The following is a 57,671-nucleotide window of genomic DNA, read 5'->3' on the forward strand; positions in this document are numbered from 1 at the left end:
CAGCTGACGCTGTTGGCTTAGTAGAAAAACTGTCAACGTATTTTAGGACGAGACAATGAGTAAAGTTTGTTTGATGACTAAAGAAGAATAGGTTTACCCGTATTGCTCAATGAGTCCATTGGCGAGCACAAGGGCAATAGCGAACATCATGGTTGCTACCGCGATATCGATGCCTTTCTTAACTTTGGGTTTCGATAGCGTTGGGCCTAGCTTTGCAGCGCCTAATGACAAAGAGTAAAACCACACGAATGAAGCTAAGATAGTCCCCATAGCAAAAGCTATTCTATCGTTGCCTTCAAACTGCCCGCCTATGGATCCAAGAATCACTACAGTATCTAAATAAAGATGCGGGTTTAATACGGTTACTGCCAATGCACCTAAAACAACGGTGCGCTTGCCACGAGCCAATATCTCTCCCTTTGATTCGTCACTGGTGCCCGTTCTGAACGCACTGCGCAGTGACAATAAACCATAAACGGTTAGGAATGCGATACCACCCAATGTCACAGAGGTAAGCAGCAATTCATTTTTAGACAGAATTGCTCCGCCACCAAAAATACCCAATGAGATAAACAGGGTATCGAGCAGGCTACAAATCGTTGCAGTCGTTAAATGATGATTGCGTTTTATGCCTTGATTTAGGACGTACGCATTTTGTGCGCCTATCGGGATTATCATACTTGCCCCTAGACCAAAACCTTGTAATAAAACCCAAAAACTCATTTTAACCTCCACTTAATTAACGATATTTACGTGCTATGTGGCGAAGATACTCCGACCCTTTAAATAAGTATAATTAATGATTTTAATCTATTATTAGAGTTGCTAATGTGGTGTTGGGTTAGCTTAAAAAGGAAGCAAATTGATGCGTGGATTGGATTATAAATGGATTGAAGCACTGGATGCCGTTGTGAAACAACGTAGCTTTGAGAGAGCCGCTGAGCAGTTATACATCTCCCAATCAGCGGTGTCCCAACGTATCAAGCAGCTAGAAAAGTGGTTAGCCCAGCCTGCGCTGGTGAGAGAAAACCCACCAAGACCTACACCAGCAGGAAAAAAGCTGTTGGGTTTGTATCGTCGTGTTCGCTTGTTAGAGCACGAGCTTGTGCCTGAGTTAATGAATGAAGAGGGTACTCAACCACTATCGATATCCATAGCCACCAACGCTGATAGTTTGGCGACATGGTTGTTACCTGCACTGTCGGATGTGATGAAGTCTCGTCAAGTCGAGTTGAACCTCGCGATTCATGGTGAGTCTAGAACCATTGAAAAAATTAAAAGCGGTGAGGTTGCCGGTGCGATCAGTTTGGAACCTCAAGCGATTCCTGGGTGCAGTGCAGACTACCTCGGTAGGATGGATTATGTGTGTGTGGCGAGCCCTGATTTTCATCAGCGTTACTTTTCAGAGGGCGTAAACTACGCCACCTTAAGCAAAGCGCCTGCGGTTTCTTATGATCAATACGATGATCTGCATAAGAAGTTTCTGCATGACCATTTTAACGTACCGAGAGACAGTGTGATCAATCATACGGTCGGCAGTTCAGAAGCATTTGTGCGCTTGGCATTATCGGGTGTTGCCTATTGCTTGATTCCTCGATTGCAGATTATCGAGGAACTAGAGTCTGGTGCTCTGATTGATATTACCCCTGGCTTTCTGCTGTCTTATCGCATCTATTGGCACCATTGGCAGCTTGAGAGCGGGGTGCTAAAAGAGGTATCCCAAGCGATATTAAGTTTTGCTCACAATCATTTACCTCAGTAAGTTGTTGGTTTTTTCAGCGTCAAAGTTCTGTTAGATGTGCACAATCAGGATTGGCTAAACGATAAATTACTCTATGATGGAAGGACATTTGTTTAGCATAGGTCTACCTAATGAAGTTTGTACCAAAGATGTTAGCAACGTCTCTTACTCTTACTGCTGCGTTGAGTGCTGTGAGCTTTCCATCACTGGCTGACTCTCCATCCTTTCCGCATATTTCAACAACAGGTTATGGTGAAGTCATCGCGACACCAGATATGGCGACATTCTCAGTGAGAGTGGTAGAGTCAACGATGACGGCTGAACAGGCTAAAAGTACTGTTGATAAAGTGGTAACGGGCTTTCTAAATAAGCTGCACCAAGCCGGCGTAGATGAGGCGAGCGTACACAGCTCTAATCTGTACCTATCTCCTCAGTACCATTATCCAAAAGATGGCAAACCAGAATTGGTTGGCTACCGCGCTTCACGTAATGTGAGCGTTCAAGTGAATGAACTCGCTAATCTCAATGAGTACATGGATATTGCAATAGGACAGGGTATTAACCAGATCGATAACATCCAGCTGCAAGTTCGTGACCAAGCTAAGTATCAAGAGCAAGCACGCTTAGAAGCAATCAAAGATGCGACATCAAAAGCTAAATCATTAGCGAGTGGTTTTGAGCGTGAGCTAGGTGATGTTTGGCGTGTTGATTACAACGCACAATCTTCTCAGCCTGTGCTAATGCGTTCAATGGCGATGGATGCAAGAACAGAATCGAACTCTTATGAAGACTCAACGATCACCATTCGTGATCGTGTCAACGTGATCTACCAATTAGAAGAGTAGTGAACGCACCTTAAGAAGGTTTTGGATCATCATGATCTTTTTACCTACGATAGGCCAAATACTAGAAAGGCTCTCATGATGAGAGCCTTTTTTATGCATTTTTAGTGCGATGATTAGTGAAGAAGACGAGCACGGATTGTGCCTTCGATCTCTTTCAGTTTAAGCAGTGCTTCTTCAGAGCGATCGGCTTCTACATCGATAACAACATAACCCATATCCGCTGCAGTCTGTAGGTACTGACCCGCGATGTTGATCCCTTCTTCTGCGAAGATGGTGTTGATCTGAGTTAGGATACCTGGGCGGTTTTCGTGAATGTGTAGCAAGCGAGATGTGCCCGTATGCAATGGCAGTGATACCTCTGGGAAGTTAACACTTGATAGCGTAGAGCCGTTATCAGAGTATTTCGCTAGTTTTCCTGCCACTTCAACTCCGATGTTCTCTTGTGCTTCTTGAGTTGAACCACCCACGTGAGGCGTTAGAATCACGTTATCGAACTGCATTAATGGAGACTCAAACGGGTCTGCATTGGTTTTTGGTTCTGTTGGGAAAACATCAATAGCCGCACCAGAAAGGTGACCAGAATCCAGAGCGCCACACAGAGCAGGGATGTCAACTACCGTGCCACGAGCTGCATTGATAAAGATAGAGCCAGGCTTCATGCGCTCGAACTCTTCTTTACCCATCATGTCTTTAGTTTCATTGGTTTCAGGTACGTGTAAAGAGATCACGTCACACTTATTCAGCAACTCGGTCATAGTATGAACTTGAGTGGCATTACCTAGAGACAGCTTGTTTTCGATATCGTAAAAGTAAACACGCATACCAAGGTTTTCAGCAATAATACCCAGCTGAGTACCGATGTGACCGTAGCCAATAATACCTAAACGCTTACCACGAGCTTCGTAAGAGTTGTCTGCACTCTTTTTCCAGATACCACGGTGAGCAAGAGCATTCTTCTCTGGAATACCGCGAAGCAGTAATAGAACCTGACCTAGAACGAGTTCAGCAACACTTCGAGTGTTGGAGAACGGTGCATTGAAAACAGGGATACCGCGCTTTGCTGCTGCTTGAAGGTTGACTTGGTTAGTACCAATACAGAAACAACCGACTGCAACCAGCTTTTCAGCCGCATCAATAACTTCTTGGGAGATGTTGGTGCGAGAACGGATACCAATGAAGTGAGCATCTTTAACTGCTTCAAGAAGTTCATCTTCAGGTAGTGAGCCTTTGTGGTACTCAATGTTTGTGTAACCAGCGGCTTGCAGTACTTCTACAGAAGAAGGGTGAAGACCTTCTAGAAGTAGAATTTTTATTTTTTCTTTTTCCAGTGAAACTTTGGCCATTGTTCTCGTCCTTAAAATGGAAAGGTTGGGCAAATGCGGCGCACGTGCTACAAAATGGCTGAAAGGGGAACAAATTCACCACTTTGTTAGGAGACAAACGTTTTCCCTGTGCGTCTTCTGAACAATAAAGTAACAAAAAAAAAATGTTTTGGGTAAGAAAATTACGGAATAAGACATAATTTTACAGCAATAAAGCAAAAAAAACGGCGCCCTAGGGCACCGTCTGTAATGAAGTAACAGAAAAACTCAATCTTCTATTATTTATTCTTCGATTTTTGCGCCTTCAGGCGTGCCAGTGATAACTACATCAGCACCACGGTGAGCGAACAGACCAACCGTTACCACACCAGCGATACCATTGATGATATCTTCTAGCTGTTTTGGGTTTTCGATCGCCATGCCGTACACATCTAGGATCACGTTGCCGTTATCGGTTGTGCAGCCTTCGCGGTAAACTGGGTCACCACCAAGTTTTACTAATTCACGAGCAACGTATGAGCGTGCCATTGGGATAACTTCAACAGGCAGTGGGAATTTACCCAACACATCAACTGCTTTGGTACCATCAACGATACAAATAAACTTATCAGAGATAGCTGCTACGATTTTTTCACGAGTCAAAGCAGCGCCGCCGCCTTTGATCATATCGCGAGAACCGTTAATCTCGTCAGCGCCATCAACATAGATGTCTAGCTTGAATACGTCGTTGCATTCGAATACTTTGATTTCTAGCGCTTCTAGTTTTTCAGTAGAGGCTACAGAGCTTGAAACCGCACCCTTGATTTTGTCTTTCATTGTGCCAAGTGCGTCGATGAAGTGATTTACTGTTGAGCCAGTACCTACACCTACAATGCTGCCTTCTTCAACATATTGAAGTGCTGCCCAGCCCGCTGCTTTTTTCATTTCATCTTGAGTCATGCCATTCTCCTGAATAAGGTCTTGCGCTTTGAATTAATCGTTTGCGTAATGATGAAGTTAACGTTTAGATATTGGGGTAACTTTTGGATATCGAGGTTAACGTTTGCGGCGCGATTATAGCGCTTTAATGGTTGTTTTCCCATTGCCAAGTTTTACTCGGAGTCACGATTTTAGGTAACGGAATGTCCCATTCTTCAATTGGCAGTGTATCGACATGCTGGCAATCATGAGCCAAACCAATTGGCGTTGCGCCTTCACCCGTCTCGAACCATCGAGCCAAGGTGCGATCGTAATATCCGCCGCCCATGCCTAAGCGATGCCCTTGAGAGTCAAAGCCTACAAGGGGAGTCAGAATGAGATCGAGTTGCTGACAAGGTTTAACCAGCATTTGATTGAGCTGAGGTTCGACAATGCCGTACTTATTCAAAACAGTGGGTGTGGTTGGAGAGTAATGTAGAAACAGCAGATGTCCGGTAGAGAAGGGGTGTAATACTGGTAAATAAGTTTGCTTGCCTTGCGCCCATAACCATTCAATTAAAGGCTGGGTATCGAGTTCGCCATCAATCGAAATATAGAGGGCGATATGTTGAGCTGACTGAATCTCATCAAGCTGAGAGCACTGCTTAACTAAGTCTATACCGGATTGAGTTTGTTGGTCGCCAGATAAGGCATTGCGTTTGATACGGATCTGTTTGCGAAATTCGCTGCGTGTGAGCGTCTTCATAAGAAGGGATACCCCAAAGTGCCGTTGAGAATAGATGGCCCTTGAACCAGCGAGTTCAAGGCGGATCAGCAATGATTACCGTAGGCTTCTCGGCGGACCGAGCATGCTCAATAGCACTCAAGTACTAACCCTTAGGGATTGCTTATCGGCTCGGGGACGTGAATCCTCTGACAAACACTCCAGGGTAAATTTTGTGTACGCTATTGCTGTCCGTGCTTAACTTTACTGAGGACATCTGAAAGTGATGTCGTGAGCTGTTCCATTCGCTCGGTCAGTGCGTTTTGTTCATCATTTGCTTCAAACTTCTTGGTTTGTAATTCATAGCAAATGTTCAGAGCTGCGATCGTTAGCAGCTTCACTTCATTGGTTACCTTAGTACGTTCAGCCATCTCTTTCAATCGATTATCAAGATCGGCCGCCGCTGCAATCAATGACTCTTCTTGCCCTGGGGGACAATTCACTCGAGTCAGTTTTCCTAATATTTCAACGTCTACCGCTTGATTACTCATGATGGATGAACTCTTTAACGCACTATTTAAGGCTGTTGCTCTTTATCATTTTTTGAGAAAGAAAAAGTGCAAGTACCGATGAGGAAGCAATCTCCTCTGAGGGAGAAACTATAGGTAAACCGCTATTAAGATTCAAGCTTTTCAGAGTGACTGTTTGTAAATGAGAGCTTGAGCACACAGTAATTCAGCAAATTGAACAATTGGTAGTCAGTCATCCTTCAATTGCTCAGGATCGACGCTTACCAGAATTGGGGTGAAGTGGTACGATTATACTATCGATATAAAGAATAACTGAGCGAGCTATCTGATGAGCGAAACTACTTTACCTGACTACCTAACGGTTGCGACTGAACTTCAATCGGCAAGCCTAGCCGTAAATCCTGCTGAGATGCATGGTTTATTAACGGGTATGTTGAGCGGAGGCTTAAACCTAGCAGATAAAAGCTGGCAACCACTTATCTTTGATTACACCAATGAAGGAATGGGGTGGCCAGATCGCGCATTAACGTTAGCGGAAGCGACATTAAAGGTGACGACCAGCGAAATCACAGGTTCAGGCATGGAACTGTCTATGTTGCTGCCTGATGAAGACGCAAGCGCAAGCTTGTTTGATTTGGCTGATGGTGTGTCAGATTGGATTAACCACTTTATCTCTGGTTTAGGCTTGGTTGGCGCTCAATTGAATAAAGCGTCTGACGGTACCAAAGAAGCATTAGCTGATCTTGAAGAGATGGCAAAGCTAGGCATTGACGAAGACGATGATATGGAAGAGCAAGCGCAGCTTCTAGAGCACGTTATTGAACACGTAAAAGCGTGTGCACTAACGATTCATGCTGAATTCGGTGCTCGCCCATCTGAAGATGCAGCTCCAACCATTCATTAATCCGCTTGTCGGTTTGAGGTTATAATGGCTCAGTATGATGTTGTAATTGCTGGTGGCGCAATGGCGGGGGCGACCTTAGCCCTTGCTCTGAATCACCTTAGTCAAGGTTCTCTATCGATCGCGGTAGTAGAGCCTTATCAGGTTGATCATCAAGCTCACCCAGGCTTTGATTCTCGTTCGATTGCTTTGTCTTATGGCACGGTGCAGATCCTCGATTCTTTGCAGTTGTGGCAATCTATCGCTCCCGTAGCAACCCCGATCAAAGATATTCATGTATCAGATCGAGGTCATGCTGGGATGACAGACATCTACAGTGAAGATCTTGCTGTTGATGCGCTTGGCTATGTGGTGGAGTTGGCGGATGTGGGGCGAATCTATCAGCAGAAGCTTGAATCAGAAGCTGCAATTACGATGCTTTGCCCTGAGTCTGTTAGAACCGTTGAACGTAATGAATCGTTAACGACGATTGAGCTGACAAGTGGGCAGACAGTAAGCACTAAGTTATTGGTTGCAGCTGACGGTGCTATCTCAACCTGTTGTCAGCAACTGAATATCCCATTGAGCGAACATGACTTTGAACAAGTCGCTGTGATTGCCAATATTGTTGCTAGTGAGCCCCATCAAGGTCGAGCCTTTGAGCGTTTTACTCATCATGGGCCAGTTGCTCTGTTACCGATGAGCGACAACCGTTTATCGCTAGTTTGGTGTTTGTCACCGGAACAAGCACAAAAAGTGGTGGCCTTAAACGACAACGAATTTCTTGAGCAGTTACAGAATGACTTCGGTTGGCGACTTGGCCGACTAGAGAAAGTCGGTAAGCGTGCGAGCTACCCACTGATTCTTCGCCACCGACAGCAAAATATCTCTCATCGATTTGCCATTGTTGGCAATGCTGCTCAAACACTTCACCCTATTGCGGGGCAAGGTTTTAATCTTGGCATTCGTGATGTGGCTTCCTTGGCGGAAGAATTATGTACTCAATTGGATGATGTAGGTCGTTACACAGGTCTTGTTAACTTTAGAAAGCGCAGAGAACAAGACAGAGACACGACGATTACGTTGACTTCAAGCCTAGTTCATCTGTTCTCAAACGATTTTTTGACCGCTCGTATTGGGCGAAACCTTGGGTTAGCCGTAATTGATAACCTCCCACCACTTAAAGGTCCACTTTTGCGTCATACGCTTGGCCTAGTAGAAAGATAAGGTAATAAATAATGATGCAAAGTGTTGATATCGCGATTGTTGGCGGTGGCATGGTTGGCCTAGCGCTTGCGGCTGCACTGAAAGACAGCGATCTAAGAATTGCGGTCATTGAAGGCAGAGCGCCTAACGAAGGGCTTAGCGAATTGCCTGATGTGCGTGTGTCGGCATTGAGCCGCTCGAGTGAAGTGATTCTTCGCAATCTAGGCGCATGGCAAGGTATCGAACAAAGACGTGCTGCGCCCTACCAAGCGATGGAAGTGTGGGAACAAGACAGCTTTGCTCGCATTGAGTTTGACTCAACACGCTTAGCACAGCCTAACCTAGGCCATATTGTAGAAAACCGCGTAATCCAATTAGCGCTGCTTGATCAGGTTAAGAAGCAAGATAACGTCAGCCTATACATGCCTGCAACGTGTAAAACGATGGCGATTGGTGAGAGCGAAGCATGGCTAACGTTAGACAACGGCCAAGCGCTGACAGCAAAGTTAGTTGTTGGAGCTGACGGTGCAAACTCTTGGGTTCGCAAGCAACAAGATATCCCATTAACTCATTGGGATTACGGCCACAGTGCGATTGTCGCGAACATCAAAACCTCAGAGCAGCACCATAGCGTTGCTCGTCAAATATTTACACCGCAAGGGCCGTTGGCGTTCCTGCCAATGCAACCAACGAATATGAGCTCGATAGTTTGGTCTACGGAGCCTAATCGTGCCGAGAAGCTTGTATCAATGTCGGATGCTGATTTTAATAAGCAGCTAACGGCAGAGTTCGACTCAAAGCTTGGATTATGCGAAGTGGTTGGTGACCGTTTTGCCTTCCCACTGCGCATGCGTTATGCACGTGACTTTGCTGTAGAGCGTGTCGCTTTGGTGGGTGATGCTGCTCATACTATTCACCCATTAGCAGGGCAAGGTGTGAACCTTGGTCTATTAGACGCAGCAAGCTTAGCGCAAGAGCTGTTAACGCTATGGGCTTCTGGTGAGGATATTGGCACCAAGCGCAACCTTCGTGGCTATGAGCGCTGGAGAAAAGCTGAGGCGGCGAAAATGATTGCTTCAATGCAGGGCTTTAAAGATCTGTTTGAAGGCGATAATCCGGCTAAGAAGCTGATTCGTGGTATCGGTATGAAGCTTGCTGGTCAATTACCGGGTGCGAAAGATGAGATAATGAAGCGAGCGCTGGGGTTGTCGGGCAATCTTCCGGATTTAGCTAGGCGCCCCGTAGCACACCGGTAGTCGCGTGAGATGGATTGCTGTTGATGGTCAGTAGCTAAAGTTGATAGCAATTGACGACATCAAGAACACGAAAAAAGGGTTGGCATAATGCCAACCCTTTTTGTTTTTAATTCTTTAGACTATCAGATCATGCGTACGCGCAGCGCAGTTTCATGATTTCACTATTTATTTCTTTCACGGTTTGGAAGTGACGCTTCTCTGCTCGGTCTGGTAGTACGAGTTTACCGTTATCAAACTCAAATTTACCTACGCCGTAAATGTAGATTCGTCCTTTGAAAAGTCGACTTACATGTTTAGCAATCATACTCGGTGTATAGCGCTTAAACAGTCTCATTTTTAATTATCCTTATATTTACCTAGCCTGCATATTATAGAAAAACTCCGAGATAATTATTGTGATAAGCATGGAGTAATATGCAGTAGAGTTGACGTTAATTAGATATTTGTGCTGTTCTAAGCACTTTCTTCAGTAAATATCTATTTTTACGTGAGCTCCTCCCCAAAATAGTACTGAGTAGTGAACTGCTACGAACTTTCCTGTCCGGTATTAAGCAGTGCTAATGTTACAAGTATAAGAATAGGCGGGATTTTTTTGTTTGTGTAATCAAATTGTAAATTTTGAACAAAAAAAAGCCCGTCTAAAACGGGCGAATAGTCACAGATGCATTACACAAAAGTGGATACTGATGTTACTCAGTGGATTCACTTGTACTGATTTGCTTAAAGGCTAGTCAGTAAAATCACAATAACGCAAATTCAACCTTGTGACTACTTATGCTTTTATTTTGAGTAACTATTTAAGGTGAGTGTGTTTTTCTTATGACGAAGTTCACACTAAAAATGTACTCAATGAAATATTAAAATGAAGTTTGCGAAGCATGATCTGTTCGAAACGTTCATCGACTGATGTCAGCGACGATCGGTGCACATAGTGCTATGAGATCATTGGGATCCAACGCAACGCCAGCCATTCGATCACCCGAGCTAATGGTAACGGTCGAGTTGCTCTGAATGGAAGGATCAAAAATGATCGGCATGTATCTCTTTAGAGCAATAGGCCCAACACATCCAGCTTTAAAGCCGGTGATGGCTTCAACATCAGCGAGTGATACGCAGGTCATTCGACGGCAATTCAGTACCGAGCGTACTTTCTTTGGATCGATAGAGCGATCACCAGGAGTACAGGCCAACGCATACTGGTTTCCCATATCCTTAAGCAGGATGCACTTGACCATTTGAGAGGCATTAATACCTCGTTCTTGCGCTGTCTCTTCGATGCTGGTGGTTGGCTTGCTTTGCACCAACAGGCGATAGTCCACCTGCTGTTGATCTAACCATTGTGTAATCAGTGTTTCCACGTGGCTACTCTTCGTCAAGGCTGTAAGGCAGTGGCAGAATGTTCCATATTTGCTCAGGTTGCGCAGTCAATCGAAGCTGAACATCGTCATCAAGGTTGTTTGGCAACACCATCAAACCAATCGCCTGATTATCAGCAAATTGATAGACGTTTAATAGTCGGCCTGCACCGCGCCAGTTCTCACCTACGCTGCGCTCTAGTTCAATCGTATTCTCTAGAGACAATACATCTGAACTCGTTCCTGAAACAATGCGCATTTCACGCTTGTTCATGCCACGGTATTTAGCACGAGCAACTGTTTCTTGACCTGTGTAACAGCCTTTTGAAAAGCTGATACCGCCAATCGCTTGCAGGTTGAGTGCTTGAGGGATGTGTTCGTTTTGCTCTGCTTTCGATAGGTTCGGCTGAGCATCAAGAATTTCATGATACTGCCAAAGCGCTTCTGATACTTTTTCTGCAGTGCTGCTTGATACCAAGGCTTCTGCTGCTTCTTGCGTAACAAGTAGAGCCCAACGGTTGTCAGAGACTTGAACAGCGGTGCCACCAGAGATTACACGCACTTTACCTTGGCTTTCTGAAATTGAGTCAATGTATTGATCAGCTGACGCGCCCATCACACCGATAACAACGTCAGACGTTTGCTCGATATCAACCTTAGAGAATACGGCGTATTTCTTGATTTCAACTAATTCGATTTCAATCGCAGACTTAGGCTGCATAAGAGCGTAGCCACCATTGTGGTGGAACAAACGAAAGATACTCCAAACCTTTCCTTTCGCATCACAATGCGCGCCTAACGTGGATTCATCATTAGGAAGAGTGACGACATCGCACGTTACTTGACCTTGCAGGTACGACTTTTTGTCATCGCCTATCATGGTGATTGCACTCCAGTCTGACACGTGTGTCATCATCAGATCTGGAAGCGATTCATTTTGCGTATGAGCGAGCGGCTGAAATGTGTTTTTCCAATCCATTTTATCTTTCCTAAGAATTTTATTTGGCTCTATGTTAATCCGGTTCTGTTTCTTTGTCAGCTTAGGTTTTTTTGTGAGCTTAGATAGGGACTGTGACTCACATAGTAGTTGCAGAGCGTATGACTTGTTACACTCCGAGAAAGAAAAATTATAGGTGAGGATAGCCAATGTACACTGCAGAGCAGAAAGCACGAATTAAATGGGGTTGCCGTCGTGGCATGTTGGAACTTGACGTAGTTATCATGCCATTTTTCGAAGAGTGTTTTGATTCATTGCAAGAGCAGGAGCAGCGTGAGTTTGTTTCTCTATTAGAGTGTGATGACCCAGACCTGTTTACTTGGGTAATGGGACACGGACGCAGTGAAAACCTAGGCCATGCTTCAATGGTTGATAAAATTGTCGCGCATAACCTCAGCAAGGTTCGTTAAGCTTCAGCTTAACCCTTCGTATTCCGCATTATTTGCAAAAGGCACTGTTTTTGGGTGCCTTTTGTTTTTCATCGTTTTCTCTTCTATTCCACTCGCTGTTGCCCTCTATTGTTTAGCTTTAGTGTTCAGTTTGTTTAAAGCCAATCATGTAATCTTGAATACAGCACATGGGTGCTTTGACTATAAAGAAGATGGCGAGATCCGACTCAATGAGCAAGCCTACACACTTAAGTCCGTTGATAAGATCTGGGCGCAGTTCTTCGTTAAATTGCAGTTTGAGTGCGGATATTCAGTCTTGTTGTGGCGAGATAGTTGCAATGAACGTGAATATCGACACTTCTTGGCGCATTTACAACGAGTCCGTTTGATAAACGAAAGCATTGGATAAACAAGAACCAAAGATAAAAGAAAGGGAGCGCTAGGCTCCCTGTCGTCTTTTTCCATGACCAAAAATTAAGACTGGCTTTTCTCTGGTGTCAGAATGGTTGGGCCGCTGTCTTCTGCAAGTTCAGGGTAATCCAGCGTGTAGTGTAGGCCGCGGCTCTCTTTACGTTGCATTGCACAGCGAACCATCAACTCAGCCACTTGTAGTAAGTTACGCAGTTCTAATAGGTTATTTGAAACCTTAAAGTAGCTGTAGTACTCATGAGTTTCCTGCTGCAACATCTGAATGCGGCGCATTGCACGTTCAAGGCGTTTGTCCGTTCGAACAATACCCATGTAATCCCACATGAACAGTCTTAGCTCGTGCCAGTTGTGTTGAATGATCACTTCTTCATCACTGTTGGTGACTTGGCTTTCATCCCATGCCGGAAGTTCAGCGCACAGTTGAGATTGGTCGATGTTTTCAACGATATCTTTTGCGGCTGCCCACGCGTATACCACACACTCAAGCAGTGAATTTGAAGCCATACGGTTTGCACCGTGCAAGCCGGTATAACTCACTTCGCCAATCGCATATAGGTTAGTGAGGTCAGTTTGACCTTGCTTATTGACCATGACACCACCACAAGTGTAGTGAGCAGCCGGTACGATTGGAATCGGTTCTTTGGTCATATCAATCCCCAAATCCATCAAGCGAGTATGGATCATTGGGAAATGCGTCGTGATGAATTCTTCAGGTTTGTGGCTGATATCAACATACATGCAGTCAGCACCTAAGCGCTTCATTTCAAAGTCAATCGCACGAGCAACCACATCACGTGGAGCCAATTCACCGCGCTCATCGAAGTCCTTCATAAAGCGAGACCCATCTGGGCGACGTAAATAGGCACCTTCACCACGCAATGCTTCCGTTAGTAGGAAGTTACGCGCTTCTGGGTGGAATAAGCAAGTCGGGTGGAACTGGTTGAACTCAAGGTTTGCCACACGACAACCCGCACGCCAAGCGATAGCAATACCATCACCTGAAGAGACATCTGGGTTAGAGGTGTATTGGTAAACCTTTGAAGCGCCGCCTGTTGCTAATACAACAAATTTAGCGCGCACGGTTTCAACGTGTTCTTGGTTACGGTTCCAAATATAGGCACCGATAACCTTGTCTTTCGAACCACCTATCTTATCTTCGGTGATTAAATCCAGCGCATTATGACGCTCGAAGATCTCGATATTTGGGTGATTCTTGACGTTATCTTGCAGTGACGTTTGCATCGCCATACCAGTTGCATCGGCAGCGTGCAGAATTCTGCGGTGACTGTGGCCGCCCTCACGAGTGAGGTGATATTTTGGTTGGCCTTCTGTGCTGTTCTCATCTTTATCAAATGGAACACCACCATCAATCAGCCATTGCACACACTCTTTAGCATTTTCAGCAATGAATTGAACTGTATCTTCTTCGCATAACCCAGCCCCAGCAATTTGAGTATCTTCTACATGAGACTCAATACTGTCCGATTCATCGAACACCGCCGCAATACCACCTTGTGCGTAATACGTCGATCCTTCGCTGCGTGGTCCTTTGCTTAATACAATTACTTTTGCATGTTCTGCTACGCGTAAGGCTAATGACAAGCCTGCCGCACCACTTCCTACCACTAATACATCACACTGATGTTCACGGTTTGCGTTCATAAAACTTATTAAATCCCGGGCTATAGTCGAGTTGTCCATGCTCAATTGACTTCGTCTTGTTTTAGGAGTTTGGGTAAGACTGTTATAATCTTTCCCTAGTCATCCTAAAACACGACACAAAATCAATATATAGACAGCTATCTAGAAATATTTAATTGCTCAATACCATTGCTTTTGCTCAAGTTTCCCCAAATTGATAGGGATAACTATTTTTATTACATCACATTGTGAAACAATAATGGCAAATAATTTTAGGAAAGTTGGAACTTTCGGTATTTGGCTTAGTCACAATAGTGCTCTTGTAGACGGTGGTGTCAATACTACATTTCGCATAATTAGTACCCATATCTGTGAAGGTAAGGGTTATAACAATAGGAGTACCCGCTCGAATGAACGAGCAGCTAACCGATCAAGTGTTGATTGAGCGAGTTCAGAGTGGAGATAAGCAGGCATTTAACTTATTAGTGGTTAAGTATCAAAACAAAGTTTGTAATCTTATCTCTCGATACGTGAATAATTCCGGTGATGTACCTGATGTAGCACAAGAAGCTTTTATTAAAGCTTACCGCGCGATACCTAACTTTCGTGGTGAGAGTGCTTTCTATACATGGTTGTACCGAATTGCCGTGAACACCGCTAAAAATCATATTGTTGCCCAGAGCCGCAGGCCGCCAGCAACAGATGTAGATGCAGAAGATGCAGAATATTACGAAACAGGCAGCGCGTTAAAAGAAATATCGAACCCTGAGAACTTAACGCTGTCAAACGAATTGAAACAAGTTGTTTTTGGAGCGATTGAAGCGCTACCCGAAGACTTAAAAACTGCAATGACGTTGCGTGAGCTCGAAGGTTTGAGCTACGAAGAGATTGCAGAAGTAATGGATTGCCCTGTAGGAACCGTACGTTCGCGTATTTTCCGAGCTCGTGAAGCGGTAGAAAAGAAAATTAAACCTCTTTTACAACGCTAGAACTTGTAATAATTATGGTGAAAATAATGGCTGATAAAGAAAAGCTTTCGGCACTCATGGATGGTGAAACGATCGATAAAGCTCTCATAGTAGATCTCGAATCTGATCAAGAAAGCATGGATACCTGGCAGAGTTACCATTTAATTGGTGATGTTATGCGTGGGGATGCGCCAGAAACTCCAGAGTGGAACATTGCTAACAGTGTAGCGGCAGCGCTTGATGATGAGCCTGCACATGGTTCAATGTCGAACCTGCACCAAGTGAATGTTGAACCTATTGTTGCTCCGATAGAAGAGCAGCCTAAACCTCAGCAAGCGAAGCGTCAGCTTCCTGCGTGGTTACAACAGTTTGGACAAGTTGCTGTGGCAGCGTGTGTTTCATTAGCAGTTGTATTAGGTGTTCAGCAATACGGCGGCAGCGATCCCGCAGCTCCAGAGCAGTTGCCTGTACTCCAGACGATTCCATTTGCAGGTTCTGCGGAACCAGTAAGCTTAACGCGTGACTCTGTTGAGAGACCTGCATCTGAAGCTAACATGCAAGAGCAACGCAAACGCGTTCATGCATTGTTAGAAGATTATGAGCTACAACTAAGATTAAACAGTGATGCATCGCCAATGGAAGATGCACACCTAGAATCGGATATTGAATGAAGAAAATCCTGGTCAGTGCACTGACACTGTTCAGCTTGATGTCTCCAACAGCCTTTGCAGAGGAAACCACTGCAAGGGCCTTGTTACATCAAATGAACGAGGCCAGTCAGCATCTAAATTACGAACTCTCCTACATATTGATAAAGAAGAGCAGTATTGAACCTCTGCTTTATCGTCATGCAGTTAATGACGACCAACAACTTGCACACCTTGTTTATCTAAGCGGCCCTGTTCGTGAGGTTATTCGACGTGGTAATGAAGTTAGCTACATCGAACCGGGTACAGAGCCATTTACTATTCAGTCTGGCAGCATGGTTGCACCTGTCATTCCGATGATTAATCGAGATATCGATTCTCTCAACCAATACTACGATTTTGTAAAAGTTGGGCGTTCTCGTGAGGCGGGCAGTACCACGCAAGTATTACGCGTCGTGCCGAAAGACGGCCTTCGATACTCTTATGTGGTTTGGGTCGACGAGAAAACCAACCTTCCTTTGCGTGCCGATCTTTTGGATCGTGATGGCGAAGTGCTTGAGCAGTACCGCACTATCTCTTATGTCGTGAACGATAAAATTGCAGAAGCAATGGGCGGCTTGAATCAAGCTAAATTGCCGAAGGTTTTGTCATTGCCAGAAGGCTTGGTGAGTGAGACCGACTGGCAAGCCTCGTGGGTGCCAGAAGGATTTAAATCGAAAGAACTCAGCCGTTACCAAATGGCTGCGACCGAGAAAATGGTTGAAAGCCAGCTTTTCAGTGATGGATTATTTAGCTTTTCGGTTTATATCGCCGATAAAGACGAACATTCATTGAAAGGACAGCTGGTACGCCAAGGGCGAAGAACCTTGCACAGCTTAGTGATTGGCGACAAAGAAATATCTGTGGTTGGTGATATTCCGCCAGCAACGGCCAAGCGTATCGCTCAATCCGTCACGTTCAATAAACCGGCACCAGCGCAATGATGACTGCGTTGGCAACCGTTAGCTCAGTCGAACAAAAAGGTAAGCAATATTTTGTTCAACTGAGCTGCGAACAACAAACCAGTTGCAGTAGCTGCTCATCTCAAAAAAGCTGCGGAACGGGTATTGTGACCAAGGCTGTTGGCAATAAATCCTTGTTTTGGCAGCTTAAAACCCAAAGCTTAGTTAAAGCAGGCCAGATCGTAGAAATTGGCTTTCCAGAAAAAAGCCTACTTCAGTCTGCGGCTATTGTTTATCTTATCCCGCTTTTCATGTTGATGGTTGGTGCTGGTTTTGGACAACTCTTGTTACAACCCTTACTCCAAGGGGGCGAGGGCATTGTTATCTTAACTGCAGCGCTGTTTACTGCTGGTGGTATTGGTTTGGCGAAGCGCTTAGCTAAACCAATGGAAGACAAATCCAAGCAAGAAGTTGTCTTGATTAGAATCCTAGGCAAGTCTCTCATCTAATTTATGATGCTTATTGCCCTTAAATTGGGTAGAATCTGCCAACTTGATTGAAATGCCGCCACCAATGCTGACTGTAGATTGGACGCGTTGCGGCTTTCTTATTATCCCTATTCAAAGAGTTTAGTCACACCAAGCCTATGAAGCACATTCGTAATTTTTCGATTATCGCCCACATCGACCACGGTAAGTCGACCCTTTCTGACCGCTTAATCCAAGTTTGTGGAGGGTTAAGTGAACGTGAGATGGCAGCTCAAGTCCTCGATTCTATGGATATAGAACGCGAGCGTGGTATTACAATTAAAGCGCAGAGTGTGACTTTAGATTACAAAGCTAAAGATGGTGAAACTTACCAACTTAACTTTATCGATACCCCTGGACACGTAGACTTCTCTTATGAAGTATCTCGCTCTCTAGCCGCTTGTGAAGGCGCGCTTCTTGTAGTGGATGCCGGCCAAGGTGTTGAAGCTCAAACTCTAGCAAACTGTTACACCGCGATCGAAATGGAACTGGAAGTAGTGCCAATCTTGAACAAGATTGACTTACCTGCTGCTGAACCTGAACGAGTTGCTGAAGAAATCGAAGAGATCGTTGGTATCGATGCGATGGAAGCGACGCGTTGTTCTGCAAAAACCGGTATCGGTGTTGATGACGTTCTTGAAAACATCGTAACGGCTATCCCGCCACCGGAAGGTGATCCAGAAGCGCCACTACAAGCTCTGATCATTGACTCTTGGTTCGATAACTACTTAGGCGTTGTTTCTTTGGTTCGTATCAAGAACGGTAAGCTGAAGAAGAACGACAAGATTAAAGTAATGTCGACAGACCAAGTTTGGGGTGTTGACCGTCTAGGTATCTTCACACCTAAGCAAATCGACACAACTGAGCTAAATACTGGCGAAGTTGGCTGGGTTGTTTGTGGTATTAAAGACATCCTTGGCGCACCTGTTGGTGATACGTTGACGCTTGCAAAAGGCGGCAGCACAGAACGTCTACCTGGTTTCCAAAAAGTGAAGCCTCAGGTATACGCAGGTCTATTCCCAGTATCGTCTGATGACTACGAAAACTTCCGTGACGCACTAGGCAAACTAAGCCTGAACGATGCATCACTATTTTACGAACCAGAAAGTTCAGCAGCACTTGGCTTTGGTTTCCGTTGTGGCTTCTTAGGAATGCTTCACATGGAGATCATCCAAGAGCGTTTAGAGCGTGAATACGACCTAGACCTAATCACAACGGCACCAACCGTAGTGTACGAAGTTGTAAAAACGGATGGCACAATTCTCTATGTTGATAGCCCGGCTAAACTGCCTGCTATTAATGACTTAGAAGAAATTCGTGAACCGATTGCTCGCTGTAATATTCTGGTACCTTCGGATTACCTAGGCAACGTGATCACACTGTGTGTTGAGAAGCGTGGCGTGCAAGTCGACATGGTTTATCACGGTAACCAAGTTGCTGTGACGTACGATCTTCCAATGGCTGAGGTGGTTCTAGACTTCTTCGACCGTCTGAAGTCAACGTCTCGCGGGTACGCATCATTGGATTACAACTTCCAACGTTACGAAGCATCAAACATGGTACGTGTAGATGTATTGTTGAATGGTGAAACGGTTGATGCACTGGCGATCATTACACACAAAGATATTGCCCAGTCTCGTGGTCGTCTACTGGTTGAGAAGATGAAAGAATTCATCCCTCGCCAGATGTTTGATATCGCGATTCAAGCCGCGATTGGTAACCACATTATTGCTCGTTCTACAGTGAAACAACTGCGTAAGAACGTAATCGCAAAATGTTACGGTGGTGATATCAGTCGTAAGAAGAAACTTCTTAAGAAACAAAAAGAAGGTAAGAAGCGTATGAAGCAGATCGGTAACGTTGAACTGCCTCAAGAGGCATTCTTAGCAATCCTTCATGTTGGCAAAGACTAGGTATCAATCGCACTAACTATCTGCTGAACATTACTGGTTAAAATCGTTTATTTCTTTGTTGCAAAGATTGCAATTAGGCCCACTAGTCACTGCACTTTGCGCCTCGAACTAAACGATTTTTCCTGCTTAATCTCCCCAGCATTTAGTCAGCATGATTGATACGGATTAGAAATATTAAGCAGAGTGAAAGGGTTATACTCTTTCACTTTCGTTATTTTTAAAGAAATGAAATTTAAGGGATATCAATGGCTAATACATTTTCGCTTATCTTAGTGATCGTAACTCTAGTGACCGGCATTGTATGGGCGTTGGAAAAGTTTGTGTGGGCGAAGAAGCGCCAACAAAAACTGGCTGACGTTGAAGCACAGTCGAATGGCCTAGACGCTGCAACCAGCGCAAAAGTTACGGCTCAGCCTTGGTGGGTTGAGAACAGTGTGTCCATTTTCCCTGTAATTGCATTTGTTTTGGTTTTGCGTTCATTTATTTATGAACCGTTTCAAATTCCATCTGGCTCGATGATGCCAACACTATTGGTTGGTGATTTCATCTTGGTAGAAAAATACGCTTATGGTCTAAAAGATCCTGTATGGCGCACTCAATTGGTAGAAACAGGCAAACCAGAACGTGGTGATTCAATCGTATTCAAATACCCACCTCAGCCGAATATCGACTACATCAAGCGTGTTATTGGTATGCCGGGTGATACCATTCGCTACAGCAGCAATAAAGAAATCTGCATTCAAGCGAAGGGTGGCAGTAACTGTAAACCAGTGAAGTTGAGTAACGTTGAAGAAAGCCAATTTATTCAAGATGGTGTGCCTCTAATTCAGTTGAATGAACAACTGGGTGACGTGGAGCACCAAATCTTAGTTAACCCATTACGCCGTGATCGTGTGCAAGCATATCAACCTCGCAATGGTGTTAACGAGTGGATCGTTCCAGAAGGCCAATACTTTGTTATGGGTGATAACCGTGACAACAGTGCTGACAGCCGTTACTGGGGCTTTGTCCCTGAAGCAAACCTTGTTGGTAAGGCCGTTGCTATTTGGATCAGCTTCGAATTCGAACGTGGTTCAGACAGTGTACTTCCAACATGGATTCCTACTGATGTGCGTTTTAATCGCATCGGTGGGATTCACTAATCGATCACATAACACATCGAGAGAGCATGAATTCTCCAATTGATAAACTAGAGAGAAAGATTGGCTATCAGTTTAATGATGCCGATCTTATCCATTTGGCGCTGACTCACCGCAGTGCCGCAGGTAAACATAACGAACGTCTTGAGTTTCTGGGCGATTCAATTTTAAGTTTTGTTATCGCTGATGATCTTTACCACCGTTTCCCTAAGGTAAACGAAGGTGATATGAGCCGCATGCGCGCAACATTAGTACGTGGTCATACATTGGCAGAACTAGGTCGTGAATTCGAACTAGGAGATTACTTAAAATTAGGTCCAGGTGAGTTGAAGAGTGGCGGTTTCCGTCGTGATTCTATTCTAGCGGATGCGGTTGAAGCGATCATCGGCGCTGTCTATTTAGATAGTGATACCGAGGTTGTTCGCCGTATTATTTTAAGCTGGTACCAATCTCGCCTAGAGTCTATTCAGCCTGGTGTATCTCAAAAAGATCCAAAAACTCGCTTACAAGAGTTTTTACAAGGTCGAAGAAATCCCCTACCTGTCTACACAGTGACTAATATTAAAGGTGAAGCACACAACCAAGAGTTTACGGTTGAGTGTGAAGTGGCAGGTGTGGATAAACCTGTTATCGGTAAAGGCACTAGCCGCCGCAAGGCAGAACAAGCGGCTGCTGAAACAGCATTAGAGCAACTAAGCAATGTCTGATAACAATCAAGATTTCGATATCGATGCATTCTTTTCATCTGATAGCAAAAAAACGGGCCTACCGGAAAACCAACACTGTGGCTTCATCGCTATCGTGGGTCGACCAAACGTAGGTAAATCGACGCTTCTGAACCATATTTTGGGTCAGAAAATCTCGATCACATCACGTAAACCTCAGACGACACGCCACCGTATTATGGGCGTAGAAACTGAAGGCGATTACCAAGCGATCTACGTTGATACTCCTGGACTTCATATTGAAGAAAAGCGTGCAATTAACCGTTTGATGAACCGTGCGGCGAACAGCTCACTGAGCGATGTGAATCTAGTATTCTTCCTTGTTGACGGTACTCACTGGACTGACGACGATGAGATGGTACTGAATAAGCTGAGAAAAACAGATTTCCCAGTTGTCCTTTGTATTAACAAAGTAGATAACGTTCAAGACCGTACAGACGTGATGCAACATATGATGGAAGTGTCTAAGAAGATGGACTTCCTTGATGTTGTGCCAATCTCAGCGAAGCAAGGTAAGAATATCGATGTACTGCGTAAGCACGTTCGTAATTCTTTACCAAAAGCGACGCACCACTTCCCTGAAGAGTACGTAACGGATCGCTCACAGCGCTTTATGGCCTCTGAAATCATCCGTGAAAAACTGATGCGATTCACAGGCGAAGAGCTACCTTACTCAGTAACGGTTGAGATCGAGCGTTTTGATTACAACCCAGATAACGATGGTTTCCACATCAATGCTTTGATTCTTGTTGAACGTACTGGTCAGAAGAAGATGGTAATTGGTAAAGCGGGCGAGAAGATCAAAACGATTGGTCGTGAAGCTCGTATCGACATGGAAGAACTGTTCGGTCGTAAGGTTTACCTAGAGACTTGGGTTAAAGTTAAGTCTGGTTGGGCTGACGATGAGCGTGCACTTCGCTCGTTAGGCTACATCGACGATCTATAATATATTGAACGTCACTTTCTGATATTAAGAAAGTTGAATTGAATATAAATACAAGAGAGAGTGCGAACTCTCTCTTTTTGTATCTGTAAGAAGGGTAAGTGATTGAGCGAAGGGTTACAGCGATGCTTTGTGTTGCACCGTCGACCATACAGTGAGTCGAGCCTGATTCTGGACGTCTTCAGCGAAGAGTACGGTCGGGTGACGTTGATGTCTAAAGGTGCGCGGAGTAAGCGTTCTAATTTGAAAGGTGCATTGCAACCTTTTACGCCGCTACTGCTTAAGTGGTCTGGCAATGGTTCAATGAAAACGTTGCGCCAAGCTGAACCGATCAGCTTGGGGCTTCCTCTTGCTGGCATTAATCTGTATTCAGCAATGTACGTTAATGAATTAGTTGGGCGAGTGTTGATGGCCGAAGTGGCCATGCCCGCATTTTTTCATGACTATCTTCATGCCTTAACAGAACTCGCTCATAATGAGAACCCTGAGCCAGCGCTACGTCGTTTTGAATTGGCTCTACTCTCCGCTATGGGGTATGGCGTCGACTTTTTACACTGCGCGGGCACTGGCGAAGCGATTGATCCGAGCATGACTTATCGCTATCGAGAGCAGAAAGGCTTCATCGCTTCGGTGCGTCGAGATAACCTGACTTTTATGGGCGATGAACTTATCGCAATCAGTGAGCGTAGGTTTATCACTAAAGAGCAGTTAAAAGCGGCAAAACGCTTTACACGCATAGCCTTAAAGCCGTATCTTGGCGGCAAACCATTAAAAAGTAGAGAGCTATTTATGCCAACAATAGCCCTCTCTAGAGCACGGAGTATTGGAAAATGAGCTCAATCCTTTTAGGCGTTAATATCGACCATATTGCAACTCTACGTAATGCACGTGGTACTAAATATCCAGACCCAGTACACGCAGCTGAAATTGCTGAACGTGCGGGTGCTGACGGCATTACGATTCACTTGCGTGAAGATCGCCGTCATATTGTTGATCGCGATGTACGTATTCTTGCTGAGACAATCCAGACTCGCATGAACTTAGAGATGGCCGTAACGGACGAGATGGTTCAAATTGCACTCGATACTAATCCTGAGTTCGTTTGCCTGGTTCCAGAAAAGCGTGAAGAGCTGACGACGGAAGGCGGCTTGGACGTGGTTGGTCAACTTGAAAAAATCAAAGCGGCGACCGAAAAATTGTCGGCTGCTGGTATCAAAGTATCTCTGTTTATCGATGCCGATCGTGAGCAAATCGATGCTGCGAAAGCGTGTGGCGCACCGTTCATTGAACTACACACTGGCCACTATGCTGATGCTAAAACTGAAGAAGACCAACAAGACGAGCTTAAAAAGATTGCTGCAGGCGCAAGCTACGCAGACGACCTTGGTATTACAGTGAATGCGGGTCACGGTCTGACTTACCATAACGTAGCGCCGATTGCGGCACTTCCTGAGATTTACGAGTTGAACATCGGTCACTCGATCATGGGCCGCGCAGTCTTTGATGGTTTGAATAAAGCCGTTGCAGACATGAAAGCCGTGATGGAAACAGCGCGCAACAACGCTTAGTTCTTTAACTCGGCATTCGTTTAGTTGTAAGCGTTAAGCGGTTAATCAGTAGAATCGAAAAGTTAATAGATAGAAGTTGGTAGTAGGGTAAACATGGCTGTTGTTGGATTAGGTACAGATATCGCAGAAATTGAACGTGTTGAAAAGGCATTATCACGAAGTGGTGAGGCTTTCGCTCAGCGTATTCTGACCGATTCTGAATTTGAAGTATTCCAGCAACTTAAGCAAAAAGGGCGTTACCTTGCAAAGCGTTTTGCTGCAAAAGAGGCGGCGTCTAAGGCATTAGGCACAGGCATCGCTCTTGGTGTGACCTTCCACGACTTCGAGATTTCAAACGATGAGCATGGCAAGCCAGTTCTAAGCCTGCATAAAAAAGCGCGTGAAATCGCAGAAGCGAGTGGTACAAAGTCGATTCACCTGACTATCTCTGATGAGCGCCATTATGCGGTGGCGACGGTACTACTCGAGTCGTAAATAGATTACCGCTACTTTATATCTAGCACCCTAGGTTCTAGACAGAAAAAAGCAGAGCTCATGAGCTCTGCTTTTTTATTGGCTGCTAAACCGTTTAATGAATATTTGTGAGTAAGAAATATTCGCTAGGTCTTGGCTGGTTTCAAATAATGAATCGCGGTTGCTTGAACCTTATCTAATTCATCCTGAAGTTCAAAAAGCTCCGGTTCAATGTCTTCAACAGAAGTGCCTGAACGAAGTTCTTTCTCTATCGTTGCACATACCGACTTAAGCCTTGGCACCCCACTGTATGAGCTGCTGCCATGCATCTTGTGGATGATGTGTGTCAGCGCTTCAACGGGGTAGTCACTGTCTTCGATCGCTTCTTCCGCGGCTTCATAAACTTCAGGAATAAAATCTACGAGCATTTGCAGCATATCGCGTGCGAGGTCTTCTTTATTGGCGGCTTGTTTCAAAGCAGCTTGCCAATCAATGATGATGTTCTTGTGCTCGCTGGCTTCAACTTCTGAAACAGAGCTGTGGTCGATTTCAGCAGAGACCGCCGGGTGATCTGGGTCTATTTTATCAATGTGCTCAATCTCAGAGGTAGGGCTCCAATGAATAAGAACCTGTTGTAACACATGCTCTTCGATAGGCTTGGTTAGGTAGTCATCCATACCTGCTTCAAGTAGTCGGTCACGCTCTCCCATCATTGCATGCGCAGTAACAGCAATCACAGGCGTGTTTGCATTGTTCGCCAACGCCTTAATTTTTTGGCAAGCGGTCACACCGTCCATCTGCGGCATTTGAATATCCATGAAAATGACATCAAATGGAGTCTCTGTCGCTTTGTCGAGAGCTTTCTGACCACTAGTACAACTGATGACTGTCTCTACACGCTCTTTTAGCAGCGCAGTAATCAGTTTAAGGTTGGCAGGGTTGTCGTCGACCGCCAATACCGTAAGCGGTAGTTTCTCTTCTGAATGTGTTTCAATAGCGGGTGCAATCAAGGTTGGTGCTTGATTAGAGATCAGAGTTTGTAGAAGTTTCTTACGAGAGAGAGGCTTGGTGATGCATTGGACATCAACCTCTTTCATCAATTGTTCACCCAGAGCTAGCTCAGTACTCGGCGTACCAATAATTACGTTCTGAGCGATTTTCTTCGCACCAATCGCCCAACCACTCACGGTATCAAATTGATACTCTTGGTTGGCGGCTAGGTTGAGTAGAACGTAGTCATACGAGGTAGATTCGTCAGGCATAACCGAACGGTACGTTACCACCAAGCCTTCTTGGGTTAGGATCTGCTGAGTAATTGATGCCGCTTGCATGTTTGGCTCGATAAGCAGCAGTTGCTTGTCTTGCAGGCACTGAGTCTCAATTAATTCTGTCATCGGCATATCGGTAGTCGATAGTCTCAGGGTGAACCAGAAGGTGGAGCCTTGGTGAAGACGACTGGTTAGGCTGATCTCTCCACCCATTTGGCTGACCAGTTTTTGGGTGATTACCAGACCTAAGCCTGTACCACCATAACGACGAGAGATACTCGCATCGGCTTGGCTGAAGGCTTGGAAAAGTTGTGCTTGTTGGCGCTCTGAGATACCAATGCCCGTATCTCGAACCATAAACTGCAGCTCAATGTTGTCTTCGCTTTGTGAACGAAGTTCAACGCTGATGTCAATGTTGCCACGCTCGGTAAACTTGATCGAGTTACCCACAAGGTTAGTCAGGATCTGTTGGATACGCAGTGGATCACCAACAACGCCTGGTGGTACTTTCGGGTCGATCTTAAGCGTAAGCTCAAGACCTTTTTCATGAGCATTAGTGGCTTGAAGGTTAACCACCTCTTCTAGGCTCGCTTGGAACTCAAATGGAATGTTTTCTAGAGCGAGTTTGCCGGCTTCAAGTTTCGAGAAGTCCAAGATATCGTTGATGATGCTGAGTAGGTTGTTGGCCGAACGCTCAATGGTCTGCAGGTAATCGGTTTGGCTGTTCGATAGGTGTGTCTTGAGCATCTGACGAGTAAAGCCAATCACACCATTGAGTGGTGTTCTAAGCTCATGAGACATATTCGCCAAGAACTCGGATTTAACACGAGCGGCTTCTTGAGCTCGTTTTTTCGCAATGTCTAACTCAACGTTTTGAATCTCTAATTGCTCTAGGGTTTCACGCAGATCAGATGTTGCTTGGTCGATGCTGTGCTGCATCTCGACGTGATATTCTGATAGCGAGACCGCCATCGCGTTGATACCGTTTTTCAGTGAATCAAGCTCACCATGCATTTTGCCTTCGATACGCACATCGAGGTGACCACGACGAATTCGGTCGACCATGTTTTTCATGTGTGTGATCGGTTGGGTTACATCGTGCATCAAGCGGAAGGCAAATACCCCAGAAAGTCCAAGACCGAGGATCAGCACCAAGAAGGCAGAGAACACTTCTTGATATTGCTGCAATCGAAGTGACGACAAGTCTAACTCTATCGCAATATAACCGATCGCTTGGTTCGCTTGAGACTGGCCATTAGCTGAGTTGATGTATTGTCCCTCAGCGATGATGGGTGTCCTAAGAATCAGCGTGTTATCGAGCAGGTTCGATGAGCTTAAATGCGGAATCGGTTTATCTTTCGGATAGGTCAGGCTTTCAAAATCAGGATGGAAGTTTGACGTTACAAACAACTCATGACGTTCATCAAACACCGCAATACTGCGCACTAACTTAGAATTTTTTCGATGTGCATAGCTAATCAGCTGACGAACAGACTCTCGACTTTCGAGCTTCATGCCAGACTCACTCGCAATCGCTAGTGGTTCAATGATGCTAGTACCAGTGTTAACCACTTGACCCTCAAGGTCTTGATAGCGGTTAAATGAGAAAAATGCACTCAATAGCAGCCCAATAATTAGGGTTGGAGCTAGAGTTAAGGTAATTACACGGGCTCTTAAGCCATATCTGGTCATGTTCTTTAATTACATCGAGGTCTGGATATGGGAAAATAACGCACACAATGGCGGTTAAGTGAACGGTAAGCTTAATCAAAGCCGTGACGTTCGACAATGATTCCAAGACAGAATAGTGAGTCCTGGATACCAATTACTTATTAAAAGATACATTAGGCACAAGCAATGGCACGTTTTTTCCAACCAAAAAAGAAAACTCAACTCGAGACCAAGCATCAATCGGTTTTGGTTGAACGAATGGATCACAATGGCGCTGGCATCGCTTATCAGAAGAACAAACCCGTTTTCATTGATGGCGCATTGCCCGGTGAGAAGGTGGTTATTCAACTTACTGAGAGCAAAAGTAAGTTTTCGCGAGCAAAACTCATCAAATTACTTCAACCGAGTGAGCTGCGTTTAAAGCCATTCTGTAAGCACTTTAATCAGTGTGGTGGCTGTCATCTTCAACATCTCGGTTACTCATCTCAGGTTGAGCATAAATCACAATCTTTGACGCACCTGATGAGCAAATACCAAACGGCTAACACTGAAGTCACCCAGCCGATTGTCGGTGATGAAACCGGTTATCGTCGTCGCGCGCGTATCAGTCTATTTGTTGATAAGAAGACACAGCAGCTTCAGTTTGGTTTCCGTAAGAAACAAAGTAAACAGATTGAAAACATCACCGACTGCGCGGTGCTTGACCCTCGCCTTAATGTATTGCTGCCAAAACTGAAAAGTTTACTGAACACTTTCAGTAGCCTTACGTCTTTAGGACATGTTGAATTGGTGTTGGGTGATACTGGCCCTGTTATGGTGCTGCGTCACCTTAAACCTTTGGTTGAAAAAGATGAGCAAGCGTTGATGACGCTCGCGAAAGAAGAAGGTGCAACGCTGTACTCAATGCCAGAAACCGATAAGTTGGTTCGTTTGGTGGGTGATACGCCAAGCTATAGTGAAACCGGTGTAACCTTACCTTTTGAGCCAAACCACTTTATACAAGTTAACCAGAAAGTGAACCAACAGATGGTTGCTCAAGCGATTGAGTGGTTAGAGCCTCAAGCGGATGAGCGTGTGCTTGATCTGTTTTGTGGTTTAGGCAACTTTAGTCTGCCTATCGCACAACAATCGGCGTTTGTCGTTGGTGTGGAAGGCGTTGATGAAATGGTTCAACAGGCAACGGCTAATGCGGCGTTAAACCAGTTAAGCAATACGGAGTTTTATCAAGCGAACCTCGAAGAAGATTTATCTTCACAGCTTTGGGCAAAAGAGAAATTCGATAAAGTATTACTTGACCCTGCACGTGCTGGAGCGAGTGGGATCGTTGATCAAATTTCAGCGTTAGGAGCGAAGCGTGTGGTTTATGTTTCGTGTAATCCTGCTACTCTAGCGAGAGATTCTGAGAGTTTAGAAAAACAAGGCTATCAATTAGCCAAACTTGGTATGTTGGATATGTTTCCCCATACCAGTCATTTAGAATCGATGGCTCTCTTTATCAAGGCTTAGAAGCCCTTAATAAGGCTTAAAAATGAATCACAAAGGCGCAGGGAAGCCTGCGCTGATATCAATATGAGTCGAACTAACTTGGAATCAGTTAGTCATATTGAATTGGGTATAAAACATAATAACTAGGAAGGCATGATGGTTGCGGTACGAAGCGCACATTTAAACCCAAGCGAACAGTTTGAGCTAGAAAGTTGGATTGCGTCACTGAATCAAGACGTAAAAACCTCGAATAAACTGACCAAAGTTTATCGTCACTGTGAAGAGCTATTAAAAGATCACGAGCAAGCGTCGCTCCTGCTTTGGCGTGGACGTGAGATGATCGAAATCTTGGTTACGTTGTCGATGGACCGTGCCACTTTAATTGCAGCGCAACTTTTCCCCGTTGTTTCAAGCGGCGTTTTTGGACGTGAAGCGTTTGAAGAAAGCTACGGTAAAGAAACCGTAAAGTTAATTGATGGCGTTGAAGAAATGGCAGCTTTGGGCCAGCTCAACGTTACCCTTGAAGGCAGTGCTGCCTCGGGACAAGTAGATAACGTTCGTCGAATGTTACTGGCCATGGTCGATGATTTCCGCTGCGTCGTCATCAAGCTAGCAGAACGAATTTGCAACCTCATCGAGGTAAAAAAGGCCCCTGATGCTGTTCGCCGTGCGGCAGCAAAAGAGTGTGCTAACATCTATGCGCCTCTTGCAAACCGTTTGGGCATTGGTCAGCTAAAGTGGGAAATTGAAGATTACGCTTTCCGCTATCAACAACCAGATACCTACAAGCAGATTGCCAAACAGCTGTCAGAGCGTCGTATCGTGCGCGAACAATACATCACTGACTTTGTTGATGACCTAACATCAGAAATGAACCGTTCAAGCATCAATGCTGAAGTCAGCGGTCGTCCTAAACACATCTACAGCATCTGGCGTAAAATGCAGAAAAAGGGCTTAGAGTTTGATGAGCTTTTTGACGTGCGTGCGGTACGTATTATTGCCGACCAACTGCAAGACTGTTATGCCGGTCTAGGTGTGGTTCACACCAAATATAAACATCTTCCAAGTGAATTTGATGACTATGTGGCGAATCCTAAGCCCAATGGTTACCAATCAATTCATACCGTAGTTCTTGGCCCTGAAGGCAAGACCATCGAAATTCAGATCCGTACCAAGCAAATGCACGAAGACTCTGAGTTAGGTGTGGCTGCGCACTGGAAGTATAAAGAAGGTGCTTCTAGCGGTGTACGCAGTGGCTACGATGAGAAAATCACGTGGTTGCGTAAGCTTATCGACTGGCAAGAAGAGATGTCGGATTCTGGCGAAATGCTGGATGAAGTACGTAGCCAAGTCTTTGATGACCGAGTCTATGCCTTTACACCACGCGGTGATGTGGTCGATTTACCAATGGGTGCAACGCCGTTGGATTTTGCTTACCACATTCACTCAATGGTTGGACACCGTTGTATCGGTGCCAAAGTCGCAGGTCGAATCGTTCCGTTTACTCATAAGTTGGCGATGGGCGATCAAGTTGAGATCATTACTCAAAAAGAACCGAATCCATCACGTGATTGGTTAAATCCGACCACAGGTTTTGTTCATTCAAGTCGAGCTCGAGCAAAAATTAACGCTTGGTTCCGCGCTCAGAGTCGTGAGAAAAACCTCGAAGCTGGACGAGACATCCTAGAAGTCGAGCTAGGCAGAGTCGGCGCAACACTGAAAGATGCTGAGCAATATGCGCTGAAACGATTCAACGTCAATACACCTGATGAATTGTATGCAGGTATTGGTAGCGGCGATTTGCGTATTAACCAAGTGGTTAATCACATCAATGCTCTGGTCAATAAGCCGACGGCTGAAGAAGAAGATAAGAAAGCACTCGAGAAGTTGCTTGAGTCTGACAATAAGCCAGCGCATCAGAGCCGTCCGAAAAAGGATGCTGTCGTTGTTGAAGGTGTTGATAACCTAATGACCCACTTGGCTCGTTGTTGTCAGCCTATCCCGGGGGATGTGATCAAAGGTTACATTACTCAAGGGCGTGGTATCTCAGTACACCGCAGCGATTGTGAGCAGTTAAGTGAACTTAACCTACATGCCCCTGAACGTATCATCGATACGGTGTGGGGAGATGGTTTTGTAGGCTCGTATATCTTAACACTGCGTGTAGAGGCGCTAGAACGTACCGGCTTGTTGAAAGACATCACATCCCTGTTCTTGAACGAAAAAGTCAGTGTGACGACAATGAAGAGCCGTATTGACTATAAACGTCAGCTGTCGGTGATGGATTTCGATTTGGAAGTGACCAATATTGAAATTCTGAGTCGAGTGACAAGCCGAGTAGAACAGATCAAAGATGTTATGAGCGTAAAACGCCTAGGCTAGTTTTTACGTCGTACTTGGCCTTCTAACTGTGTTAACTGCACTATACTCGCTTCATCACATAGGCAAGCTATGCTCAGAAGTCTCGTAAGTTTGTTGCCTTGTTAGAAGAGCCAATTACTTAGTAAAACAAAGATAGTCGTCATTCCCTACAGTGAGGGACGAACGTGATAGGGAATCTCGCCAAGCGATTTGAGATCCCCAACTCGCTCATTCTTCGCTCTTGAGGATGACCGAAAAAATAGAAAGGTGAGTGGTTTTGGCTGCTCGCCTTTTTTAGTTTTAGAAGACGTTATAAATTTAAAAAATCAAAGACAGTGAATAGGAAGAAAACAATGAATCACCCGATTGAACAACTTGAACAGATCATGACTAAGCTGCGCGATCCTGAAGGTGGCTGTCCTTGGGGTTTGAAACAAAATTTTGAAACAATTGTCCCGCATACTATCGAAGAAACCTATGAAGTAGTGGACGCGATTCACAACAAAGATTGGCCGAACCTACAAGAAGAGCTGGGTGATTTGTTGTTTCAGGTGATTTTCTACAGCCAGCTCGCGAAAGAGCAGGGACTGTTTGAGTTCTCTGATGTGGTCGATGGCATCAATGAGAAGCTAACGCGCCGCCATCCGCATGTGTTTTCTGATACCGAGTTTGCCAGTGATGACGAAATTAATGCCAACTGGGAAGCTGAAAAAGCCAAAGAGAAAGCACAGGCAGGCAAAACTCAAGAAAGTATTCTAGACTCAATACCAAACTCTCTACCTGCTCTTTCGCGTGCTACAAAAATTCAAAAGCAAGTCGCGAAATTTGGCTTTGATTGGGACTCTATTGGTCCAGTCGCCGACAAGGTTTTAGAGGAAGTTGATGAGGTGCTAGAAGAAGCGCTTCAAGTAACGCCAAACGAAGATTTAGTTGAAGAAGAACTGGGTGATTTATTGTTTGCTACCGTCAATTTAGTGCGACATTTGGGTAAAAATCCAGAAACGGCTCTCAATAAAGCCAATCTGAAATTTTCACGCCGCTTTAAAGGTGTGGAACAAAAAGTTCGTCAGCAAGATAAAATTTTGACCGACTTTTCTCTACAACAGCTTGATTCCATATGGGATGAAGTCAAAGTGGCGGAGAAAAGATCATCAAAGCTTTTATCATGAATTGATTTGAAGCAAAAAATAAAAAATAGCAGTGTGATAGATTTCACGTTGTGGCGATAAGGGGCTTCTGGTATATTTTCATCCCGTCCAGAAGTAATCCATTTCCCTCATTCAACCAATTTCAGGTTAAACATGACGACAAATTACATTTTTGTTACTGGCGGGGTTGTATCCTCTCTAGGTAAAGGTATTGCAGCAGCATCTCTTGCGGCTATTTTAGAAGCTCGTGGTCTTAAAGTGACTATGATGAAGCTTGACCCTTACATCAACGTTGATCCAGGCACAATGAGCCCGACTCAACACGGTGAAGTGTTCGTTACGGAAGATGGCGCTGAAACTGACCTTGACCTTGGTCACTACGAGCGATTCATTCGCACCAAGATGACTAAGCGTAACAACTTCACTGCAGGTCGTGTTTACTCAGACGTACTCGCTAAAGAGCGTCGCGGTGATTACCTAGGTGCAACTATTCAGGTTATCCCGCACATCACTAACTCTATCAAAGAACGTGTAATTTCTGGCGCAGCTGGCCACGATATCGCGCTAGTTGAAGTTGGTGGTACGGTTGGTGATATCGAATCTCTACCATTCATGGAAGCGATTCGTCAGCTAGCAGTAGAGCTAGGCCGTGAACGCGCAATGTTCATGCACCTTACTCTAGTGCCATACCTAGCAGCTGCGGGCGAAGTGAAAACTAAGCCAACGCAACACTCTGTAAAAGAGCTGCTGTCTATTGGTATTCAGCCTGACATTCTAGTTTGTCGTTCAGACCGCAACATTCCTTCGAACGAGCGTAAGAAAATTGCTCTGTTCTGTAATGTGCAAGAAAATGCAGTTATTTCTATGCGCGATGTTGACTCTATCTACAAGATCCCTCAGCTTATTAAAGCTCAAGGCACTGATGAACTTGTATGTAAGCGTTTCGGCATCACAGCTCCAGAAGCAGACCTGTCTGAATGGGAACAAGTAATTTACGAAGAAGCTAACCCAACGGGTGAAGTGACGATTGGTATGGTTGGTAAGTACATTGAACTACCAGACGCATACAAATCAGTAAATGAAGCGCTAAAACACGCGGGCTTGAAAAATCGCCTAAGCGTTAATATTAAATACGTAGATTCACAAGACGTTGAGTCTCGTGGCGTAGAAGTTTTAGAAGGCCTAGATGCAATCCTAGTTCCTGGTGGCTTTGGTGATCGTGGTGTTGAAGGTAAGATTCTTGCTGCTCAATACGCTCGTGAAAACAAAGTACCTTACTTAGGTATCTGTCTAGGTATGCAAGTAGCACTTATCGAGTACGCTCGTAACGTTGCGAAAATGGAAGGGGCACACTCTTCTGAATTCTGTACTGAAACTAAGTACCCAGTTGTTGGTCTTATCACTGAGTGGACTGACGGCGAAGGTAAAGTTGAAGAGCGTACAGAAACATCTGACCTTGGCGGCACAATGCGTCTTGGTTCACAGCTTTGTCACCTAGCGAAAGGGACAAAAGCTTACGAATTATACGGTAGCGCGACGATCCATGAACGTCATCGTCACCGTTACGAAGTGAACAACAATCTTCGTCCACAAATTGAAAAAGCGGGCCTAAAAGTATCGGGTCTATCTGCGGACAAGAAACTGGTTGAAGTTATCGAGAATCCGAACCATCCATGGTTCGTTGCTGCTCAATTCCACCCAGAGTTCACTTCAACACCTCGCGATGGTCACCCATTGTTTGCAGGTTTCGTTAAAGCAGCTGGCGAGTTCCAGCGCGGCGAATTAGAGAAGTAAAAAGGAATACAGGTAGCTGCGTAAGTTGTGCTGCTACCTTTAAATTTGACATTTATATATTCAACGAGAAGGAAACATTCAATGTCTAAGATCGTTAAAGTTCTAGGTCGTGAAATCATCGATTCACGTGGTAACCCAACTGTAGAAGCTGAAGTACACCTAGAAGGCGGTTTCGTAGGTATGGCTGCTGCTCCATCTGGCGCATCTACTGGTTCACGCGAAGCTCTTGAGCTACGTGACGGCGACAAATCCCGTTTCCTAGGTAAAGGTGTTCTTAAAGCTATTGAAGCTGTAAACGGCCCAATCGCTGAAGCTCTAGTAGGTTCTGACGCTAAAGCACAAGCTGACGTTGACCAAATCATGCTTGACCTAGACGGTACTGAAAACAAGTCTAAGTTCGGTGCGAACGCTATCCTAGCTGTATCTCTAGCTAACGCAAAAGCTGCTGCTGCTGCGAAAGGCATGCCTCTTTACGAGCACATTGCTGAGCTAAACGGTACTGCTGGTCAATTCTCTATGCCTCTACCAATGATGAACATCATCAACGGTGGTGAGCACGCAGATAACAACGTTGACATCCAAGAGTTCATGATCCAACCAGTTGGCGCTAAGACTCTTAAAGAAGGTCTACGTATCGGCGCTGAAGTATTCCACAACCTAGCTAAAGTTCTTAAGTCTAAAGGCTACAGCACTGCAGTTGGTGATGAAGGTGGTTTCGCTCCTAACCTTAAGTCTAACGCTGAAGCTCTAGAAGTTATCGCAGAAGCTGTTGCAGCTGCTGGTTACGAACTAGGTAAAGACGTTACTCTTGCTATGGACTGTGCAGCATCTGAGTTCTTCGACAAAGAAGCTGGTATCTACAACATGAAGGGCGAAGGTAAAACTTTCACTTCTGTAGAGTTCAACCACTACCTAGCTGAGCTAGCGAACAACTTCCCAATCGTTTCTATCGAAGACGGTCTTGACGAGTCTGATTGGGATGGCTTCAAGCACCAAACAGAACTTCTAGGCGACAAGCTTCAAATCGTTGGTGACGATCTGTTCGTTACAAACACTAAGATTCTTGCTGAAGGTATCGAGAAAGGCGTAGCTAACTCTATCCTTATCAAGTTCAACCAAATCGGTTCTCTAACAGAGACTCTAGCTGCTATCAAGATGGCTAAAGACGCTGGCTACACTGCAGTAATCTCTCACCGTTCTGGCGAAACTGAAGATGCAACTATCGCTGATCTAGCGGTAGGTACAGCTGCTGGTCAAATCAAAACTGGTTCTATGAGCCGTTCTGACCGTGTTGCTAAGTACAACCAACTTATCCGTATCGAAGAAGCTCTAGGTTCTAAAGCTCCTTACAACGGTCTTAAAGAAGTTAAAGGTCAATAATTCCTAGCGAATTATTAATCTAAGCTTTTTAAATGCCTCGCTTATGCGGGGCATTTTTTTGTCTGTAGAAAATGACGGGAAGAAGCTCTAGGTTCTAAAACTCCTCCTTTTTACAACGAAAGCGGTCTTAAAGAAGTTAAAGGTCAGCACTTTCTTCAAGACTTAAAGCCTCGCGAATTTTTAGCTTAAAGCTTTTGAAAAATGCTCTACTTCGGTAGAGCATTTTTTTTGCCTCAAGTTCGTCATTCCTAGACTGACGAAGGAAGGCATAGGGAATCTCTGTTTACGTTCAGCGCGATAGATTCCCAATTCAGTCGTTCCACCTTCTTGAGGATGATGAGAGCATGTGTCGTGGGTAAGCTGCGCTGTCTTCTTTTGTCTGTGTTTTTATAGAATTGGTCATTCTTCAGACTGACAGAGGAGGGCGTCGGGAATCTCATCACAAGTTTCGAACAACAATAATTCTCCGACTTATTGATTCCCTAACACCACATATCTCGCACCAATAAGCTCATTATGGTATATATGTGCCTTATTCTAGTTCCTTCTTTTTCAACCGGCGAAAGGTGTTATGCGAATTTTTGCTTTAGTACTGCTCATAGTGTTTGGCTGGCTACAACACACACTGTGGCTCGGTAAAAATGGTATTTCTGATTACTACGGTGTGAACAACGAAATCCAAGTTCAACAGCAAGTAAACGAAAAGCTCCATCTTCGTAACGCAGAGATGTTTGCGGAAATCGATGATCTACGCCAAGGCTTAGACGCGATAGAAGAGCGCGCACGTCATGAACTTGGAATGGTCAAAGAAGGTGAAACGTTTTATCGCATCATTGGTGAGGAATCCCATTAATGTCGACTCAACTTCAAAGCGTGATTGCCGTTGTACCTGCGGCGGGCGTCGGTAGCCGAATGAAGGCAGACCGCCCTAAGCAATATCTCAAGATTCACGGCAAAACAATTTTAGAGCACACCATTGAGAAATTACTGTCTCACCCACAAGTCGCTCAAATTGTCGTTGCGATCAGCGATGATGACCCATACTACCCTGAGCTAGCACTTAACCAGAATCCACAAGTGATCCGAGTGTCAGGCGGAAGCGAGCGAGCAGACTCTGTACTCTCTGCGCTAAACTATATCGCTGAGCAGCAGCTTAGTGATTGGGTAATGGTTCACGATGCGGCAAGGCCTTGTGTTCAACTCAGTGATATCGACAAGCTAATTTCCGGCGCGATGAGCCATGATGTAGGGGCTATTTTAGCGGCGCCAGTTCGTGACACGATGAAGCGAGGTGCCCAAGGGCAGATCGAACATACCGTTGAGCGAGCCGATCTATGGCATGCACTTACGCCGCAAATGTTCAGAGCAAAGCCTCTGTGGAATGCATTAAGCGAGGCGTTGCAACAAGGCGTTTCGATTACCGATGAAGCCTCAGCCTTTGAATGGAAAGGTTTATCGCCCGCTTTAGTGGCAGGGCGCTCAGATAATTTTAAGATTACTCAGCCTGAAGATTTAGCACTTGCTGAGTTCTATTTAAGTCAGAATAAGGAATAATGATGATTCGTATTGGCCATGGCTTTGATGTACATAAGTTTGGTGGTGAAGGTCCGGTAATTATAGGTGGCGTTAGAGTCCCTTATGAGCAGGGTCTTATCGCACACTCCGATGGTGATGTTGCCCTTCATGCGTTGTGTGACGCTTTATTAGGTGCGATTGCTGCCGGTGATATTGGTCGTCATTTCCCCGATACTGATGATGAGTGGAAAGGCGCGGATAGCCGTGAACTGCTAAAAGATGTTTATCGTCGAGTAAAAGAACAAGGCTACGTGATTGGTAATGCCGATATTACTATCATGGCGCAAGCTCCAAAGATGGCGCCTCATATAGACTCTATGTGCCACGCTATCGCACAAGATTTAGAAACCAGCATTAGCAATGTGAATGTAAAAGCGACGACCACTGAGCGTTTAGGTTTTACAGGTCGCAAAGAGGGCATCGCATGTGAAGCGGTGGTCCTAATTACTAAAAGTGCGTAAGCACCAACACGAAAAGAACAGCATGTCAGATATTTTATCTTCATTGGCTTATCTAAACGGTAAACCAACTGCGAAAGCAAAACTAAAAGCAAAAGCCGAACACTTTGTCGTTAATGAAGACTTAGGTTTTGAGTTCACTGGTGAAGGCGAACACCTTATGGTGCGCATTCGTAAAACGGGTGAGAACACGAGCTTTGTAGCAAACGAGCTGGCTAAAGCGTGTGGTGTTAAGTCGAAAGACGTGAGTTGGGCTGGTTTGAAAGACCGTCATGCTGTGACAGAACAGTGGTTGAGCGTGCATCTACCAAAAGGTGAACCTGACTTTTCTGCTTTTCTTGCACAATACCCAAGTATTGAGATCTTGGCGACAGCACGCCACAACAAAAAGTTACGTCCAGGCGATTTAGTTGGCAACCAATTCGAGCTAACTTTGTCTGAAGTAACGGACTGCGATGATGTAGTCAAACGTTTGGAAAAAGTCGCTCAAGTGGGCGTGCCAAATTACTTTGGTGCTCAGAGGTTTGGCAATGAAGGTAACAACTTATCTGAAGCTCGTCGTTGGGGGCGTGAAAACGTTCGTACGCGTAATCAAAATAAGCGCAGCTTGTACCTCTCTGCAGCTCGTTCTTGGATCTACAATTTAATTCTTTCTGACCGTATTGAGGACGATGCGTTTGCTTCGGCATTGGTCGGCGATATTGTTGTTAAAAACGATGCTCAACTTGCTGTGACAGCCGCTAATATCGAAGCTGTAAACCAAGATATCGCCAATGGTTCTGCGTTTATTACCGTTGCTTTAGCTGGAGATAATGCGTTACCGACGACGGATGCGTCTCAAGCTCTAGAGCAGAAACACCTTGATGCTGAACCGGATCTAATGGCGCTTATTTGTGGCAACCGTATGCGCCATGATCGCCGTGAAGCGTCGTTGAAGCCGATGGGTTTAGTGTGGGAAGTAAACGAAGACAATATCACTCTTAAATTTTCTCTGGACGCAGGCTGCTTCGCAACCGCTATCGTTCGTGAGTTAGTTGAAGAAGTACACGTAGAAAGAACCTACGAGCAATAATGATTCTGCTTGGGTCTAAGTCACTTAATCTTGGAATTTAAGTGACTTGGCATTGGTACAAAAGAAAGGATACAAGATGAAGATTTTACTCAGCAACGATGATGGTGTACATGCTCAAGGTATTCATGAGCTGGCAAATGAATTACGTGATCTTGCTGAAGTTATCATTGTGGCACCTGACCGTAATCGCTCTGGTGCTTCAAATTCATTAACTTTGGAACAGCCTTTGCGTGTTCAAGATATTGCTAGAAATACCTATTCGGTACAAGGAACACCGACCGACTGTGTACATTTCGCATTGAACGAACTCCTAAAGAGTGACATGCCTGATCTGGTTTTAACGGGTATTAATCACGGAGCTAACCTTGGTGATGACGTGCTTTATTCAGGTACAGTCGCAGCAGCAATGGAAGGCCACTTTCTAGGTGTTCAATCGGTGGCATTTTCTCTGGTTGGAAAACAACATTTTAAGACAGCAGCAGCGGTTGCTCGCCGTATTGTCGAACAACATTTAGCAAACCCAATCCCGACCAATCGCCTGTTAAACGTGAACGTCCCTGATTTAGCATTAGATCAACTATCGGGTACTCAGGTGACACGTCTAGGTGCTCGTCACCATGCTGAAGATATGATTAAGCAGAAAGACCCACGTGGTCATGATATCTATTGGCTTGGCCCTCCTGGTAAGGAGCAAGATGCTGGTGAGGGTACCGATTTTTACGCTATTGAACATGGTTTTGTGTCGGTAACACCACTACAAGTTGATCTGACGGCACATGAGTCGTTGGGTGCGATGACTACATGGTTAGGGGATAAATAAGTGAGTAATCCACAAGCTGAGCGCTTAGTTACTTTTCTGATAGAAAATGGTATTCGGGATCAAAAGGTTCTTGATGCTATTTACTTACTACCGAGAGAGAGCTTTTTATCACAGGCTATGCATCACCAAGCCTATGATAATAATGCGCTGCCGATCGGACAGGGGCAGACAATTTCTCAGCCTTATATTGTTGCTAAAATGACCGAGTTACTTGAGTTACAACAAGACAGCCGCGTTTTGGAGATCGGAACGGGTTCTGGTTATCAAACGGCTGTTTTGGCTCAGTTGGTTGATCACGTGTATTCGGTTGAAAGAATAAAGTCGCTACAATGGGATGCTAAGCGTAGGTTGAAGCAACTCGATTTCTACAATATCTCAACCAAGCACGGTGATGGTTGGCAAGGTTGGTCTTCTAAGGCGCCTTTTGATGCGATTATTGTCACCGCTGCTGCAGAGTCGATCCCTCAAGCGCTTTTGCAGCAGTTGAAAGATGGAGGCCGCTTATTAATTCCGGTCGGGGATGACGAACAACAACTGTTGAAGATTGTTCGCCACGGTGATGAGTTTTTATCGAGTGTTATCGAGATGGTGCGATTTGTACCTCTTGTACCTGGTGAGTTAGCTTAATAAAATTATTGATGGTGTAGGTGGATAGAAAGTCGATGCGTTCGAAGGTTTTTAAAGGAAGTTCTCTACTGCTTAGCTGTGCACTTGTTGGGTGTGCGGCGAATTCGCCTGCGCCAGTTTCAAGCTTAAACAAGAATTACTCATCGATTGATCGTGGTAGTTATCGTGGTAGTTACTATGAAGTGAAAAAAGGCGATACCCTTTATTTTATTGCTTACGTAACAAATAAAGATGTTAAAGAGCTTATTCGTTATAACAATCTGTCTGCACCTTATACCATCCATCCCGGACAGAGCCTTAAGTTATGGCGTCCTAGCTACAACGCTCCAGCGTATGGTAAATCAACGGTAGCGGTTGCAGCCGTCGCTGCGCCTGTTGCCGCATCCACAACTTTGTTGGCCTCAAGCAAACCTAAAACAACACCTCAAAAGAGTAAAAACTCTAAACCTGCGCCCGCTCAAACAACCACCAAAGTGGCGAAAAAAGATCCACAAAAGAAGGTTGTACAATCCAAATCAAAGGAGTATGTTGGTTCTAAAGGTAAACAGAATGTTACACCGCCAACAAAACCAACGAGTAACAAAGTATCCAAATGGTTATGGCCAACGAAAGGGAGAGTAATTAAGAATTTCTCTGTAGGCGAACAAGGAAATAAAGGCATAGACATAGCAGGACAGCGAGGTCAGCCAATAGTATCTACTGCAGGGGGAACGGTTGTTTATTCGGGTAATGCATTACGAGGCTACGGCAATCTAGTGATTGTGAAGCACAATGATAATTACTTAAGTGCATACGCGCATAACGACCGACTATTAGTATCTGAAGGGCAAAGTGTGAAACCAGGGCAGAAGATTGCAACAATGGGAAGCTCTGGAGCCAGCAGTGTCAGGCTGCACTTTGAGATTCGTTACCAAGGTAAATCAGTTAATCCAAAACGGTATTTACCTTAAATACAATATGCAAAAATTACGTATTGTATGGAGTGACATAGTCATTTAGCGACATATGAAGTTGTAATGTCATGCTAATTTCGCCAGGGGGAGGCGTTATGAGTATAAGCAATGCAGTAACCAAAGAAGAGTTCGATCTTAACCAAGCAACCACGGAACAGGAAGCTCTTGGAAAAGCAAAACGAACAGTCACTAAGAAAACCGAAGCGAAAGAAGAGACTGAAGTTACGTCTAAAAGCTTAGATGCGACTCAACTCTACTTAGGCGAAATCGGTTTCTCACCACTATTAACCGCTGAAGAAGAAGTGCTTTATGCACGTCGAGCTCTACGCGGTGATGAAGCAGCACGCAAACGCATGATCGAAAGTAACCTGCGTTTGGTGGTAAAAATTTCTCGTCGTTATAGCAACCGTGGTCTTGCACTTCTCGATCTTATTGAAGAAGGCAACCTAGGTTTGATTCGCGCCGTAGAGAAATTTGATCCAGAGCGTGGCTTCCGCTTCTCAACTTACGCAACATGGTGGATTCGTCAAACCATTGAACGCGCGCTAATGAATCAGACTCGCACTATCCGTTTGCCAATTCATGTTGTGAAAGAGCTGAATATCTACCTGCGTACGGCACGAGAGCTATCACAAAAACTTGACCACGAACCAACGGCAGAAGAAATTGCTTCTAAGCTAGATAAGCCAGTCGGTGATGTGAGTAAGATGCTTCGCCTGAACGAAAGAGTGAGCTCCGTTGATACACCTATCGGTGGTGATGGTGAGAAAGCGCTACTGGATATTATTCCGGACATCAATAACTCAGATCCTGAGGTTTCAACTCAAGATAGCGATATTAAGAACTCGTTGATTTTCTGGCTTGATGAGCTGAATCCTAAGCAGAAAGAAGTGCTTGCACGTCGATTTGGACTATTAGGTTATGAACCGTCAACATTAGAAGAAGTAGGCCGTGAAATCAGCCTGACTCGTGAACGTGTTCGTCAAATCCAAGTTGAAGGCCTGCGTCGTCTACGTGAGATTCTTATCAAGCAAGGTCTGAATATGGAAAACCTGTTCAACGTAGAAAACGACTAGTTGAACGGATGATGCTGCTTCTCTAAATAGAAGGCAAATAAAAACGCTGACTTTAAGTCAGCGTTTTTTTTGTTTGTGGCTTTGGTATTTCATGCCGTCTAATCAAAATCACGGACGGCAATAACAAGCTACTTGATAAGAAACTAAAGCAGCTTCTTCAAGCGGTAGAGTTCTTCCAATGCTTGGCGAGGTGTCAGATCATCAGGATCAACATTCGCAAGTGCTTGTTCTACTTCACTTGGTTCAGGTATCAGGCTCAGTTGGTTCGCGATATCAACGCCACTTGGCTTTGATGTCGGAGAGTCGATACTCAATGCTTCTAGCTGAGTCAGCTTCGCACGTGCGTTTTTGATCACTGCTTTAGGCACGCCAGCCAATCCTGCAACCGCAAGGCCGTAAGATTTACTTGCGGCACCTTCTTGAACTGCGTGCATAAAGGCAATGCTGTCGCCATGTTCAACCGCATCTAAGTGTACGTTCGCTAAGGTTGGTATTTGGTTTGGTAGCTCAGTTAGCTCAAAGTAGTGCGTTGCAAATAGTGTCATCGCATTGATTTGATTGGCTAGCCATTCCGCACTTGCCCAAGCCAGAGACAGACCATCGTAAGTACTGGTACCACGACCGATTTCATCCATTAACACAAGGCTATTTGGTGTCGCGTTGTGCAGAATGTTTGCGGTTTCTGTCATCTCAACCATGAAGGTTGAACGACCCGAAGCCAAATCATCGGATGCGCCAATACGAGTGAAGATACGGTCGATAGAACCAATCGTCGCGCTTTCTGCTGCAACATAACAACCAATATGAGCCATCAGCGCAATGAGTGCGGTCTGACGCATGTAGGTCGACTTACCACCCATGTTTGGACCTGTGATGATCAGCATCTTACGTTGTTCATTGAGGTCGATAGGGTTAGCAATAAAGGGTTCGTCCATTACTTGTTCAACAACGGGGTGACGACCCGCCTGAATTTGTACGCCAGCAGACTCTGTCATGGTTGGACGACAGTAATCAAGGGTGTCTGCGCGTTCAGCTAAGTTTTGTAGAACATCCAGTTGAGACACTGAAGAAGCAATGTTTTGTAGTCGCTCTAGATAAGGCAGTAACAAATCAAACAACTCATCCCACAACTTCTTCTCGATAGCTAGGGCTTTCGATTTAGAGCTAAGCACTTTGTCTTCGTGCTCTTTTAGCTCAGGAATGATGTAACGCTCTGCATTTTTCAGCGTTTGACGGCGAACATAGTGTGGTGGCACAAGGTGGCTTTGTCCGCGGCTTACTTGAATGAAGAAACCGTGTACGTTGTTGTAGCCCACTTTAAGTGTATCGATACCATGACGTTCGCGCTCTTCTTGCTCAAGTTTATCAAGAAATTCGGTTGCGCCAGCTGCAAGGTCGCGCCATTCGTCTAACTCGGCATTGTAGCCTTCTGCAATTACACCACCGTCACGGATAACCACGGGAGGGTTTTCTTTGATCGCTCGCTCAAGTAGTTCAGAAACCTCATCCACAGGCGAGGCATATTGAGCAAGTTGAGTTAGGTATGGGTGCTTTAATTGCGTCAGTGTTTCTGCAAGTTCTGGCAAATATTCCATCGCTTGGCGAAGTCGTGCCATATCACGAGGACGAGCTGAGCGAAGTGCTAGTCGAGCAAGAATACGTTCGATATCCCCGATCTGTTTCAAGGTTGGCTGTAGCTCTGTAAAGAGAGCCAAATCTTTCATTTCACCAATAGCATCTAGGCGCTGATCGAGTGCAGAGATATTGCGCATTGGTTGATGTAACCAGCGCTTAAGCATACGGCTACCCATAGCCGTCGCGGTGTGATCAAGTACTTTGGCAAGGGTGTTATCAGTACCACCACCAAGATTTTGCGTGATCTCCAAATTACGACGAGTCGCTGCATCGAGGATCACCGAGTGATCTTGCTTATCCATCGTCAGTGAACGGATATGTGGAAGGGCAGTACGTTGGGTATCTTTCACGTATTGGATCAAACAACCAGCCGCACATAAGCCTAGTTTCGCGCCTTCTACGCCAAAGCCAACCAGATCGCGAGTACCAAACTGCTTATTCAATTGCTGCTTCGCGGTATCTAATTCAAATTCCCATACCGGGCGGCGGCGATTGCCATTACGGCTTGCCATTAGATTTACAGGTTCGAAATCTTCAGGGAACAGTAGCTCACGAGGTGAGGTTCTCTGCAGTTCTGCCGCCATTGCTTCTTCGGTTTCTGGTTCGCAAAGTTGGAATCTACCAGAGGTAATATCCAGTGTCGCGTAACCAAACTTACCGTTGTGATGGTAGATGGCTGCAATCAGGTTATCAATGCGCTCAGAAAGCAAAGCTTCATCGGTCACGGTTCCGGGTGTAACGATACGCACGACAGCACGCTCAACAGGGCCTTTTGAAGTTGCTGGATTACCAATCTGTTCACAAATTGCTACGGATTCACCAAGTTGCACTAACTTTGCAAGGTACCCTTCAACGGCATGGTAAGGAACACCTGCCATAGGAATCGGCTCACCATTTGAAGAGCCACGCTTGGTCAGTGAAATATCGAGGAGTTGAGAGGCTTTTTTAGCATCATCATAGAAAAGCTCGTAGAAATCGCCCATGCGGTAGAACAGCAGAATTTCTGGATTTTCTGCTTTTAGCTTTAGGTACTGCTGCATCATGGGAGTATGTTTTTGATCGGCTTTCACAGTTAACTTCTTTCGTTTATTTCTATTGCGGCTTAGGATACGTGAAAGCGTTTCGTGCGAAAAGCGACACATGCGAAAAGATGCGAATCCGAATGATATGACAGTAGATAAAGGGAAGTTGATGATGCAGATGACTCAAGATCTTAGTGAACAGCTTGGATACTTACTCGCTAAACATAAACACGTTTTAGTGACGGCTGAATCTTGTACTGGCGGTGGGGTTGCTAGCGCGGTGACGGATATCGCAGGGAGCTCTGGTTGGTTTGATCGTGCATTTGTTACTTATAGCAATGAAGCGAAGCAAGAGATGATCGGCGTACAGCTTAAAACCTTAGTTGAGTTCGGTGCGGTGAGTGAGCCTGTCGTAATAGAAATGGCGAGCGGGGCATTGCAACATTCAAATGGGACTATCTCTGTATCGATCAGTGGCATTGCTGGCCCAGGTGGCGCGACCGAAGATAAGCCTGTTGGAACGGTATGTTTCGCTTGGAAAGCACTAAACGGTTGGGATAAAGTAGAAACGCATGTATTTACAGGCGACAGATCACAAGTACGCCAACAAGCCACGCACCATGCCCTGCAAGTTATTTATGATTACCTATCAATGGAAGGTAAGTAACATTTGTACAAATTATTTTCATACAGGTATGGACACTGTATGAATCAACAGTATAATAAAAGCCAATTAGTCACCCCTATGTGGGTTAGAAATAGATTCTAGATCGCTTGTTAAGACAACCGATTATGTGGAGATAGTAATGGACGAGAATAAACAAAAAGCGTTAGCCGCAGCCCTTGGTCAGATTGAAAAGCAATTTGGTAAAGGTTCAATCATGCGTCTTGGTGATAACCGCACAATGGACGTAGAAACTATTTCTACAGGTTCTCTATCTCTAGATATCGCACTAGGTGCTGGTGGCCTACCGATGGGACGTATCGTAGAAGTTTACGGTCCAGAATCATCAGGTAAAACAACGCTAACGCTTGAGCTTATTGCTGCAGCACAGAAAGTGGGCAAAACGTGTGCATTCGTCGATGCCGAGCACGCACTAGACCCTATCTACGCTCAAAAGTTGGGTGTTGATATCGATGCGCTTCTTGTTTCTCAACCAGATACGGGTGAGCAAGCGCTTGAAATCTGTGATGCACTGGCTCGTTCAGGTGCTATCGACGTTCTTGTTATTGACTCAGTAGCTGCACTAACACCTAAAGCAGAAATCGAAGGCGAAATGGGCGACAGCCACATGGGGCTTCAGGCTCGTATGCTTTCTCAAGCGATGCGTAAGCTGACTGGTAACCTCAAGCAGTCTAACTGTATGGCCATCTTCATTAACCAAATTCGTATGAAAATTGGTGTGATGTTTGGTAACCCTGAAACAACAACAGGTGGTAACGCACTTAAGTTCTACGCATCTGTTCGTCTTGATATTCGCCGTACTGGCGCGATTAAAGATGGTGATGAAGTTGTTGGTAACGAAACTCGTATCAAGGTTGTTAAGAACAAGATTGCTGCACCATTCAAACAAGCTGAAACTCAAATCCTTTACGGCAAGGGCTTCAACCGCGAAGGTGAGCTTATCGACTTGGGTGTGAAGAATAAGCTAGTAGAAAAAGCTGGCGCTTGGTACAGCTACAAAGGCGACAAGATCGGCCAAGGTAAAGCAAACGCTGGTAAATATCTGCGTGAAAACCCAGAAGTTGCTCTAGAAATTGATACTAAACTTCGTGAGTTACTGCTAACTCCTGCTGTGCTTGAAGAGAAAGATGCAGAGAAGGAAGAAGAAAACGAAGAGCTATAAGCTAACGTTTTGTTAAGTCATCTTCATAAGAAAGCATGACTTTGAAAGATTTTAAAGCCTCGAATTTTCGAGGCTTTATTGTTTCAGTCGTAAAAATGTAAGGTATTTGATTGTTTAGAGGAAAGTGACGGTGGTTGGCTGCTCTAGATGACTTATAGTTATGCACTCATAAATCTATTCTTTATCAAATAACCAAAGAAACCCTTTGGATTAAATAGATTCCCGTCAAAATTTCTTTCCCCGAAAGGCCTATTACTAGACCTTTGTTCGTATCTTATTATTGAATTCGATCTGCTGAGTTAGTGCTTCTTAAGCTCGTCGAGTACCATGGCATTATGCTGTTCGTGAATCGTATTTACTCTGACGTGTTGGTGCTGATTAGGAGCCAGGCGCTCGTATTCTGTTAGGTAAATATCGCTGTGAATATGCTCTGCTATCATTTTTACAATTAAGCGATTATTGGCATACAAACCTAAGGTTTCTTCACGGTGTGAGAACATGAGGGCGAGCTTCATATCGGCTACGCACATAAAGCGGTGTGAAGGGTATTCGGTTTCTTCATTTTCAGAACGCGAATGTAGTTCTATCTTTTCATGTGGGCTCGCCATTTTGTTGAATGAAAAGCCAATCACTCGTACTCCACGTTCCACGGCGTCGCATAATTCTTTGCCAAACAACTCAAGGTTAAAATCGGTATTCAGGTAAATTTCTAGATTTGCCTGATTAATGATTTCCTTGGCCTTTTGAAGTAAGTTGTCGAACCCCGATACGTTGTAAACGAACTCTTTTTCCTCTTTCAGCATCATCTTAGATAATTCTGATTTAAGGAAATTAATATTGGTGACGGTCTTTTTTTCTATCTGGCTGAAAATCAAGTCTGGTGATTTAGCTTCGTACTCTTTAGTGTCGCCATCAGACATGAAAATGTAGCCATTGGCGTAAAGGTTATCGATAGACGAGTAAACAGAAGAGCGGGAGATAGAGATCTCTTTCGCGATTTTATATCCGCTGGATTGGCCATTTTTGAGTAAATTAATATAAACAAGCGCATCGGTTTTGGTAAACCCAAAATCCATTAATTTGGTGACTAGCTCTGACACGGGTTGTCCTCTGAAACTATTCAATATCTTCTCCTTCTAAGGTTACCATTCTTGTCACGACGAGCGTAAATGATTGTTGTGATTTTTTTCAGCGATGAGAAACGCTCCGCGAGCAAAGGTGAATTCATCTTGTTTTGGGTGAATAATCACTGGAATTTCATTAACGTGAATGTAGCGAGACAATGCGACTTTTAAATCTGCCGTTAATGTAGGATAGGTCGTTGCTTCGCCTGATAATACGAGTCGTGTAGGCAGTAATTGTTGAATGGGATTAACTAAACTGCGCGCCAATTGGTCGATATAAGTACGATATATGCGCGATGCATGCGGTTCACTTAGGTCTACGCCTGAAAAAATTTGCGCTAAAGTTTGGTCTTTTAGCACGACTTGATGATATTGCCGCTCAATACTTGGTGCGGATAAAAACTGTTCAATGCAGGCCTCATTTCCACAGCGACATACAGGAGTTAAGCCATCAACGAGCCATTGAAAATTAGGCAACCTTGAATGTGCCCAATGTGAGCTTAATGGGTGGTGCACTTGCTCGTTATTTTGATAAAAACTTATGCCACAACCATCGCCCAAAAATACGCTGAGTATGGCCTCTTTGTATAAATCTCTAGCCCTCTTATTTAGACTTGAACCTGCCGAGAGTGGTTGTTCAATTGAGTCAGCGCTTTTCATGGCGTTACTAATAGCGTCGCACGCAATGGCCGCACTGTGTGAATGCATCACAAGCGAGCAGTCGACCTTGAAATGCTGATTCAGGTTTCGTGTTAATTGGTTGATTTCTGTCGAGTGAGTAGGACTTGATTTTGCAACTTCATGTACGGATTGGCGATGAGATAAAAAAAACTCAGATACACTTATGCCTATCGCGGCGATACGTCCATAGCGGTAGCTGACGCTTGATATTCGGCTTATCAAATGTTGAGTCAAGTGGGCAAGGTCGCCAGGAGTGCGCTGCACCATTCTATACACCTCTTGTCCGTTAGAGGTGCTGGCGACCGAGTAAATAGAGTGGGAATCAATCGCGATTCCCATCACTATATTTGGTTCTGCTTTAATGAGCATGATTTGATTAATGACACACTTGGATTTAGTTCGCTTGCTCAATCACGTAGCCATAAGCGCTAATGGTCAGTGATTTTCCATCGAGCATGATCTGTTTATCTTTATCGCTGTTGTTTAGAACAAACATTAAATTGCCACGGAGGTAAGCGATACACTCTTTGTCTGCCGTCCCTTTTTCATCCTCCACGTTTAACCAGTCAATGCAAGGCTGATTAAAATCGGGATTGGCTTTACGCAAAGCGATCATTTCTTGAATGAAGTTTTTGAATTCTAAGTCTTGCTCTGATTCTTCCCATATCATGCATTTTCGGTTGTCTTCGCTGCCCATGCCGCGGCCGCCATCCATACCAATTTCGCCACCATAATAAATGCATGGAGCACCGACTTGAGTGAACATAAATAAATAGGCTAATTTAGCTTTACGTTTGTCGCCCTGACATAAAGAGATAATGCGAGTGGTGTCATGGCTATCTAATAAGTTAAACATCGCTTCGTTTACGTTGCGTGGGTATGCCATGTACGACGCGTTCACTGCATTTACAAAGCTCTCTTTATCAACGTCGCCAAGACCAAAGTAGTCGGTAATGGCTTGTGTCAGCGGGTAATTCATCAACGAATCGTACTGGTCGCCACGTAACCAAGGCATACCTTCGTGCCAAATCTCACCAAGAATGTAGCAGTCTGGGTTGGCATCTTTTACGACTTTACGGAAGTCACGCCAAAACGCGTGGTCCACTTCGTTGGCTACGTCTAAACGCCATCCATCAATGTTGAACTCTTCTACCCAGTGGCGCGCTACGTCTAATAAGTATGCGCGACACTCTTCATTTTCAGTATTCAGCTTTGGCATTTCGACGACGTTGGCGAAAGTTTCGTAGTTTAAGTTCCAAAAATCCCATTCTTCTTTTGGCGTATCTGGGTATACAGGGAATTGATTGATCCAAAACCAGTCGGCGTATTTGGACTTTGCCCCGTTATTCACAACGTCTAGCCATAGTGGTGATTGAGACCCAATGTGGTTGAACACCGCGTCGAGCATAATTTTCATGCCGCGTTTATGGGCTTCATCGACGAGTGCTTTAAAAGCTTCATTGCCGCCAAAGTGCGGGTCTACATTGTAGTAGTCGACAGTGTCGTATTTATGGTTGGCGTTGGCTGTGAAAATAGGGCACAAATACAAACCATTCACGCCAAGATCTTGCAGGTAATCGAGCTTATCGATCACGCCCCATAAATCGCCACCCATAAAGTTGTCGGATACAGGTCTGGTTCCCCAAGGTTGCACGTTGGCAGGTGATGTTTCAGGGCGACCATTAGCAAAGCGCTCTGGGAATATTTGGTACCAAATGGTGTCTTTTATCCACGTCGGTGTCTTTAAAACGTCACGAGGGTTTATGTAAGGAAAACAGAAGAAATTACTTAAGTTGCTCAGCTCGATTTCTGCGTTTTCAGTCGTTGAAATGTCGGCGCAGCGTTTTTCTCCAAATAGAATCTTTTCGCCGCCTTTTCCGTACAAAATAAAGCCATAGCGGCTACGACGTTTCGGTGGAGTAAACTCTGCAAACCAGTGGTCGTGGTACTCGGTTTCCCCTTCATGAATCATGGTCACTTCATTGCCACCCACCCAACCGTGTGCATCACTGCCACCTAGGTTGCCACCATCGAGGCCACCTTCTGCCCAGTGGTACGGGTCGCCTATCCAAAGTGAAACCTTGTCTAGTTCGCCTTTTGCACAGCGTAAGCGAAGGTGAAGCGTTTCATTGTTGTAAGCGTAGCTGTCTGCACTTTTTGCTGAGTGAGTCAGCGAGCTTTTTGTAATCGGTTTGTTGATAACTGAATTTGTAATAGCCATAGCGGAAATCATCCCTAATTATTATTCTTTAACTGCACCGCTGACGAGGCCGGTAGTAATGTGTTTTTGAGTCGCAACAAATAGCAAAGTGATGGGCACTGCAACCAGTAATGAACCCGCGGCAAACAGCGTAAAATTCTCCGCTGAGTTAGATGAAATCCAACTGAAAATACCGATGGCTAGCGTCATTTTTTCTTCGCTGCGTAAGATCAGCGTAGGTAAAATGAAGTCCATCCAAGGTGCGGTGAAAGACACTAAACCAACAAACACTAAGATAGGTTTCGCGAGAGGGAGAATGATCTCGAGGAAAATCGTCATGTGGCCTGCGCCATCAATTTTTGCTGCTTCATCTAATGAAGTGGGAATGGCATCGAAATAACCTTTCACCAACCAAATCATGAATGGTAATGAGCCCGTTACATACACAAATAACAAGCCAGCATAGGTATCAATCAATCCCATTTTTGATAGCAAGATGTAGATAGCCGTCATCGAAAGAAAGGCCGGGAACATCTGCAATACAAGAATGCTCATCATAATGTTGCGCTTACCATTGAAGCGGTAGCGAGAGAACACAAACGCTGAAATAGTCACGACAACCAGTGAGATAACCATATTCGCTGTCGCGAGAAGAAAGGTGTTTTTATACCAGTCTAAATAGGGTGTGTCCGTGAACAATGCGCGGTAGTGGTCGAGCGTAAAGTCAATACTTGTGAAAGAAGAACTGAATAAGTTATTCCCTGTTTTGAATGAAGCTAGCACTGTCCAAATCACTGGTCCAAGTACTAATAATGCGTTGGTAATGAGAAATAGGTACACGACTAGGGTGCCTATTTTGCCAATGTATTTGTCCATGTTAATTAACTTATTCGTACTATTTAAATTAGCCATGTTACATACCTACATCGTCTTTGAATGACTTCATGCGGCTGAATTGCCATATCGCAATACCAGACAAGAACAAGAAGATAATGATTGAGATAACCGAAGCGATTTGATACTGCTGGAAGTCGAGCGTGAGCTTGTAAATCCAAGTGATCAGAATGTCGGTATGTCCTGCAAATCGATATTCAGGGTTGATAGGACCCCCTTCGGTTAACAGGTAAATTGCCCCAAAGTTATTGAAGTTATGGGCAAAGGTCATGACCAACGATGGGGCCACTTGGTGCAACACCATAGGCAGGGTGATTTCTTTAAATTGCTGGAACTTGCTTGCACCATCGACTTCACTGGCTTCATAAAGTTCGCTTGAAATGTTAGTCAGTGCCCCTGCAATAAGCAGCATAAAGTAAGGTGCGCCAACCCAAACACTCACCGCGATAACGGTAATTTTTGCAGTGAAAGGGTCTGATAAGAAGGCAATCGAATCAAAGCCCCACGAGTTTAACGTTGCGTTGACTGGTCCAATACCATTCAGTAGCAAGCGGAACATCAATAAGGTCACGAAAGCAGGAATGGCATAAGGGAGAATAAAGATAAAGCGCCATGCTTTTTTTGCTTTAATGTTTCGATTTTGTAGCGCAAGCGCCAGTAAAAAACCAAACCCACAAGTACATATGGTGGCAAAAAATGCCCACAGAACCGTCCAAGAAGCGACACCGAAGAAAGTGCTCGACCATATTTTCAGTTCAAATAGTGAAACAAAGTTTTTAACCCCCACCCAATCTACAAGGTTTCTTGGTGGGATATGATGAGGTGCCGAATAGTTAGTGAAAGAGACGAGTACCGTAATTATGATTGGTAAAATAATGAATGCGATACTGGCAATAAAAGCTGGCGATAGCATGATGAACGCGAACTTTTGGTCGTAAATGTCTTTAAATTGTTCTCGAAGGTTCAGTCGTGACTTAAGGCTGACTTTTGCATCTTGGACATTAGCGATGTACAGACAGATGAATAAGAAGCTGTAGAGTAGGGCTATGACCCCTTCGACCAACATAAAGACCGAGTTATCGCCCTGTAATATTTTAAAGCCTTCACGAACTTGAGCGACATCTCCTAAAGTGACTAAGCCTTTTAGCGAGGCCAACAGCTCCGGGAGAATCAACAATGTGATTAGCTGCATGGCTAAAAATACACCGCCTTTTATCCAATGACCTTTTACGATCTGTGTACTCCCCATAATAAGGAGTGAAGCGGGCATTCGCGATGCCGGCTGATTCTCTGTTAACAACATTGTTTATCTCTATTGTTTAGGTTGTCGTTATGTATTCGTTTTCTGGTCACGCCCTGAACTAGCGCTGTGGCTTTATGACACAGCGCATGAGCTAAGTCGCTTGTAAGTCGCGACGGGAGTTCAGAGGTTACTCTTGTAATTCTATTTGTTCTTCGATGATCGAAAGCGCACGGTCAAGAACAGAACTCGCAGGTTTATCGTTTACCCAGTAGTCTGTAATAGCACTGGCCATTGGTGACCAAATGAAGCCCATTTCAGGAATCGATGGCATTGCGTCTGAGTAGAAACCTTGCGTAATAATGGCGTAAGTGGCTTCATCGGCATCAACAATGATCTCTTCCATAACTGACTGGATCGGAGGGAGTGCTCTTGACATCTCATAGCGTTTTTTCAGCATCGCGTCGGAAGTAAGGTAGTCAGCAAATAATTGTGCGGCTTTCGGATACTCAGTGTAAGAAGACACAACCGCAAGACGAACAGTTGCAAAAGTGCGTGGTTGTTGGCCTGCTAATTTAGGCATAGGTACAACACCAAGATTTATACCTGATTCTTGATACCCTTCGATTGCCCAAGGGCCGTCGATAATAGCGGCGACTTTTCCTTCATTAAATAAGCCACGACGTACTTGCGGGTTGCGCATATCAACTGGATTTGAATTGTTGGCCACTTGCAGGGTTTTCATTGCTTCTAAGCCTTGTTGGGCTTTTTCAGAGTTGATGCCGATGTCTTTTGCATCGGTACCGTTATTACCAAATTCGTATGCGCCGTAAAGCGTGACAAACATACGAGACTCGTAATAGTTCTGTATGTCCCAAAGCAGTGCGTATTTATGCTCTTGCTTATTGTTGAAAGTTTTTGAAAATTCAATAATTTCTTCAAAAGTTTCAGGTGCTTTAGTCAGTAAATCTTTATTGTAGAACAGAGCGGTAGTGGCGAAGCTAACTGGGAAGCCATAGCTCACCCCTTCAGCTTGAGACGCATTAATCGCATTTGGCATAAAAGTATTCGAGATACGTTCGGCAGATACCAGATTCTCCATCGCCCCACCTGCCACGACTAATCGCCCCAATAAGTCATGTTCAATCTCGACTACATCTGCCACGCGAGCAGAGCCGCCATCCTGAATCAAACGAGAAGCGGCATCGATAGGCGCTAACCCACGGAATGAAAAATCAATATCGTATCCTAACTCCTTATTAAAGGACTGAGCGGCGTACTCCATGTAGTCGAGTGTTGTTTTGTCGGTCCAGATTAACAACTCAGCCCCATTTTCTGGCTGAATTGTGTCTGCGTTTGCATCGGCTGCAGCCGCTAATGTACTGGTCGTTAACGTTGCCGCCATTAAGGCTGCCGCGAATAGATTCTTTTTCATTCCTGAATTTTTCATACTGACACCGCGCTATTTAAATTCTTAGTAGTCGTTCGTTAAGTACTACTATGGTATGTCTCGCCGACAATATGTCAACATTACCTGGTTAAAATGTCAGCGTATTTGTGATGGTCATCACCTTCTGTTTGTGCTTTTTACATCTGGTAGCTATAGGGTTTTATGTCTTGTTTATTGGGGCTTTTGAACGATGCTTTGTTCGTTTTGATACTTAGATTAATGAAAAGCCTACCGTTTGTGATGGTGATCAATAATCTCCGCAGTCAAGGGTGATTGATCTCTCATTTCTAAATTCAATAGGAAGCAAAACATTTATAATTCTAGAACAATAAATAGGCGTTCATTACGGACGACTATGTTTTTCTGGTTAAATGTTGCGAAATCAGCAAGCCTATCAAGAGACACAGTGGATAGATAAAGAGAAACAGTGAACAAAAATAACCCTACAAATAACAACAAATGATTCAGTGAAGAATCAATAAGGAATGACCGTGAAAAAAACATTATTGTCTGTAGTGATCACCAACACTCTACTTATTAGTGCTGGCGCTTCGGCTGCTGATGACCGAACTATGTCTCCAAGTGATATCTTTTTTTATGACGCTTTAAAATTTGGTGGGCATGTTGGAACATCGATTGAAGTCGAAGAGAAAAACATCACTGATTTTGCATCATGGGGTGGTGGCAAGTCTAAAGAGCGTACAACGACTCATGAAGTGTTTAACGTCTTCTATAACAACGCTGCGTGGAATGCGACAGCACTTTACGCGTTCAAACTTGAAAATCGTAAGAAAAAGAAAGGCGCATACGCAGAAACAGAAAATGGATATAAGCACTTATTATCATTAAATAAAAGTTTTCAGCTAGGAAATGGTTGGGGAACGGGCTTGATCTATGAGTTGGAATATACAAAGGGTGATATTGTTACTTCTGCGAAAGTAGACGGCTTGAAAACCACGAAAGCTGAGCACAGTATTCGTCCATACCTTACGTACTGGAATAATGAATATTCAGCGGGCTTCTATTCAAACCTAGAGTACCTATACAACGATTCAGATAAGAGTGCTTGGGGTTCTCGTGAAGAGGAAGGTTACAGTCTCTTATTTAAACCTTACAAGCGCTTTGGTCAGTGGGAAGTTGCAGCTGAGCTCTACTATCAAGTTAAAGAAAATAAAGCGAAAACCGCTAACGGTTCACTCAATGAAGCCAGCGATTTCACCGAGATGTACATTGAGCCAATCGTTCAGTACAGCTTTGAAGAAGCCGGCACTATGTACGTTCGTGCTCGTATTGGTGAAAACGAAACGAAACATACAGACGGTTGGGCAAAGAACGAAACTTTCTTCAAAGATATTCGTAAGGCAACTTTAGGCTATGAGCAAGCAATTGGCGACGATTGGTTGGTAAAAGGCGAACTTGAGTGGGCTAAAGACACAGAGACTTTCTCTAAGCTGAAAGGCGAAGAGAAAACTGTAGAACAAGAAACAATGTATCTACAAGCGCTTTACCGCTTCTAAGTGGTATTAATCACAACTCAAATGACAGAGTAATATTATGATCAAAGTTTCAGATATCGCCCAAATCGTTGGTGGAAAAATTGAAGGTGATAACACGGTAGAAATATCGAAGATTCGCCCAGTTTCCAGCGTAGAAGAGGGCGGCTTAGCCATTGTTTTTGCTAAAGCCGATTTAAAAGGGCTATCTGAAACTTTGGCTGATGTCATTGTTGGGCCAGAAGCCATTTTACAGACTAAAGCAAAAACAAAAATCGTGATTGAGAAGCTCGAAGCTGAGAAGCTCAATCAACTAATGCGTCATTATAAAGTTCAAAAATATCAATTATTTGATCAAGGGAATACATCAGATACTCCCGATGTTTATATCGGAAAGCATTGTCAAATAGGTGAAGGTTGCCATTTCATGCCCGGTGTTAAAATCATGAACGGTGTAACAATCGGCAATAACGTTGCAATTCATGCCAATACAGTCATCAAAGAAGGCACTGTGATTGGTAACAATGTCACCATTGACTCTAACAACTCCATTGGTAATTACAGCTTCGAATACATGACCGGGCACAGCACCCGTTATGAACGCGTGGAAAGTGTGGGTCGAGTGATCATTGGTGATGAAGTTGAAATTGGCTGTAATAACACCATCGACAGAGGCACTTTAGGCGACACCGTTATTGGTCGTGGAACCAAAATAGATAACCTAGTGCAAATAGGGCATGACTGCAAAATAGGTCAGCATTGTTTACTGGTATCTCAGGCTGGTTTTGCGGGCCACACTACTTTGGAAGATCATGTCATTGTACATGGTCAAGCCGGTACCGCAGGGCATCTTACTATCGGAAAAAACTCCGTTATCAAAGCCAAATCAGGTGTGAGCCACTCTTTCCCTGCCAATAGTGATCTGTTCGGTTACCCGGCGAAAGATGCACGTTCTTATTATAAAAACTTAGCCGTATTGAACAAATTAACTCATCAAAAAAACAGTAACCCCCGTCCAAACTCTAAATCGTTAGAACTTGATACAGACAAAAGAGCGGTGGTACCGAAAAAGAGCTTAATAGCGAGACTATTTCGTTTATAGGTTGCCGAAGCGAGAGCTTAAAAATTAAAGCCCTAACTCGCGATGACTAAAACGGAATAGAACCCTACATATATAAAAAATAATAAGGAAATGACAATGAAACGTACTCTACTTGTAGCCGCACTTTTATCTTCAGCGTTAATGGGTTGTGCGAGCACAGCTGACACGCCAGCAGCTGATCAAATGAAAGCAACAGGTCCTTTCGCCAATTGTAATCTCGCCACGGTGGAAGATCGCGGGCCAATTCGTCCTTCACTTTATGTTATAGGCACTTTCCCTGATGGTCAGTGGATCCACATGGAAAACCGTCAGATGTCGCATAAAGGCAAAGGTATTTACCAAGTGGTAAGCGAAGAAAAAGCGGGCAACGTAAGTTTGCAGTTCGCAACGATGGGCTGGTCTCCACAATTTACTGCAGCTGGCATGTCGATGACGGCGGGTTATGAGAAAACGCTAAAACGTGGTGGCTTTGCAAAAAACACCACCGTTAATATTCCTGAGGATGGCAAATATTTATGGAGTGTTGAAATTAGCGAAGATAAGAAGCCAGTTCGTGCATTGGTTAAAGCGTGTAAATAAGCGATGTAGCCAACCGACATAACTCACTCTATATCACCATTTATAACCACGCTATAACACAGTTTATAAACTCGTGGTTGACGCAGTGATACAGATGAAAGGTGCTCTGAATATCAGAGTGCCTATGTTTTAAACATAAACCTTAAATGTTCAATGATTAACGTTTACGTCTTTTTAGCCAGTAACTTGAGAGCTCCAGTCACTGGCTAAAAAGATTTTTACCTATCAAGATTTAACCCGTATTCGGAGTTTCAAATGGCAATAGTTAGCCTGCGTAAAGTAGAAAAACAGTACGATAATGGTTTTAAAGCCGTACACGGAATTGACTTAGATATTCACGAAGGTGAGTTCATGGTATTTGTGGGGCCGTCTGGTTGCGCCAAATCTACCACATTGCGAATGATTGCTGGCTTAGAAGATATCTCAGCAGGTGAAGTGCGTATTGGCGATAGAGTGGTGAATGATTTAGCGCCTAAAGAGCGTGGTATTGCCATGGTATTCCAAAACTATGCGTTGTACCCACACAAAACGGTCTTCGATAACATGGCCTTTGGTTTGAAAATGCAAAAGCGACCAAAAGAAGAGATCAAACAACGCGTAGAAGATGCCGCTGAAAAACTAGAAATTACTGATCTCCTGTATCGTAAGCCTAAAGAAATGTCGGGTGGTCAGCGTCAGCG

At 44.5% G+C, this 57,671-nt stretch carries 54 protein-coding genes and 1 other RNA gene (1 of these 55 running past the window's edge); 37 read left to right on the plus strand and 18 right to left on the minus strand.

What is annotated here, in order from left to right:
- Window positions 1-93 precede the first annotated feature (93 nt).
- Complete coding sequence (locus ACED53_RS10595; RefSeq protein ID WP_017100739.1) at window positions 94-723, minus strand: LysE/ArgO family amino acid transporter; 630 nt, start codon at window positions 721-723, stop codon at window positions 94-96.
- 142 nt (window positions 724-865) lie between these two features.
- Between ACED53_RS10595 and ACED53_RS10600 the strand changes: the two genes are divergently transcribed.
- Together ACED53_RS10600 and ACED53_RS10605 are read left to right on the plus strand one after the other, a co-directional pair.
- Entirely contained in the window at window positions 866-1,762 is an 897-nt protein-coding gene (locus tag ACED53_RS10600; RefSeq protein ID WP_009847668.1) for a LysR family transcriptional regulator ArgP, read from the plus strand.
- Window positions 1,763-1,872: 110 nt separating this feature from the next.
- Window positions 1,873-2,586 carry an oxidative stress defense protein gene (locus ACED53_RS10605; RefSeq protein ID WP_017100740.1) on the plus strand — a complete coding sequence of 238 codons (714 nt, stop codon included), beginning with the start codon at window positions 1,873-1,875 and terminating at the stop codon, window positions 2,584-2,586.
- A 113-nt stretch (window positions 2,587-2,699) separates the two neighbouring features.
- Here ACED53_RS10605 and serA read toward each other — a convergent pair whose 3' ends face one another.
- From serA to zapA, 5 genes are all read right to left on the minus strand, one after another.
- Window positions 2,700-3,929, minus strand: coding sequence for a phosphoglycerate dehydrogenase (gene serA / locus ACED53_RS10610; protein ID WP_017097288.1), 1,230 nt, complete (start codon window positions 3,927-3,929; stop codon window positions 2,700-2,702).
- 261 nt (window positions 3,930-4,190) lie between these two features.
- Window positions 4,191-4,847: a ribose-5-phosphate isomerase RpiA gene (gene rpiA, locus ACED53_RS10615; RefSeq protein WP_009847664.1), complete on the minus strand. Its 657-nt coding sequence runs from the start codon at window positions 4,845-4,847 to the stop codon at window positions 4,191-4,193.
- Between the two features lie 124 nt (window positions 4,848-4,971).
- The gene (locus tag ACED53_RS10620; protein WP_017100741.1) at window positions 4,972-5,571 is read right to left on the minus strand and encodes a 5-formyltetrahydrofolate cyclo-ligase; all 600 of its coding nucleotides are present in this window, start codon (window positions 5,569-5,571) and stop codon (window positions 4,972-4,974) included.
- Between the two features lie 6 nt (window positions 5,572-5,577).
- Window positions 5,578-5,760, minus strand: a non-coding RNA gene (gene ssrS / locus ACED53_RS10625) — 6S RNA.
- Between the two features lie 11 nt (window positions 5,761-5,771).
- The gene (gene zapA, locus ACED53_RS10630) at window positions 5,772-6,080 is read right to left on the minus strand and encodes a cell division protein ZapA (RefSeq protein ID WP_004735366.1); all 309 of its coding nucleotides are present in this window, start codon (window positions 6,078-6,080) and stop codon (window positions 5,772-5,774) included.
- 307 nt (window positions 6,081-6,387) lie between these two features.
- On the opposite strand from zapA, the gene ACED53_RS10635 reads away from it, so the two are divergent.
- From ACED53_RS10635 to ACED53_RS10645, 3 genes are read left to right on the plus strand one after another with little or no spacing between them, the layout of a single operon-like run.
- Window positions 6,388-6,963, plus strand: coding sequence for a YecA family protein (locus tag ACED53_RS10635; protein WP_004735367.1), 576 nt, complete (start codon window positions 6,388-6,390; stop codon window positions 6,961-6,963).
- Between the two features lie 24 nt (window positions 6,964-6,987).
- The gene (gene ubiH, locus ACED53_RS10640; RefSeq protein WP_017100742.1) at window positions 6,988-8,166 is read left to right on the plus strand and encodes a 2-octaprenyl-6-methoxyphenyl hydroxylase; all 1,179 of its coding nucleotides are present in this window, start codon (window positions 6,988-6,990) and stop codon (window positions 8,164-8,166) included.
- Between the two features lie 11 nt (window positions 8,167-8,177).
- On the plus strand, window positions 8,178-9,401 hold the full coding sequence (locus ACED53_RS10645) for an FAD-dependent 2-octaprenylphenol hydroxylase (protein WP_017100743.1): 1,224 nt from the start codon (window positions 8,178-8,180) through the stop codon (window positions 9,399-9,401).
- 127 nt (window positions 9,402-9,528) lie between these two features.
- Here ACED53_RS10645 and ACED53_RS10650 read toward each other — a convergent pair whose 3' ends face one another.
- From ACED53_RS10650 to ygfZ, 3 genes are all read right to left on the minus strand, one after another.
- On the minus strand, window positions 9,529-9,735 hold the full coding sequence (locus tag ACED53_RS10650; protein WP_009847660.1) for a DUF1107 domain-containing protein: 207 nt from the start codon (window positions 9,733-9,735) through the stop codon (window positions 9,529-9,531).
- Between the two features lie 562 nt (window positions 9,736-10,297).
- A complete protein-coding gene (locus ACED53_RS10655; protein ID WP_009847659.1) occupies window positions 10,298-10,759 on the minus strand; it encodes an aminoacyl-tRNA deacylase in 462 nt (153 codons plus the stop codon).
- Between the two features lie 4 nt (window positions 10,760-10,763).
- On the minus strand, window positions 10,764-11,735 hold the full coding sequence (gene ygfZ, locus ACED53_RS10660; protein WP_017100744.1) for a tRNA-modifying protein YgfZ: 972 nt from the start codon (window positions 11,733-11,735) through the stop codon (window positions 10,764-10,766).
- Window positions 11,736-11,902: 167 nt separating this feature from the next.
- On the opposite strand from ygfZ, the gene ACED53_RS10665 reads away from it, so the two are divergent.
- Window positions 11,903-12,163, plus strand: a complete 261-nt coding sequence (locus ACED53_RS10665) for a succinate dehydrogenase assembly factor 2 (protein ID WP_004735374.1) — start codon at window positions 11,903-11,905, stop codon at window positions 12,161-12,163.
- Window positions 12,111-12,551: a protein YgfX gene (locus tag ACED53_RS10670; RefSeq protein ID WP_012604792.1), complete on the plus strand. Its 441-nt coding sequence runs from the start codon at window positions 12,111-12,113 to the stop codon at window positions 12,549-12,551. Before ACED53_RS10665 ends, ACED53_RS10670 begins: the two co-directional genes overlap by 53 nt.
- A gap of 65 nt (window positions 12,552-12,616) precedes the next feature.
- Here the strand turns inward: ACED53_RS10670 and nadB are convergent, their stop codons facing one another.
- Window positions 12,617-14,233 (minus strand): L-aspartate oxidase, encoded by a 1,617-nt coding sequence (nadB, locus tag ACED53_RS10675; protein ID WP_009847657.1) that lies wholly within the window; start codon window positions 14,231-14,233, stop codon window positions 12,617-12,619.
- 389 nt (window positions 14,234-14,622) lie between these two features.
- Between nadB and rpoE the strand changes: the two genes are divergently transcribed.
- From rpoE to acpS, 11 genes are all read left to right on the plus strand, one after another.
- Window positions 14,623-15,201, plus strand: coding sequence for an RNA polymerase sigma factor RpoE (gene rpoE / locus ACED53_RS10680; protein ID WP_004735377.1), 579 nt, complete (start codon window positions 14,623-14,625; stop codon window positions 15,199-15,201).
- A 26-nt stretch (window positions 15,202-15,227) separates the two neighbouring features.
- Window positions 15,228-15,851, plus strand: a complete 624-nt coding sequence (locus tag ACED53_RS10685) for a sigma-E factor negative regulatory protein (protein WP_029223850.1) — start codon at window positions 15,228-15,230, stop codon at window positions 15,849-15,851.
- Window positions 15,848-16,810, plus strand: a complete 963-nt coding sequence (gene rseB, locus ACED53_RS10690; protein WP_017100745.1) for a sigma-E factor regulatory protein RseB — start codon at window positions 15,848-15,850, stop codon at window positions 16,808-16,810. The genes ACED53_RS10685 and rseB overlap by 4 nt, the downstream gene beginning before the upstream one ends.
- Window positions 16,807-17,277, plus strand: coding sequence for a SoxR reducing system RseC family protein (locus ACED53_RS10695; protein ID WP_009847654.1), 471 nt, complete (start codon window positions 16,807-16,809; stop codon window positions 17,275-17,277). The genes rseB and ACED53_RS10695 overlap by 4 nt, the downstream gene beginning before the upstream one ends.
- Window positions 17,278-17,414: 137 nt before the next feature.
- Window positions 17,415-19,208 carry a translation elongation factor 4 gene (gene lepA / locus ACED53_RS10700; protein ID WP_009847653.1) on the plus strand — a complete coding sequence of 598 codons (1,794 nt, stop codon included), beginning with the start codon at window positions 17,415-17,417 and terminating at the stop codon, window positions 19,206-19,208.
- A 245-nt stretch (window positions 19,209-19,453) separates the two neighbouring features.
- The gene (gene lepB, locus ACED53_RS10705) at window positions 19,454-20,350 is read left to right on the plus strand and encodes a signal peptidase I (RefSeq protein WP_017100746.1); all 897 of its coding nucleotides are present in this window, start codon (window positions 19,454-19,456) and stop codon (window positions 20,348-20,350) included.
- A 26-nt stretch (window positions 20,351-20,376) separates the two neighbouring features.
- The gene (rnc, locus tag ACED53_RS10710) at window positions 20,377-21,054 is read left to right on the plus strand and encodes a ribonuclease III (protein ID WP_004735383.1); all 678 of its coding nucleotides are present in this window, start codon (window positions 20,377-20,379) and stop codon (window positions 21,052-21,054) included.
- The gene (era, locus tag ACED53_RS10715; protein WP_004735384.1) at window positions 21,047-22,018 is read left to right on the plus strand and encodes a GTPase Era; all 972 of its coding nucleotides are present in this window, start codon (window positions 21,047-21,049) and stop codon (window positions 22,016-22,018) included. The genes rnc and era overlap by 8 nt, the downstream gene beginning before the upstream one ends.
- Window positions 22,019-22,120: 102 nt before the next feature.
- A complete protein-coding gene (gene recO / locus ACED53_RS10720) occupies window positions 22,121-22,849 on the plus strand; it encodes a DNA repair protein RecO (RefSeq protein ID WP_012604785.1) in 729 nt (242 codons plus the stop codon).
- A complete protein-coding gene (gene pdxJ / locus ACED53_RS10725) occupies window positions 22,846-23,583 on the plus strand; it encodes a pyridoxine 5'-phosphate synthase (RefSeq protein ID WP_009847651.1) in 738 nt (245 codons plus the stop codon). The genes recO and pdxJ overlap by 4 nt, the downstream gene beginning before the upstream one ends.
- Before the next feature lie 93 nt (window positions 23,584-23,676).
- Window positions 23,677-24,057: a holo-ACP synthase gene (gene acpS / locus ACED53_RS10730; RefSeq protein WP_017100747.1), complete on the plus strand. Its 381-nt coding sequence runs from the start codon at window positions 23,677-23,679 to the stop codon at window positions 24,055-24,057.
- A 125-nt stretch (window positions 24,058-24,182) separates the two neighbouring features.
- Here acpS and barA read toward each other — a convergent pair whose 3' ends face one another.
- Entirely contained in the window at window positions 24,183-26,996 is a 2,814-nt protein-coding gene (gene barA, locus ACED53_RS10735; RefSeq protein ID WP_017100748.1) for a two-component sensor histidine kinase BarA, read from the minus strand.
- 165 nt (window positions 26,997-27,161) lie between these two features.
- Between barA and rlmD the strand changes: the two genes are divergently transcribed.
- From rlmD to rpoS, 13 genes are all read left to right on the plus strand, one after another.
- Window positions 27,162-28,481: a 23S rRNA (uracil(1939)-C(5))-methyltransferase RlmD gene (gene rlmD / locus ACED53_RS10740; protein ID WP_017100749.1), complete on the plus strand. Its 1,320-nt coding sequence runs from the start codon at window positions 27,162-27,164 to the stop codon at window positions 28,479-28,481.
- A 135-nt stretch (window positions 28,482-28,616) separates the two neighbouring features.
- Entirely contained in the window at window positions 28,617-30,842 is a 2,226-nt protein-coding gene (gene relA / locus ACED53_RS10745) for a GTP diphosphokinase (RefSeq protein ID WP_009847647.1), read from the plus strand.
- 332 nt (window positions 30,843-31,174) lie between these two features.
- On the plus strand, window positions 31,175-31,990 hold the full coding sequence (gene mazG, locus ACED53_RS10750) for a nucleoside triphosphate pyrophosphohydrolase (protein WP_029225453.1): 816 nt from the start codon (window positions 31,175-31,177) through the stop codon (window positions 31,988-31,990).
- A 132-nt stretch (window positions 31,991-32,122) separates the two neighbouring features.
- Window positions 32,123-33,763 (plus strand): CTP synthase, encoded by a 1,641-nt coding sequence (locus ACED53_RS10755; RefSeq protein ID WP_012604779.1) that lies wholly within the window; start codon window positions 32,123-32,125, stop codon window positions 33,761-33,763.
- 81 nt (window positions 33,764-33,844) lie between these two features.
- Window positions 33,845-35,143, plus strand: coding sequence for a phosphopyruvate hydratase (eno, locus tag ACED53_RS10760; RefSeq protein WP_009847644.1), 1,299 nt, complete (start codon window positions 33,845-33,847; stop codon window positions 35,141-35,143).
- A 571-nt stretch (window positions 35,144-35,714) separates the two neighbouring features.
- The gene (gene ftsB, locus ACED53_RS10765; RefSeq protein ID WP_004735394.1) at window positions 35,715-35,996 is read left to right on the plus strand and encodes a cell division protein FtsB; all 282 of its coding nucleotides are present in this window, start codon (window positions 35,715-35,717) and stop codon (window positions 35,994-35,996) included.
- Window positions 35,996-36,697, plus strand: a complete 702-nt coding sequence (ispD, locus tag ACED53_RS10770; RefSeq protein ID WP_017100751.1) for a 2-C-methyl-D-erythritol 4-phosphate cytidylyltransferase — start codon at window positions 35,996-35,998, stop codon at window positions 36,695-36,697. Before ftsB ends, ispD begins: the two co-directional genes overlap by 1 nt.
- Before the next feature lie 2 nt (window positions 36,698-36,699).
- Window positions 36,700-37,179 carry a 2-C-methyl-D-erythritol 2,4-cyclodiphosphate synthase gene (gene ispF / locus ACED53_RS10775; protein ID WP_029223073.1) on the plus strand — a complete coding sequence of 160 codons (480 nt, stop codon included), beginning with the start codon at window positions 36,700-36,702 and terminating at the stop codon, window positions 37,177-37,179.
- Between the two features lie 22 nt (window positions 37,180-37,201).
- Window positions 37,202-38,248, plus strand: coding sequence for a tRNA pseudouridine(13) synthase TruD (truD, locus tag ACED53_RS10780; RefSeq protein WP_029225454.1), 1,047 nt, complete (start codon window positions 37,202-37,204; stop codon window positions 38,246-38,248).
- Window positions 38,249-38,324: 76 nt separating this feature from the next.
- Entirely contained in the window at window positions 38,325-39,068 is a 744-nt protein-coding gene (surE, locus tag ACED53_RS10785; protein WP_029225455.1) for a 5'/3'-nucleotidase SurE, read from the plus strand.
- Window positions 39,069-39,695 carry a protein-L-isoaspartate(D-aspartate) O-methyltransferase gene (locus ACED53_RS10790; RefSeq protein ID WP_017100754.1) on the plus strand — a complete coding sequence of 209 codons (627 nt, stop codon included), beginning with the start codon at window positions 39,069-39,071 and terminating at the stop codon, window positions 39,693-39,695.
- 35 nt (window positions 39,696-39,730) lie between these two features.
- Window positions 39,731-40,645: a murein hydrolase activator NlpD gene (nlpD, locus tag ACED53_RS10795; protein ID WP_029225456.1), complete on the plus strand. Its 915-nt coding sequence runs from the start codon at window positions 39,731-39,733 to the stop codon at window positions 40,643-40,645.
- 98 nt (window positions 40,646-40,743) lie between these two features.
- The gene (gene rpoS, locus ACED53_RS10800; RefSeq protein ID WP_009847636.1) at window positions 40,744-41,724 is read left to right on the plus strand and encodes an RNA polymerase sigma factor RpoS; all 981 of its coding nucleotides are present in this window, start codon (window positions 40,744-40,746) and stop codon (window positions 41,722-41,724) included.
- Between the two features lie 143 nt (window positions 41,725-41,867).
- On the opposite strand, the gene mutS is transcribed toward rpoS, so the two are convergent.
- Window positions 41,868-44,429 (minus strand): DNA mismatch repair protein MutS, encoded by a 2,562-nt coding sequence (gene mutS, locus ACED53_RS10805; protein WP_102579974.1) that lies wholly within the window; start codon window positions 44,427-44,429, stop codon window positions 41,868-41,870.
- A gap of 124 nt (window positions 44,430-44,553) precedes the next feature.
- Here mutS and ACED53_RS10810 point away from each other — a divergent pair, with 124 nt between their 5' ends.
- Entirely contained in the window at window positions 44,554-45,048 is a 495-nt protein-coding gene (locus tag ACED53_RS10810; RefSeq protein WP_029225457.1) for a CinA family protein, read from the plus strand.
- A gap of 139 nt (window positions 45,049-45,187) precedes the next feature.
- Window positions 45,188-46,228 (plus strand): recombinase RecA, encoded by a 1,041-nt coding sequence (gene recA, locus ACED53_RS10815; RefSeq protein WP_029225458.1) that lies wholly within the window; start codon window positions 45,188-45,190, stop codon window positions 46,226-46,228.
- A 299-nt stretch (window positions 46,229-46,527) separates the two neighbouring features.
- Here the strand turns inward: recA and ACED53_RS10820 are convergent, their stop codons facing one another.
- The 6 genes from ACED53_RS10820 to ACED53_RS10845 form a co-directional block, all read right to left on the minus strand.
- Window positions 46,528-47,328: a TrmB family transcriptional regulator gene (locus ACED53_RS10820; RefSeq protein ID WP_009847632.1), complete on the minus strand. Its 801-nt coding sequence runs from the start codon at window positions 47,326-47,328 to the stop codon at window positions 46,528-46,530.
- Between the two features lie 54 nt (window positions 47,329-47,382).
- Window positions 47,383-48,444, minus strand: coding sequence for an ROK family protein (locus ACED53_RS10825; protein WP_241816857.1), 1,062 nt, complete (start codon window positions 48,442-48,444; stop codon window positions 47,383-47,385).
- Complete coding sequence (locus ACED53_RS10830) at window positions 48,428-50,266, minus strand: glycoside hydrolase family 13 protein (RefSeq protein ID WP_017100760.1); 1,839 nt, start codon at window positions 50,264-50,266, stop codon at window positions 48,428-48,430. Before ACED53_RS10830 ends, ACED53_RS10825 begins: the two co-directional genes overlap by 17 nt.
- A 9-nt stretch (window positions 50,267-50,275) precedes the next feature.
- Window positions 50,276-51,109 carry a sugar ABC transporter permease gene (locus ACED53_RS10835; protein WP_029225460.1) on the minus strand — a complete coding sequence of 278 codons (834 nt, stop codon included), beginning with the start codon at window positions 51,107-51,109 and terminating at the stop codon, window positions 50,276-50,278.
- Between the two features lie 37 nt (window positions 51,110-51,146).
- On the minus strand, window positions 51,147-52,430 hold the full coding sequence (locus ACED53_RS10840; protein WP_017100762.1) for a carbohydrate ABC transporter permease: 1,284 nt from the start codon (window positions 52,428-52,430) through the stop codon (window positions 51,147-51,149).
- 127 nt (window positions 52,431-52,557) lie between these two features.
- Complete coding sequence (locus ACED53_RS10845; RefSeq protein WP_017100763.1) at window positions 52,558-53,802, minus strand: maltose ABC transporter substrate-binding protein; 1,245 nt, start codon at window positions 53,800-53,802, stop codon at window positions 52,558-52,560.
- Window positions 53,803-54,302: 500 nt separating this feature from the next.
- Here ACED53_RS10845 and ACED53_RS10850 point away from each other — a divergent pair, with 500 nt between their 5' ends.
- The 4 genes from ACED53_RS10850 to ACED53_RS10865 form a co-directional block, all read left to right on the plus strand.
- Complete coding sequence (locus ACED53_RS10850) at window positions 54,303-55,334, plus strand: hypothetical protein (protein WP_012604766.1); 1,032 nt, start codon at window positions 54,303-54,305, stop codon at window positions 55,332-55,334.
- Window positions 55,335-55,371: 37 nt separating this feature from the next.
- Window positions 55,372-56,412: a UDP-3-O-(3-hydroxymyristoyl)glucosamine N-acyltransferase gene (gene lpxD / locus ACED53_RS10855; RefSeq protein ID WP_017100764.1), complete on the plus strand. Its 1,041-nt coding sequence runs from the start codon at window positions 55,372-55,374 to the stop codon at window positions 56,410-56,412.
- 96 nt (window positions 56,413-56,508) lie between these two features.
- Complete coding sequence (locus ACED53_RS10860; RefSeq protein WP_029225461.1) at window positions 56,509-56,991, plus strand: glycosidase; 483 nt, start codon at window positions 56,509-56,511, stop codon at window positions 56,989-56,991.
- 255 nt (window positions 56,992-57,246) lie between these two features.
- Window positions 57,247-57,671, plus strand: the 5' end (the start) of a protein-coding gene (locus ACED53_RS10865; RefSeq protein ID WP_017100766.1) for an ABC transporter ATP-binding protein. It continues 697 nt past the right edge of the window; the window shows 425 of its 1,122 coding nt (coding positions 1-425); the start codon lies at window positions 57,247-57,249; its stop codon lies beyond the right edge, outside the window.

The sequence above is a fragment of the Vibrio sp. 1F169 genome (assembly GCF_041439605.1).
GTDB classification, from domain to species: domain Bacteria; phylum Pseudomonadota; class Gammaproteobacteria; order Enterobacterales; family Vibrionaceae; genus Vibrio; species Vibrio tasmaniensis_A.

Excerpts from the sequence above, each read along its gene's own strand:
- ACED53_RS10595 (WP_017100739.1), bottom strand. The coding sequence starts at position 723 with ATGAGTTTTTGGGTTTTATTACAAGGTTTTGGTCTAGGGGCAAGTATG.
- ACED53_RS10600 (WP_009847668.1), top strand. The coding sequence starts at position 866 with ATGCGTGGATTGGATTATAAATGGATTGAAGCACTGGATGCCGTTGTG.
- ACED53_RS10605 (WP_017100740.1), top strand. The coding sequence starts at position 1,873 with ATGAAGTTTGTACCAAAGATGTTAGCAACGTCTCTTACTCTTACTGCT.
- serA (WP_017097288.1), bottom strand. The coding sequence starts at position 3,929 with ATGGCCAAAGTTTCACTGGAAAAAGAAAAAATAAAAATTCTACTTCTA.
- rpiA (WP_009847664.1), bottom strand. The coding sequence starts at position 4,847 with ATGACTCAAGATGAAATGAAAAAAGCAGCGGGCTGGGCAGCACTTCAA.
- ACED53_RS10620 (WP_017100741.1), bottom strand. The coding sequence starts at position 5,571 with ATGAAGACGCTCACACGCAGCGAATTTCGCAAACAGATCCGTATCAAA.
- zapA (WP_004735366.1), bottom strand. The coding sequence starts at position 6,080 with ATGAGTAATCAAGCGGTAGACGTTGAAATATTAGGAAAACTGACTCGA.
- ACED53_RS10635 (WP_004735367.1), top strand. The coding sequence starts at position 6,388 with ATGAGCGAAACTACTTTACCTGACTACCTAACGGTTGCGACTGAACTT.
- ubiH (WP_017100742.1), top strand. The coding sequence starts at position 6,988 with ATGGCTCAGTATGATGTTGTAATTGCTGGTGGCGCAATGGCGGGGGCG.
- ACED53_RS10645 (WP_017100743.1), top strand. The coding sequence starts at position 8,178 with ATGATGCAAAGTGTTGATATCGCGATTGTTGGCGGTGGCATGGTTGGC.
- ACED53_RS10650 (WP_009847660.1), bottom strand. The coding sequence starts at position 9,735 with ATGAGACTGTTTAAGCGCTATACACCGAGTATGATTGCTAAACATGTA.
- ygfZ (WP_017100744.1), bottom strand. The coding sequence starts at position 11,735 with ATGGATTGGAAAAACACATTTCAGCCGCTCGCTCATACGCAAAATGAA.
- ACED53_RS10665 (WP_004735374.1), top strand. The coding sequence starts at position 11,903 with ATGTACACTGCAGAGCAGAAAGCACGAATTAAATGGGGTTGCCGTCGT.
- ACED53_RS10670 (WP_012604792.1), top strand. The coding sequence starts at position 12,111 with ATGCTTCAATGGTTGATAAAATTGTCGCGCATAACCTCAGCAAGGTTC.
- nadB (WP_009847657.1), bottom strand. The coding sequence starts at position 14,233 with ATGAACGCAAACCGTGAACATCAGTGTGATGTATTAGTGGTAGGAAGT.
- rpoE (WP_004735377.1), top strand. The coding sequence starts at position 14,623 with ATGAACGAGCAGCTAACCGATCAAGTGTTGATTGAGCGAGTTCAGAGT.
- ACED53_RS10685 (WP_029223850.1), top strand. The coding sequence starts at position 15,228 with ATGGCTGATAAAGAAAAGCTTTCGGCACTCATGGATGGTGAAACGATC.
- rseB (WP_017100745.1), top strand. The coding sequence starts at position 15,848 with ATGAAGAAAATCCTGGTCAGTGCACTGACACTGTTCAGCTTGATGTCT.
- ACED53_RS10695 (WP_009847654.1), top strand. The coding sequence starts at position 16,807 with ATGATGACTGCGTTGGCAACCGTTAGCTCAGTCGAACAAAAAGGTAAG.
- lepA (WP_009847653.1), top strand. The coding sequence starts at position 17,415 with ATGAAGCACATTCGTAATTTTTCGATTATCGCCCACATCGACCACGGT.
- lepB (WP_017100746.1), top strand. The coding sequence starts at position 19,454 with ATGGCTAATACATTTTCGCTTATCTTAGTGATCGTAACTCTAGTGACC.
- rnc (WP_004735383.1), top strand. The coding sequence starts at position 20,377 with ATGAATTCTCCAATTGATAAACTAGAGAGAAAGATTGGCTATCAGTTT.
- era (WP_004735384.1), top strand. The coding sequence starts at position 21,047 with ATGTCTGATAACAATCAAGATTTCGATATCGATGCATTCTTTTCATCT.
- pdxJ (WP_009847651.1), top strand. The coding sequence starts at position 22,846 with ATGAGCTCAATCCTTTTAGGCGTTAATATCGACCATATTGCAACTCTA.
- acpS (WP_017100747.1), top strand. The coding sequence starts at position 23,677 with ATGGCTGTTGTTGGATTAGGTACAGATATCGCAGAAATTGAACGTGTT.
- barA (WP_017100748.1), bottom strand. The coding sequence starts at position 26,996 with ATGACCAGATATGGCTTAAGAGCCCGTGTAATTACCTTAACTCTAGCT.
- rlmD (WP_017100749.1), top strand. The coding sequence starts at position 27,162 with ATGGCACGTTTTTTCCAACCAAAAAAGAAAACTCAACTCGAGACCAAG.
- relA (WP_009847647.1), top strand. The coding sequence starts at position 28,617 with ATGGTTGCGGTACGAAGCGCACATTTAAACCCAAGCGAACAGTTTGAG.
- mazG (WP_029225453.1), top strand. The coding sequence starts at position 31,175 with ATGAATCACCCGATTGAACAACTTGAACAGATCATGACTAAGCTGCGC.
- ACED53_RS10755 (WP_012604779.1), top strand. The coding sequence starts at position 32,123 with ATGACGACAAATTACATTTTTGTTACTGGCGGGGTTGTATCCTCTCTA.
- eno (WP_009847644.1), top strand. The coding sequence starts at position 33,845 with ATGTCTAAGATCGTTAAAGTTCTAGGTCGTGAAATCATCGATTCACGT.
- ftsB (WP_004735394.1), top strand. The coding sequence starts at position 35,715 with ATGCGAATTTTTGCTTTAGTACTGCTCATAGTGTTTGGCTGGCTACAA.
- ispD (WP_017100751.1), top strand. The coding sequence starts at position 35,996 with ATGTCGACTCAACTTCAAAGCGTGATTGCCGTTGTACCTGCGGCGGGC.
- ispF (WP_029223073.1), top strand. The coding sequence starts at position 36,700 with ATGATTCGTATTGGCCATGGCTTTGATGTACATAAGTTTGGTGGTGAA.
- truD (WP_029225454.1), top strand. The coding sequence starts at position 37,202 with ATGTCAGATATTTTATCTTCATTGGCTTATCTAAACGGTAAACCAACT.
- surE (WP_029225455.1), top strand. The coding sequence starts at position 38,325 with ATGAAGATTTTACTCAGCAACGATGATGGTGTACATGCTCAAGGTATT.
- nlpD (WP_029225456.1), top strand. The coding sequence starts at position 39,731 with ATGCGTTCGAAGGTTTTTAAAGGAAGTTCTCTACTGCTTAGCTGTGCA.
- rpoS (WP_009847636.1), top strand. The coding sequence starts at position 40,744 with ATGAGTATAAGCAATGCAGTAACCAAAGAAGAGTTCGATCTTAACCAA.
- ACED53_RS10810 (WP_029225457.1), top strand. The coding sequence starts at position 44,554 with ATGCAGATGACTCAAGATCTTAGTGAACAGCTTGGATACTTACTCGCT.
- recA (WP_029225458.1), top strand. The coding sequence starts at position 45,188 with ATGGACGAGAATAAACAAAAAGCGTTAGCCGCAGCCCTTGGTCAGATT.
- ACED53_RS10830 (WP_017100760.1), bottom strand. The coding sequence starts at position 50,266 with ATGATTTCCGCTATGGCTATTACAAATTCAGTTATCAACAAACCGATT.
- ACED53_RS10835 (WP_029225460.1), bottom strand. The coding sequence starts at position 51,109 with ATGGACAAATACATTGGCAAAATAGGCACCCTAGTCGTGTACCTATTT.
- ACED53_RS10840 (WP_017100762.1), bottom strand. The coding sequence starts at position 52,430 with ATGTTGTTAACAGAGAATCAGCCGGCATCGCGAATGCCCGCTTCACTC.
- ACED53_RS10845 (WP_017100763.1), bottom strand. The coding sequence starts at position 53,802 with ATGAAAAAGAATCTATTCGCGGCAGCCTTAATGGCGGCAACGTTAACG.
- ACED53_RS10850 (WP_012604766.1), top strand. The coding sequence starts at position 54,303 with ATGACCGTGAAAAAAACATTATTGTCTGTAGTGATCACCAACACTCTA.
- lpxD (WP_017100764.1), top strand. The coding sequence starts at position 55,372 with ATGATCAAAGTTTCAGATATCGCCCAAATCGTTGGTGGAAAAATTGAA.
- ACED53_RS10860 (WP_029225461.1), top strand. The coding sequence starts at position 56,509 with ATGAAACGTACTCTACTTGTAGCCGCACTTTTATCTTCAGCGTTAATG.